The organism is Xanthobacter flavus, from assembly GCF_017875275.1.
Lineage (GTDB): Bacteria > Pseudomonadota > Alphaproteobacteria > Rhizobiales > Xanthobacteraceae > Xanthobacter > Xanthobacter flavus_A.
Genome location: NZ_JAGGML010000001.1, coordinates 1,552,501 through 1,608,718, shown reverse-complemented (window position 1 = coordinate 1,608,718; position 56,218 = coordinate 1,552,501). Strand labels below are relative to the sequence as shown.

General features: G+C 68.8%; 52 protein-coding genes, 1 tRNA gene and 2 pseudogenes (2 of these 55 running past the window's edge). 23 read left to right on the top strand and 32 right to left on the bottom strand.

Going from position 1 to position 56,218, the window contains the following annotated elements; all coding sequences use genetic code 11:
• From J2126_RS07830 to J2126_RS07815, 4 genes are all read left to right on the top strand, one after another.
• A protein-coding gene (locus J2126_RS07830) for an S-layer family protein (RefSeq protein ID WP_209485445.1) crosses the window boundary here: on the top strand, positions 1 to 3,496 show its 3' portion. The gene continues 3,146 nt to the left of window position 1, outside the view; the window shows 3,496 of its 6,642 coding nt (coding positions 3,147–6,642); the start codon falls outside the window, past its left edge; it ends in the stop codon at positions 3,494 to 3,496.
• 42 nt (positions 3,497 to 3,538) lie between these two features.
• Entirely contained in the window at positions 3,539 to 4,318 is a 780-nt protein-coding gene (locus J2126_RS07825; RefSeq protein ID WP_348634394.1) for an autotransporter outer membrane beta-barrel domain-containing protein, read from the top strand.
• A gap of 276 nt (positions 4,319 to 4,594) precedes the next feature.
• Positions 4,595 to 5,239, top strand: a complete 645-nt coding sequence (locus J2126_RS07820) for an invasion associated locus B family protein (protein ID WP_209485441.1) — start codon at positions 4,595 to 4,597, stop codon at positions 5,237 to 5,239.
• 323 nt (positions 5,240 to 5,562) lie between these two features.
• The gene (locus J2126_RS07815; RefSeq protein WP_209485440.1) at positions 5,563 to 7,110 is read left to right on the top strand and encodes an adenosine deaminase; all 1,548 of its coding nucleotides are present in this window, start codon (positions 5,563 to 5,565) and stop codon (positions 7,108 to 7,110) included.
• 10 nt (positions 7,111 to 7,120) lie between these two features.
• Here the strand turns inward: J2126_RS07815 and bchE are convergent, their stop codons facing one another.
• The gene (gene bchE / locus J2126_RS07810; RefSeq protein WP_209485437.1) at positions 7,121 to 8,644 is read right to left on the bottom strand and encodes a magnesium-protoporphyrin IX monomethyl ester anaerobic oxidative cyclase; all 1,524 of its coding nucleotides are present in this window, start codon (positions 8,642 to 8,644) and stop codon (positions 7,121 to 7,123) included.
• 124 nt (positions 8,645 to 8,768) lie between these two features.
• On the opposite strand from bchE, the gene J2126_RS07805 reads away from it, so the two are divergent.
• Positions 8,769 to 9,860: a hypothetical protein gene (locus J2126_RS07805; RefSeq protein WP_209485435.1), complete on the top strand. Its 1,092-nt coding sequence runs from the start codon at positions 8,769 to 8,771 to the stop codon at positions 9,858 to 9,860.
• An 8-nt stretch (positions 9,861 to 9,868) separates the two neighbouring features.
• On the opposite strand, the gene J2126_RS07800 is transcribed toward J2126_RS07805, so the two are convergent.
• The 3 genes from J2126_RS07800 to J2126_RS07790 form a co-directional block, all read right to left on the bottom strand.
• Positions 9,869 to 10,636 carry an HpcH/HpaI aldolase family protein gene (locus J2126_RS07800; protein ID WP_209485433.1) on the bottom strand — a complete coding sequence of 256 codons (768 nt, stop codon included), beginning with the start codon at positions 10,634 to 10,636 and terminating at the stop codon, positions 9,869 to 9,871.
• Between the two features lie 14 nt (positions 10,637 to 10,650).
• Positions 10,651 to 12,387 (bottom strand): L-arabinonate dehydratase, encoded by a 1,737-nt coding sequence (gene araD / locus J2126_RS07795; protein ID WP_209485431.1) that lies wholly within the window; start codon positions 12,385 to 12,387, stop codon positions 10,651 to 10,653.
• A gap of 70 nt (positions 12,388 to 12,457) precedes the next feature.
• The gene (locus J2126_RS07790; RefSeq protein ID WP_209485429.1) at positions 12,458 to 13,459 is read right to left on the bottom strand and encodes a Bug family tripartite tricarboxylate transporter substrate binding protein; all 1,002 of its coding nucleotides are present in this window, start codon (positions 13,457 to 13,459) and stop codon (positions 12,458 to 12,460) included.
• Positions 13,460 to 13,683: 224 nt separating this feature from the next.
• Between J2126_RS07790 and J2126_RS07785 the strand changes: the two genes are divergently transcribed.
• Entirely contained in the window at positions 13,684 to 14,382 is a 699-nt protein-coding gene (locus J2126_RS07785; protein WP_209485427.1) for a GntR family transcriptional regulator, read from the top strand.
• A gap of 13 nt (positions 14,383 to 14,395) precedes the next feature.
• Here the strand turns inward: J2126_RS07785 and J2126_RS07780 are convergent, their stop codons facing one another.
• The 7 genes from J2126_RS07780 to J2126_RS07750 form a co-directional block, all read right to left on the bottom strand.
• Complete coding sequence (locus J2126_RS07780; RefSeq protein WP_209485425.1) at positions 14,396 to 17,098, bottom strand: bifunctional diguanylate cyclase/phosphodiesterase; 2,703 nt, start codon at positions 17,096 to 17,098, stop codon at positions 14,396 to 14,398.
• Positions 17,099 to 17,183: 85 nt separating this feature from the next.
• Positions 17,184 to 18,215 carry a TRAP transporter substrate-binding protein gene (locus tag J2126_RS07775; protein WP_209485423.1) on the bottom strand — a complete coding sequence of 344 codons (1,032 nt, stop codon included), beginning with the start codon at positions 18,213 to 18,215 and terminating at the stop codon, positions 17,184 to 17,186.
• Between the two features lie 223 nt (positions 18,216 to 18,438).
• On the bottom strand, positions 18,439 to 18,945 hold the full coding sequence (locus J2126_RS07770; protein WP_209485421.1) for a peptide deformylase: 507 nt from the start codon (positions 18,943 to 18,945) through the stop codon (positions 18,439 to 18,441).
• Between the two features lie 216 nt (positions 18,946 to 19,161).
• A complete protein-coding gene (gene clcA / locus J2126_RS07765; protein WP_209485419.1) occupies positions 19,162 to 20,526 on the bottom strand; it encodes a H(+)/Cl(-) exchange transporter ClcA in 1,365 nt (454 codons plus the stop codon).
• Positions 20,527 to 20,638: 112 nt separating this feature from the next.
• Entirely contained in the window at positions 20,639 to 22,381 is a 1,743-nt protein-coding gene (locus J2126_RS07760) for an ABC transporter ATP-binding protein/permease (protein WP_209485417.1), read from the bottom strand.
• Between the two features lie 191 nt (positions 22,382 to 22,572).
• Entirely contained in the window at positions 22,573 to 22,785 is a 213-nt protein-coding gene (locus tag J2126_RS07755) for an alkylphosphonate utilization protein (protein ID WP_024280870.1), read from the bottom strand.
• A 15-nt stretch (positions 22,786 to 22,800) separates the two neighbouring features.
• Entirely contained in the window at positions 22,801 to 24,426 is a 1,626-nt protein-coding gene (locus tag J2126_RS07750) for an acyl-CoA synthetase (RefSeq protein WP_209485415.1), read from the bottom strand.
• A gap of 238 nt (positions 24,427 to 24,664) precedes the next feature.
• Between J2126_RS07750 and J2126_RS07745 the strand changes: the two genes are divergently transcribed.
• Positions 24,665 to 26,581, top strand: a complete 1,917-nt coding sequence (locus tag J2126_RS07745; protein ID WP_209485414.1) for a propionyl-CoA synthetase — start codon at positions 24,665 to 24,667, stop codon at positions 26,579 to 26,581.
• Between the two features lie 81 nt (positions 26,582 to 26,662).
• On the opposite strand, the gene J2126_RS07740 is transcribed toward J2126_RS07745, so the two are convergent.
• Together J2126_RS07740 and J2126_RS07735 are read right to left on the bottom strand one after the other, a co-directional pair.
• The gene (locus J2126_RS07740; protein ID WP_209485412.1) at positions 26,663 to 26,986 is read right to left on the bottom strand and encodes a hypothetical protein; all 324 of its coding nucleotides are present in this window, start codon (positions 26,984 to 26,986) and stop codon (positions 26,663 to 26,665) included.
• 59 nt (positions 26,987 to 27,045) lie between these two features.
• Positions 27,046 to 27,363, bottom strand: a complete 318-nt coding sequence (locus J2126_RS07735; protein ID WP_209485410.1) for a hypothetical protein — start codon at positions 27,361 to 27,363, stop codon at positions 27,046 to 27,048.
• A gap of 328 nt (positions 27,364 to 27,691) precedes the next feature.
• Here J2126_RS07735 and J2126_RS07730 point away from each other — a divergent pair, with 328 nt between their 5' ends.
• From J2126_RS07730 to J2126_RS07720, 3 genes are all read left to right on the top strand, one after another.
• Entirely contained in the window at positions 27,692 to 28,399 is a 708-nt protein-coding gene (locus J2126_RS07730; RefSeq protein ID WP_209485408.1) for an outer membrane protein, read from the top strand.
• Between the two features lie 222 nt (positions 28,400 to 28,621).
• Positions 28,622 to 29,536: an MBL fold metallo-hydrolase gene (locus tag J2126_RS07725; RefSeq protein WP_209485406.1), complete on the top strand. Its 915-nt coding sequence runs from the start codon at positions 28,622 to 28,624 to the stop codon at positions 29,534 to 29,536.
• 21 nt (positions 29,537 to 29,557) lie between these two features.
• Positions 29,558 to 30,280 carry an SOS response-associated peptidase gene (locus J2126_RS07720; RefSeq protein WP_209485404.1) on the top strand — a complete coding sequence of 241 codons (723 nt, stop codon included), beginning with the start codon at positions 29,558 to 29,560 and terminating at the stop codon, positions 30,278 to 30,280.
• Between the two features lie 3 nt (positions 30,281 to 30,283).
• On the opposite strand, the gene J2126_RS07715 is transcribed toward J2126_RS07720, so the two are convergent.
• The gene (locus tag J2126_RS07715) at positions 30,284 to 31,063 is read right to left on the bottom strand and encodes a DUF1499 domain-containing protein (RefSeq protein WP_209485402.1); all 780 of its coding nucleotides are present in this window, start codon (positions 31,061 to 31,063) and stop codon (positions 30,284 to 30,286) included.
• A 41-nt stretch (positions 31,064 to 31,104) separates the two neighbouring features.
• Positions 31,105 to 31,848: an HAD family hydrolase gene (locus tag J2126_RS07710; RefSeq protein ID WP_209485401.1), complete on the bottom strand. Its 744-nt coding sequence runs from the start codon at positions 31,846 to 31,848 to the stop codon at positions 31,105 to 31,107.
• A 206-nt stretch (positions 31,849 to 32,054) separates the two neighbouring features.
• On the opposite strand from J2126_RS07710, the gene J2126_RS07705 reads away from it, so the two are divergent.
• Entirely contained in the window at positions 32,055 to 33,422 is a 1,368-nt protein-coding gene (locus J2126_RS07705) for an extensin family protein (protein ID WP_209485399.1), read from the top strand.
• A gap of 205 nt (positions 33,423 to 33,627) precedes the next feature.
• Here J2126_RS07705 and J2126_RS07700 read toward each other — a convergent pair whose 3' ends face one another.
• On the bottom strand, positions 33,628 to 34,230 hold the full coding sequence (locus J2126_RS07700; protein ID WP_209485397.1) for a L,D-transpeptidase: 603 nt from the start codon (positions 34,228 to 34,230) through the stop codon (positions 33,628 to 33,630).
• Positions 34,231 to 34,543: 313 nt separating this feature from the next.
• Between J2126_RS07700 and J2126_RS07695 the strand changes: the two genes are divergently transcribed.
• Entirely contained in the window at positions 34,544 to 34,747 is a 204-nt protein-coding gene (locus tag J2126_RS07695; protein WP_024280859.1) for a hypothetical protein, read from the top strand.
• 253 nt (positions 34,748 to 35,000) lie between these two features.
• Complete coding sequence (locus J2126_RS07690) at positions 35,001 to 35,975, top strand: magnesium transporter CorA family protein (RefSeq protein ID WP_209485395.1); 975 nt, start codon at positions 35,001 to 35,003, stop codon at positions 35,973 to 35,975.
• A gap of 21 nt (positions 35,976 to 35,996) precedes the next feature.
• Here J2126_RS07690 and J2126_RS07685 read toward each other — a convergent pair whose 3' ends face one another.
• Entirely contained in the window at positions 35,997 to 36,746 is a 750-nt protein-coding gene (locus tag J2126_RS07685; protein ID WP_394101187.1) for an SDR family NAD(P)-dependent oxidoreductase, read from the bottom strand.
• Between the two features lie 78 nt (positions 36,747 to 36,824).
• Entirely contained in the window at positions 36,825 to 37,466 is a 642-nt protein-coding gene (gene pdxH, locus J2126_RS07680) for a pyridoxamine 5'-phosphate oxidase (RefSeq protein ID WP_209485393.1), read from the bottom strand.
• Between the two features lie 96 nt (positions 37,467 to 37,562).
• Here pdxH and J2126_RS07675 point away from each other — a divergent pair, with 96 nt between their 5' ends.
• The 4 genes from J2126_RS07675 (at position 37,563) to pap (ending at position 41,170) form a co-directional block, all read left to right on the top strand.
• Positions 37,563 to 37,970, top strand: coding sequence for an RT0821/Lpp0805 family surface protein (locus J2126_RS07675; protein WP_209485391.1), 408 nt, complete (start codon positions 37,563 to 37,565; stop codon positions 37,968 to 37,970).
• Positions 37,971 to 38,111: 141 nt separating this feature from the next.
• A complete protein-coding gene (locus J2126_RS07670) occupies positions 38,112 to 39,065 on the top strand; it encodes a DnaJ C-terminal domain-containing protein (RefSeq protein WP_209485389.1) in 954 nt (317 codons plus the stop codon).
• A gap of 121 nt (positions 39,066 to 39,186) precedes the next feature.
• On the top strand, positions 39,187 to 39,639 hold the full coding sequence (locus J2126_RS07665) for a MaoC family dehydratase (RefSeq protein WP_029555753.1): 453 nt from the start codon (positions 39,187 to 39,189) through the stop codon (positions 39,637 to 39,639).
• Between the two features lie 43 nt (positions 39,640 to 39,682).
• Positions 39,683 to 41,170: a polyphosphate:AMP phosphotransferase gene (gene pap / locus J2126_RS07660; protein ID WP_209485387.1), complete on the top strand. Its 1,488-nt coding sequence runs from the start codon at positions 39,683 to 39,685 to the stop codon at positions 41,168 to 41,170.
• On the opposite strand, the gene J2126_RS07655 is transcribed toward pap, so the two are convergent.
• Both J2126_RS07655 and J2126_RS07650 read right to left on the bottom strand, forming a co-directional pair.
• The gene (locus J2126_RS07655) at positions 41,167 to 42,171 is read right to left on the bottom strand and encodes an MBL fold metallo-hydrolase (protein WP_209485385.1); all 1,005 of its coding nucleotides are present in this window, start codon (positions 42,169 to 42,171) and stop codon (positions 41,167 to 41,169) included. The genes pap and J2126_RS07655 overlap by 4 nt on opposite strands.
• A 61-nt stretch (positions 42,172 to 42,232) precedes the next feature.
• Complete coding sequence (locus J2126_RS07650; protein WP_245327242.1) at positions 42,233 to 42,607, bottom strand: winged helix-turn-helix transcriptional regulator; 375 nt, start codon at positions 42,605 to 42,607, stop codon at positions 42,233 to 42,235.
• Between the two features lie 178 nt (positions 42,608 to 42,785).
• Between J2126_RS07650 and J2126_RS07645 the strand changes: the two genes are divergently transcribed.
• Positions 42,786 to 43,802 (top strand): zinc-binding alcohol dehydrogenase family protein, encoded by a 1,017-nt coding sequence (locus J2126_RS07645; RefSeq protein WP_209485381.1) that lies wholly within the window; start codon positions 42,786 to 42,788, stop codon positions 43,800 to 43,802.
• Positions 43,803 to 43,825: 23 nt separating this feature from the next.
• Here J2126_RS07645 and J2126_RS07640 read toward each other — a convergent pair.
• Positions 43,826 to 43,900: transfer RNA gene (locus tag J2126_RS07640), tRNA-Gln, on the bottom strand.
• 263 nt (positions 43,901 to 44,163) lie between these two features.
• On the opposite strand from J2126_RS07640, the gene J2126_RS07635 reads away from it, so the two are divergent.
• Positions 44,164 to 44,541, top strand: coding sequence for a hypothetical protein (locus J2126_RS07635; RefSeq protein ID WP_209485379.1), 378 nt, complete (start codon positions 44,164 to 44,166; stop codon positions 44,539 to 44,541).
• Between the two features lie 92 nt (positions 44,542 to 44,633).
• Here the strand turns inward: J2126_RS07635 and J2126_RS07630 are convergent, their stop codons facing one another.
• From J2126_RS07630 to meaB, 5 genes are all read right to left on the bottom strand, one after another.
• On the bottom strand, positions 44,634 to 45,416 hold the full coding sequence (locus tag J2126_RS07630; protein WP_209485378.1) for an enoyl-CoA hydratase-related protein: 783 nt from the start codon (positions 45,414 to 45,416) through the stop codon (positions 44,634 to 44,636).
• A 460-nt stretch (positions 45,417 to 45,876) separates the two neighbouring features.
• Positions 45,877 to 46,692 (bottom strand): TIGR02186 family protein, encoded by an 816-nt coding sequence (locus tag J2126_RS07625; protein WP_209485376.1) that lies wholly within the window; start codon positions 46,690 to 46,692, stop codon positions 45,877 to 45,879.
• Complete coding sequence (locus J2126_RS07620; protein WP_209485374.1) at positions 46,689 to 47,615, bottom strand: sulfite exporter TauE/SafE family protein; 927 nt, start codon at positions 47,613 to 47,615, stop codon at positions 46,689 to 46,691. The genes J2126_RS07625 and J2126_RS07620 overlap by 4 nt, the downstream gene beginning before the upstream one ends.
• 68 nt (positions 47,616 to 47,683) lie before the next feature.
• Positions 47,684 to 48,328 (bottom strand): peptidase C15, encoded by a 645-nt coding sequence (locus tag J2126_RS07615; protein WP_209485372.1) that lies wholly within the window; start codon positions 48,326 to 48,328, stop codon positions 47,684 to 47,686.
• 4 nt (positions 48,329 to 48,332) lie between these two features.
• Complete coding sequence (meaB, locus tag J2126_RS07610; protein WP_209485370.1) at positions 48,333 to 49,319, bottom strand: methylmalonyl Co-A mutase-associated GTPase MeaB; 987 nt, start codon at positions 49,317 to 49,319, stop codon at positions 48,333 to 48,335.
• Between the two features lie 92 nt (positions 49,320 to 49,411).
• Here meaB and J2126_RS07605 point away from each other — a divergent pair, with 92 nt between their 5' ends.
• Positions 49,412 to 49,618, top strand: a complete 207-nt coding sequence (locus J2126_RS07605; RefSeq protein ID WP_209485369.1) for a CsbD family protein — start codon at positions 49,412 to 49,414, stop codon at positions 49,616 to 49,618.
• A gap of 79 nt (positions 49,619 to 49,697) precedes the next feature.
• Here J2126_RS07605 and folK read toward each other — a convergent pair whose 3' ends face one another.
• The 4 genes from folK to J2126_RS07585 all read right to left on the bottom strand — a co-directional run bounded on the left by folK (position 49,698) and on the right by J2126_RS07585 (position 52,246).
• Positions 49,698 to 50,180: a 2-amino-4-hydroxy-6-hydroxymethyldihydropteridine diphosphokinase gene (gene folK, locus J2126_RS07600; protein WP_209485367.1), complete on the bottom strand. Its 483-nt coding sequence runs from the start codon at positions 50,178 to 50,180 to the stop codon at positions 49,698 to 49,700.
• A complete protein-coding gene (folP, locus tag J2126_RS07595) occupies positions 50,177 to 51,013 on the bottom strand; it encodes a dihydropteroate synthase (protein ID WP_209485365.1) in 837 nt (278 codons plus the stop codon). Before folP ends, folK begins: the two co-directional genes overlap by 4 nt.
• Before the next feature lie 113 nt (positions 51,014 to 51,126).
• A complete protein-coding gene (gene msrA, locus J2126_RS07590) occupies positions 51,127 to 51,783 on the bottom strand; it encodes a peptide-methionine (S)-S-oxide reductase MsrA (RefSeq protein ID WP_209485363.1) in 657 nt (218 codons plus the stop codon).
• 148 nt (positions 51,784 to 51,931) lie between these two features.
• The gene (locus J2126_RS07585) at positions 51,932 to 52,246 is read right to left on the bottom strand and encodes a hypothetical protein (protein WP_209485361.1); all 315 of its coding nucleotides are present in this window, start codon (positions 52,244 to 52,246) and stop codon (positions 51,932 to 51,934) included.
• A gap of 262 nt (positions 52,247 to 52,508) precedes the next feature.
• Here J2126_RS07585 and J2126_RS07580 point away from each other — a divergent pair.
• Together J2126_RS07580 and J2126_RS07575 are read left to right on the top strand one after the other, a co-directional pair.
• Positions 52,509 to 52,892: pseudogene (locus J2126_RS07580) on the top strand (LLM class flavin-dependent oxidoreductase); the annotation flags it as partial.
• A gap of 113 nt (positions 52,893 to 53,005) precedes the next feature.
• A pseudogene (locus J2126_RS07575) lies at positions 53,006 to 53,831 on the top strand (ABC transporter ATP-binding protein).
• 87 nt (positions 53,832 to 53,918) lie between these two features.
• Here the strand turns inward: J2126_RS07575 and J2126_RS07570 are convergent.
• Together J2126_RS07570 and J2126_RS07565 are read right to left on the bottom strand one after the other, a co-directional pair.
• Complete coding sequence (locus tag J2126_RS07570; protein ID WP_209485359.1) at positions 53,919 to 54,296, bottom strand: hypothetical protein; 378 nt, start codon at positions 54,294 to 54,296, stop codon at positions 53,919 to 53,921.
• 60 nt (positions 54,297 to 54,356) lie between these two features.
• Positions 54,357 to 54,926: a flavin reductase family protein gene (locus J2126_RS07565; protein WP_209485358.1), complete on the bottom strand. Its 570-nt coding sequence runs from the start codon at positions 54,924 to 54,926 to the stop codon at positions 54,357 to 54,359.
• 196 nt (positions 54,927 to 55,122) lie between these two features.
• Here J2126_RS07565 and J2126_RS07560 point away from each other — a divergent pair, with 196 nt between their 5' ends.
• Positions 55,123 to 56,218: the 5' portion of an FAD/NAD(P)-binding protein gene (locus tag J2126_RS07560; protein ID WP_209489953.1), read on the top strand. The gene runs 335 nt beyond the window's last position; 1,096 of the gene's 1,431 nt are visible here — the first part of the coding sequence; the start codon lies at positions 55,123 to 55,125; its stop codon lies off the right edge, out of view.

Below are 56,218 nucleotides of genomic sequence, written 5' to 3'. Positions count from 1 at the left end.
CGGCGTGCTGGGCGGCTCCATCGGCACCGGCGCCAACACGGTGAACGTCACCACCCAGAAGCAGGTCTCCGGCGACCTGCTCGGCGTGGGCGGCATCATCGGCGGCACGGGTGGCACCCTCACCGTCGAGACCAAGGACACCGTGGACAGCGCCAACGGCTTCGGCGTGGCGGCCCTGGGCCTCGGCTCCAACACCATTAACGTCACCACCGACAAGGCAGTGACCGGCCGCTACCTCGGCGTCGGCGCCCTCGCGCTGGGCGACCAGAACACCGTCACCGTCCTGACCAAGGACACGGTGACCTCGTCCGACGGCTTCGGCGTGCTGGGCGGCGCCATCGGCGCCGGCCCGAACACCGTCTCGGTGACCACCGAGAAGGCGGTCGCGGGTGATCTCCTCGGCGTCGGCGGCATTGTCGGCGGCACGGGCGGCAGCCTCACCGTCCTCACCAAGGACACGGTGGACAGCGCCAACGGCTTCGGCGTCGCGGCCCTCGGCCTCGGCTCCAACACCATCGACGTGACCACAGAGAAGGCGGTCACCGGCCGCTACCTCGGCGTCGGCGCGCTGGCGCTCGGCGACACCAACACCGTCACCGTCCTCACCAAGGACACCGTGACCTCGGCGGACGGCTTCGGCGTGTTCGGCGGCGCCATCGGCGCCGGCCCCAACACCGTCGCGGTGACCACCGAGAAGGACGTCTCCGGCCGCCTGCTCGGCGTCGGCGGCATCCTCGGCGCCACCGGCGGCTCGCTGGACATCAACACCAAGGCGGCGGTCACCTCGGCGGACGGCTTCGGCGTCGCCGGCCTCGCCTTCGGCAACACCAACACCGTGAAGGTCCTCACCGAAGGCACCGTGAGCGGTGACCTCCTCGGCGTCGGCGCCCTCTCCATCGGCGACGGTGGCACGGTGGACGTGAACACCAAGGCGGCGGTCACCTCGGCCAACGGCATCGGTGTCCTCGGTGGCAACATCGGCGCGGGCCAGCAGGTGACCGTGGTCACCGACGGCACGGTCAACGCCGCCGTCGCCGGCGTCATCGGCTTCAACACCGGCGGCAACGCCGACGTGACGGTGAACCAGAAGGTCTCCATTGCGCCCGGCGGCTTCATCGGCGCGGCCGCCATCGCCGGCGGCACCGGCAACGCCACCCTGACCATCAACGGCGTGATCGATCCGCCGGCGGTGGGCGGCGGCGCGCTGACCATCGGCTCGGGCACCGCCACGGTGAACGTCAACGCCGAGGTCCAGGCGACCACCATCGGCATCGTCGGCGCCAACATCGGCAACGGCGCCATCGACGTGAACGTCAACGCCGGCGGCACCATCAAGTCCGACGGCATCGGCATCCTCACCTTCAAGCTCGGCGACGGCCCCACCACCATCGACGTGAACGCGGCGGTGGGCGGCCTGAACCAGGCGGCGACCGGCGGCGACGGCATCCTCGCCATCGCCTTCGGCGAGACGCCGATCACCATCAACACCACCGCCCTCGGCACCATCAACGCCGGCGACGACGGCATCTCGGTGGCCCATCTGGGCGGCGGCAACATCGCCATCACCACCAACGGCACCATCACCGCCGGCGACGAGGGCATCCAGGTGCTCGCGGCGGCGCTGACCGCCGGGAACGTGACGGTGACCAACAACGCGGCCATCACCGCCACCGACAACGGCATCTTCATCCTGAAGGCCGGCGACGGCACGGTGCAGGTGAACGCCAACGCCAACATCACGTCCACCACCGCCAACGGCATCGAGGCCAACGCCATCTTCGGCGCCGGCGACGTGAACGTGGCTCAGGCGGGTCTCACCACCATCACCGCCCAGGACTTCGGCGTCATCGCCTCCAAGACCCTGGGGACGGGCAACGTGACGGTCACCACCGGCACGCTGTCGGCCATCAACGCCACTGCGGGCGGCATCTTCGCCGGCCGGTTCGGCGGCACGGGCGACGTGGTGGTCACGACCGGCATCACCAGCGGCATCACCACCTCCGGCAACGGCATCGACGCCCAGTCGATCGGCGCCACCGGCAACTTGACCGTCACCACCGGCCTCGCCAGCGGCGTCACGGCGGGCGGCGACGGCATCGTGGCCAACAAGTTCGCCGGCTCCGGCGACATCTTCCTCACCACCGGCTCCTCGAGCACGGTGGCCGCGGGCGACGACGGCCTCACCGCCACCAACTTCGCCTTCGGCGCCGGCAACGACATCTTCGTCACCACCGGCCTCAACTCCTCGGTCGTCGCCAACGACAAGGGCATCCGGGCCGGCGGCTGGGACAACGTCACCATCACCACCTCCGACCTCAGCCTGATCCGCGGCGACGCCGACCAGACCGGCGTCGGCAACGCCATCCGCATCTTCGAGGCCGACTTCGCCACGGTGAACATCGGCACCAACAATGCGGTGATCGGCTCCGGCAAGAGCTGGGGCGAGGCGGTGATCTCGGTCAACAGCGATGACGGCACCATCATCAACGTGGGCGCCGGCACGCTGGTCAGCTCCTGGAGCTACCTGGGCGGCGTCAACCTGCCCGGCCTGATCATCGCGGCGAGCGACATCGTCATCGATACCGACGGCGGCGCCACCACCATCACCAACGCGGGCACCATTGTCGGTCGGGTCGGCCTCACCGACAACGACGACACCTTCAACAACCTGTCGTCCAACACCTGGGTGACGGTCGGCAACAACTACTTCGGCGGCGGCACCGACACGGTGAACAACGCCGGCCGCGTCGTGACCGCGCTGCAGGGCGCGGTGGCCGAGAACACCAACTTCTTCAGCCTCGAGACCTTCAACAACGGCGATCCGCTCTTCCTGCAGAGCGGCCTGCTGACCATGATCGACGAGGTGCCCGGCCAGATCGCCTTCAACGGCGCCCGCGACGTGACCTACGTGAGCGGCACCTGGAATGGCGTCGGCAACAGCCGGGTCGGCCTCGACAGCTTCCTCGGCGCGGCCGGCTCCACTTCGGACCAGCTCGCGGTGGGCGGGCTCGACGTGAACGGCCTGGAAATCGCCGGCCTCGTCACCACCGGCGCGACCGGCCTCGTCATCAACGACGTCAACCCCGGCCCCGGCGCCTTCAACCTCGCCGGCATCCGCGTGGTGGACGTGCAGAGCGTGGCGGGCACCACCGACCCGAACAGCTTCTACATCGATCCGACCTCCACCAACTACGCGCCGAAGTTCGGCGGCGTGATCGACAAGGGCTTCTTCTTCTACGACCTCACGGTCATCGGGAACGACCAGTACCTGATCGGCCTGCCGGACCAGGAAGCCTTTGAACTGCCCAAGCTCGTCACCGGCGCCCAGGCCATCTGGCACGAGACCACCGGCGTGTGGCTTGATCGCCAGGCCGACCTGCGCACCTACCTGCAGGGCACGCCCACGCAGCTGGTCACCAAGGAAGGCGTGAAGGCGGTTCCCGGCGCTCCCGCCTCCGTCACCCCCGGCATCTGGGGCAAGGTGATCGGCAGCTGAGGCTCGCGTGATGCCTCCAACACCTTCGCGGGCGGCGGCGGCATCTACGGCTTCGACACCGGCTACAGCCAGAACATCTACGGCTTCATGGCCGGCGCCGACTTCGGCAAGGAGAACGTCTTCGCCTCCAACGACGCGATGGTGTTCGGTGTCCTCGGCGGCTTCGTCGGGTCCAACCTGAACTTCAGCAACTCGCCCACCTCGGCGGATTACTCCGGCGGGACGGTCGGTGCCTATGCCACCTACATCACCGGCAACTGGTACTTCGACGCCCTGGTGAAGGCCGACTTCCTCTCCATGGACTACAACGCGCCGACGCTCGCGGGCATCGGCTACTTCGGCCAGTCCACGGACGCCCGGAACGTCGGCTTCGCCCTCGACACCGGCTACCGCTTCTACACCTGGGGCAACGGCGGGTTCCTGGACGGCCTCGCCACCCTGTCCTACGTCAACACCAACATCTCCGACCTCAACATCGCCGGCGCCACCTTCGTGGACTTCGGCAACAACGACAGCCTGCGGGGCAGCCTCGGCGCCCGCATCGGTGGCCAGGTCTACGACGCGGCTACCTACCGGGTGCAGGCGAGCCTGACCGGCCGGCTCTGGTACGAGTTCCTCGGCGACAACGCGGTCACCCTCTTCAATCCGGGCGTGCCCTTCAGCACCGTCGACAATTTCGACGGCCTGTTCGGAGAAGTGGGTGTCGGCTTCAACGTCTTCGCCAAGGACTCGGGCTGGAACAGCTTCGTGAATGCCGATGTGAAGTTCGGCGACAACTACACGGCTGGCAGCGCCAAGGGCGGTCTGCGCTACCAGTGGTGATCTGCGCCTGATCCTCGATCAGTCCCGCGGGCGGCGTGCCTCACGGTGCGCCGCCCGTTTCTTCTGCGGGGGACAATGCCGCAGGAACGCTTGAACAACGCTTGGCTTTCGTGCCCCGCCGCCCCATCCTTCCCGTCCGGCGGGCCTTTCCGCCCGGCAAGCGTGGCGCGCGGACCGGGCCCACCGGCCGCGCATCCGCACGATCGGCATTCAGGTTCCCCTTCTTTCTGGTCCCGATTCCTTCTGTCCCCGGGTCTTCGTCCACGGAGGCGTCTCGTGAATCTTCCCCGTCCGTCCCGCACCGGCGCGTTCCGCACCGGCCCCTTTCTCGCCCTCGCAGCGCTGCTTGCCGCCACCCCCTTCGCCGTCCTGTTCTCCGAGGACACGGGCGCGGTGACCGTGGCGCAGACCCAGCAGGCGCCGGCGCAGACCCGTTCCGCCCAGAACCAGCCGCCGGCCGCCGCGCCCGCCGGCCCGGTGAAGACCGAGACCCAGTCGTTCGACAATTGGGTGCTCACCTGCCAGGAACTGCCCCCGGCGGCCGGCGCCAGGACCGGCAAGAAGACCTGCTTCGCCGTGCTGCGCATCACCGACAACCAGTCCAAGCGCGTCGTGGTGGTGTGGAAAATCGGCAAGGACGGCAAGGACGTTCCCACCATCGCCATCACCACGCCCACCGGCGTGATCGTGCGCGACGGCGTGGATCTGGTGCTCGGCCAGAACACCCGCAAGCTCGCGTACCAGTGGTGCAACGGCACCGAGTGCGAGGCGAGCATCGCCTATGACGCGGCGCTCTCCAAGGAGCTGTCCGCCGCCAAGGAGGCCACCATCTCCTTCCGCCTGCAGGACGGCCGGCAGGTGAATGTGAAGGTGGGCGTCACCGGCGTCGACAAGGTGCTCGCCGGGCTCGCCAAGAGCTGAGTCGGGGCGCGCGGGGCAGCGGGCGAGAGCCGAGATACCAGCGCTGAACTCCGCCCTGTCGCTTCCCTCTCGCGCCCTCACCACCGTCATCCCCCGGCTGGTCCGGGGGATCCATTCCGCCGCTCGTCCGCTTCCTCAGGCCCGGTACCCCTCTGGCGGACGGGTGGATCGCCCGCACGAGGCGGGCGATGACGGCGTTATCGAGCGTCAGGCGCGGCCATAGGCGGGCGATGACGGCGCATGCGGGCGTTTGCCGGATTCCGTGACACGGAGAAACTCGCTACGCTCGCGCCCGAGTTGAGATCCGCGCCCCGGAGGCCCTGTTGCGTCGCCGCATCCTGATCGCCGCGTTCGTCCTGATCGCGGCGCTTGTCGCCATCCGGGCCGCCGTCGTCGCCAGCCGTCTGCCCGAGGCGCTCACCGCGGCGCAGTTCGAGCGGATGCGGCCGGAGCCCAACCGCCAGCGCGCTTTCCTGCACCGCATGCCGAAGGGCGGCGACCTGCACACCCACCTCTCCGGCGCGGTCTATGCCGAGCGGCTGATCGCCTGGGCCATCAAGGATGGCCTGTGCCTCGATCCCGCCGCCATGAACATCCTGTCCCCGCCCGCCGACGCGAGCGCGGAGAAGCCCTGCGGCGCCGATCCAAAGATCGTCCCCATCGCCGACGCGGTGGCCGGCTGGCGCGGCCAGACCACCTTCGACCTGCTGGTGGATGCGCTCTCCATGCGCTGGTTCGTGCCCACCCCTCAGGTGCCCTCCGGGCACGACCAGTTCTTCGCCTCCTTCTCCAAGTTCAATCCCGCCGCCGGCGGTCCGGACTGGACACGCACTATGGAGCGCACCGCCGAGATGACGGTGGACCAGCTGCGCCAGTACCGCGCCGAGAACGTGCAATATGCCGAGCTGATGGTGACGCTGATCGAGGGCGACGACCGCCGCCGCCTCGGCCAGGCCATCGGCGCGGAGCGCGATCCCAAGGCCATGCTGGCGGCGCTAGAGGCGGCCGGAATGGCGGACGTGGTGCGCCGCCGGGTGGAGGACATCAGGGCCCTCGTGGCCCGTGTGGAGGCGCTGCGCGGCTGCGCGGCGGACGCTTCCCGCCCTGGCTGCGGCGTGGATTTCCGCTACATCGCCCAGGTGAACCGCAACGGCGCGCCGGCCGAGGTGTTCGCCCAGACGGCGCTGTCGGCGGCGCTGGTGCGGGCGTTGCCGGACATCGTCGCCGGCTTCAACTATGTCGGGCCGGAGGACTACCGCACGGCGCGGCAGGATTATCGCACCCACATGCAGTGGATCGGCTTCCTCGCCGGCAAGGACGTGCCGGTGGCGCTCCATGCGGGCGAATTGTGGATCGGCCTCGTGCCGCCGCCGGACCTCGACTTCCACATCCGCGATGCAGTGGAGACGGCAGGCGCGCGGCGCATCGGCCACGGCACCGCCATCGGCTTCGAGCGCGACATGGACGGGCTGCTGGCGGATCTGAAGGCGCGCGGCGTCGCCATCGAGATCGCGCTCACCTCCTCGGACGTGATCCTCGGCGTGCGCGCCCGCCGCCATCCCATCCGCACCTATCTCTCCGCCGGCGTGCCGGTGACGCTCGCCACCGACGACGCGGGCGTCTCGCGCATCGACCTCACCAACGAATATCTGCGCGCCGCCCAGGACCACGGCCTCGGCTATCGCCGGCTGAAGGGATTCGCGCAGACCGCCATCGACAAGGCCTTCCTGCCGGCGCCGGAAAAGGCGCGTCAGCAGGCCCGCCTCGCAGCCGCCTTCGCCGCCTTCGAGCAGGAGGTGGCCGATGCGCTGCCCCTCAAGGCGCGCCTCGCCGCCTTCTTCCGCGCGCTGGTGGGCGTGGGAGGGCGTTGAAGGCGGGGCCTCAGGCGGGCTCGCGTGTCTCCGCCGGCCTGCGGGGCGACGGCGCCATCGCATATTCCTCCCGGTCCTGCGGCGGCCCCCACATGTCCGCAACCGTCGTGCCGGTGTCGCGCGGGGGACGGCGCAGGAAGCCGAGGATCTCGTGCGGCCACACACGCCGGCCGATCTTCGCGTACCAGCGCATGGCGTGCCGCAGGCGCGCGTCGCGCTCCAGATAGGTGCGCCGGAGCGCCTTCGGGCGTAGCTGCAGCACCGCCTCGGCAAATTTGACCCAGGCGAGTGTCCTCCACGCCGGCATGTGGCGGGTGGCGAGCACCTGGTGCTTGTAGTCCCAGCGCCGGCGATCGCTCTCGATCACCCGACGGCCGGCGGCGAGCTGGTAGTAGGGCGTCCAGCGATGCGGCGTGACGTACAGCATCTGGATCTGGTCGGGATCGTGGGCGAGGAGGCGCCTGAGGCCGCGCCAGTGGTCGCGGTCGGTCTCCTCCTCGAAGCCCACCACCCAGGTCGCCATGGAGAGGATGGAATTGCGGCGCAGGAGGCGGATCGCCTCCCGGTCCGTGTCGATGCCGCCGCCCTTTTGGATCAACGCGAGGGTGGCCGCATCCGTATTCTCCAGCCCGAGCAGGAAGCGCACCCAGCCGGCCTTGCGGTAGAGGTGCAGGATGTCCGCGTCGCGCACGATGTCGTCGGCGCGGGTGGAGCCGACGAGGACGAGGTCCACGTCCTCGGCGATCAGCGCCTCCAGGAAGGCGCGCCAGGCCTTCTTGGACGAGGTGGGGTTCTCGTCGGCGAAATTGATGACCTTCACGCCCTGCTCGCGGTGCAGCCGCGCCAGTTCCTTGGCGAACAACACGGGATCGCGGTGACGCCAACGGCTCCAGAAGCCGCGCTGCCCGCAATAGGTGCAGGGATGCGGGCAGCCGCGCGAGAACTGCATCACCACCGCGCGCAGGCCGCCCCAGTAGGAATAATGGGCGTGATCGATCAGCTCCCAGCCGACGCGGTAGGCATCGAGGTTCTGGATCATCGGCGCGGACGGGGTGGCGCGCGGGCCGGTGGCGTCGCGAAAGGCGATGCCAGGGATGTCGGCGAGCGGCGCGCCGGCGTGAAGCGCGGCCATGAGACGGCGTGCCGTCTCCTCGCCCTCGCCCCGGACAATGGCCGTCACATGGGGCTCGGCGGCGAGGATGTCGCGCCAGTGATAGGTGGGGAACACCCCGCCATAGACGATGAAGGCGCCGGGCAGCGCCTGCGCGATGCCCTCCGCCACCGCCGCGATCACCAGATGGCCGGACGTCGAGCCGGAATGGCCGAACAGCACCGCATCCGGCTGGAAGTCCGTCGCCGCCGCGACGAGATCGGCCACCGTCATCGGCTTCAGTTCGCCGTCCACGAGGCGCACTTCGTGGCCGTCATCGATGAGCGGGCCACCGATGGCGAGGAGGCCCAGCGGTGGCAGGTGATCGTCGGGGATGCGGCTGCCGATGGAGGGATGCGGCACGTTGATGAGCAGGATGCGCACGCGACCTCGCTTCCTCCGCTCCGGAATGGTCGAAATGCATGTGGCCGAGGCCTGCGTTCGGATGGGTCACTGCTTACCCCGTCGCCGGCAGATGTGCCATCCTCCGAGCAACGGGGAGGGGTTGATGGCCGAGGGTCACGAGCGGGTGGAGGGCCCGGCGCCCATGCAGGGGGGCGGGTTCTACAATGACCATGCCCAGCATCAGGCGAAGGGCGGCGCCCACGGGCTGCCGCTGATCGCGCGGGCGTTCGAGGGCATGGACTTCGACGGGATGGCGCTGCGCGGCCCCGTCACGCTCGCCGACTATGGCAGCGCCACCGGGCGCAACTCGCTCGCGCCCCTGGGGCTGGCGCTCGCCGAGGTGCGGCGGCGGCTGGGGCCGGACGTGCCGGTGAGCGTCGTCCACACCGACCAGCCGGGCAATGACTTCACCGCCCTGTTCCAGCTGCTGCGGGACGATCCGGACAGCTATCTCAGGCGCGACGCGCGAACCTTCGCCTCGGCGGTGGGGCGCACCTTCCATGAACAGGTGCTGCCCGATGGCTGCGTGGATTTCGGCTGGTGCTCGTTTGCCGCCCACTGGATGAGCCATGCGCCGGTGATGCCAACTGGCCATGTGTGGCCCCGGCAGACGGTGCCGGAGGTGCGCGCCGCCTTCGCCGCGCAGGCGGCGGCCGACTGGCGGGCCTTCCTCGCCGCCCGCGCGCGGGAGCTGAAGCCCGGCGGCGCCCTTGTCGTCGTTCAGCCGAGCCTGCCGGACGCGGAGCCCACCACCTTCCCGGTGCTGATGCCGTGGGTGGAGGCGGAGCTGGACGCGATGGCGCTTGGAGGCGTGCTCACGCCGGAAGAGCGCGGGCGCATGACCATCCTCGTCTTCGAGCGCACCGCCGCCGAGGCGCGGCTGCCCTTCGCCGATGGCGCCTTCGCCGGGCTGACCCTCGTTGCCGAAGAGGCGCGGGAGATGCCGGACCCGTTCTGGCCGGCCTATGCGGTGGATGGCGACGCGGCCGCGCTGGCGGACCAGCATCTCGGCTTCTTCCGCGCGCCCTTCCTGCCCTCGCTGCTGGCGGCGCTCGACCCCGGCCGCGACGCCGCCTTCCGCGACGCCTTCACCAACCGGCTGATGGACGGGCTGGGCAAGCGCATGCGCGCGGCGCCGCAGCCGCTCCTGTCGCCCATGGTGATTCTGACTGGGCTCTACCGGAAGGCGGGGTAGGGGCGGCCCTACGCGCGGAACCGCTTCGCCAGCGCCTCGGCGTTGCGGGCGAGGAGGCCGGTGTCGGAGCCGACCGCGGTGAAAACGCCGCCGGCGGCGATGTAGCGGCGGGCGAGAGCCTCGCTGGGGGTGAGGATGCCGGCGCGGTTGCCGGCGGTCACGATGCGGCCGATCAGCCCCTCGATAAGAGTGACGATGTGCTCGTTGTTCTGGTCGCCCAGATAGCCGATGGCGGCCGAGAGATCGCCGGGGCCGATGAACACGCCATCCACGCCGGGCACCGCGCAGATGGCCTCCAGATTGTCCATGCCGAGGCGGGATTCGATCTGCACCAGAACGCAGATCTCCTCATGGGCGCGCTGGTGATAGTTGCTGATCCGGCCGAAGCGCGAGGCGCGGGAGGCGCTCGCGAAGCCGCGGATGCCGGCGGGCGGATAGCGCGTCGCCGCCACCGCGTCGGCGGCCTGCTCCGGCGTGTCCACCATGGGCAGGAGCAGGGTCTGCACCCCCGCGTCCAGCAGCCGCTTGATGGCGACGGGATCGTTCACCGGCGGGCGCACGATGGGCATGACGGAGGGGTGCTCCATGCAGGCCTGGAGCTGGCTGAGCACCATCGGTACCTCGTTGGCCGAATGCTCGGTGTCCAGCAGCAGCCAGTCGAAGCCGGCGCCGGCGAGGATCTCCACCGACACATGGCTGGCGAGGCTGCTCCACAGGCCGATCTGCTGCTGGCCGGCATAGATGGCGTGCTTGAAGGCGTTGCGAGGCAGTTCCACGGGGTGTTCCTTGCTCAGTAGATGGCCGGTTCGCCGGGGGCGGCACCGAAGGAGGTTTCCAGGAAGTCGAAGTCGCAGCCGAGATGCGCCTGGCTGATGTGCTTGGAATACATCCAGCCATAGCCGCGCTCATAGCGCGGCACGGGCGCGGGCAAAGCGGCGCGGCGGCGCTCCAGCTCCTCGGCCGGCACCTCCATGTCGATGCGCCGGTTGGGGACGTCGACGGTGACGAGATCGCCGGTCCGCAGCAGGGCCAGAGGCCCGCCCACATGGCTCTCCGGCGAGACGTGGAGGATGCACGCGCCGTAGCTGGTGCCGCTCATGCGCGCGTCGGAGATGCGGAGCATGTCGCGCACGCCCGCCTTCACCAGCGCCTTCGGGATCGGCAGCATGCCCCATTCGGGCATGCCGGGGCCGCCCAGGGGGCCGGCATTGCGCAGCACCAGCACATGGCCCGGCGTCACGTCGAGGTTTTCGTCGTCGGTGGCGGCCTTGAGGCTGGGATAATCGTCGAACACCAGCGCCGGGCCGGTGTGGACCCGCAGATGGGGCGCGCAGGCGCTGGGCTTGATGACGCAGCCCTCGGGCGCGAGGTTGCCGCGCAGCACGGCGAGCGCGCCTTCGTCGTAGATGGCCTTGTCGAGGGGGCGGATCACGTCGTCATTGTGCACCTTCGCCCCCGCGATGGCCTCGCCCACCGTGCGGCCGGAGACGGTGAGGGCATCGAGGTGGAGGAAGTCCGTGAGGCGCCCCATCAGCGCCGGCAGGCCGCCGGCGAAGTAGAAGTCCTCCATCAGGTAGGCGTCGCCGCTCGGCCGCACGTTGGCGAGCACCGGCACGCGGCGGCTGGCCGCGTCGAAATCATTGAGGGTGATGTCGGCGCCGGCGCGGCGGGCCTGGGCGATGAGATGGATGATGGCGTTGGTGGAGCAGCCCATGGCCATGGCGACGATGATGGCGTTCTCGAACGCCGCGCGGGTCTGGATGCGGGCCGGCGTCAGGTCCTCCCACACCATGTCCACGATGCGCCGGCCCGAGGCCGCGCACATGCGCATGTGGCCGGCATCCGCCGCCGGCACGGAGGAGGCGCCGGTGAGCGTCATGCCCAGCGCCTCGGCGATGGCGGTCATGGTGCTGGCCGTGCCCATGGTCATGCAATGGCCGTAGGACCGGGCGATGCCGCCCTCGATCTCGTTCCACTCCGCCTCGCCGATGTTGCCGGCGCGCCGTTCGTCCCAGAACTTCCAGGCGTCCGAGCCGGAGCCCAGCGTCTTGCCGTTCCAGTTGCCTCGCAGCATGGGGCCGGCCGGCACGTAGATGGCCGGCACGCCGGCGCTGGTGGCGCCCATGAGCAGGGCCGGAGTGCTCTTGTCGCAGCCGCCCATCAGCACCGCGCCGTCCACGGGATGGGCGCGGATCACCTCCTCCACCTCCATGGCCAGCATGTTGCGGTAGAGCATGGACGAGGGCTTCAGGAAGGTCTCGGACACCGAATGCACCGGCACTTCCAGCGGGAAGCCGCCGGCCTGCAGCACGCCGCGCTTGATGTCCTCCACCCGGTCCCTGAAATGGGCGTGGCAGGAGTTGAAATCCGACCAGGTGTTGAGGATGGCGATCACCGGCCGGCCCGCCCAGTCCTCCGGGGCGTAGCCCATCTGCCGCAGGCGGGAGCGGTGGCCGAAGCTGCGCAGGTCGTCGGCGGCGAACCAGCGCGCGCTGCGCAGAAGGTCCGGTGTCTTCAGGCGTGTCATGTCTCAGGAACCCGTCTCTCTGGGACCGTCGCGGGCACCGGGCGAGACCGCCCGGCGCGAAGGTGGGGGACTACTGGACCACGATGTTGCCGGCCTTCACCACCTCGCGCCAGCGCTGCTCCTCGGCAGCCTGGAAGGCGGCGAACTCGGCCGGTGTGTTGGCCACAACCTCGAAGCCGAGGTCGGTGAACTTGGCCTTGACGGCGGGATCGGACAGGCTCGCCTTGAAGGCCGCCACCACCTTGGCCTTCACCTCCGGCGGCAGGCCCTTGGGCGCGGCCGCGGCTTGCCAGGAATAGACATCGATGCCGTCCACGCCGCCCTCCTTGAGAGTCGGAATGTCGGGAAACTGCGGGCTGCGGGCGGCGGCGGTGACGCCAAGGGCCTTCAGCTTGCCGGCCTTGATCTGGTTCGCCACCGCTCCGAGGTTCTGGAACGAGACGTCCGCATGGCCGGCGATGAGGTCGCTGATGGCCGGTCCGCCGCCCTTGTAGGGCACGTGGATGCCGTTGGTCCCCGTCTTCTGCCAGAACAGAGCGGCGGTGAGGTGGTCGGAGGAGCCGACGCCGGAGGAGGCGAAGGTCACCTTGTCCGGATTCTTCTTCAGATACGCCACCAGCTCCTTCACCGAATTCGCCGGGAAATTGGGGTTGGCCACCAGCACGTTGGGGGTGCGCACCGCCACGGTGATGAGGTCGAAGTCGGATTTGGGTGAGTAGCTCAGCGCCGGATAGAGCGCCGGATTGATGGCGAACACACCGATGGAGCCGACCAGCAAAGTGTAGCCGTCGGCGGGCGCGGTCTTCACATGGGTGGCGCCGGTGCCGCCATTGGCGCCGGGGCGGTTGTCGATGACCACGGGCTGGCCGAGCGCGTCGCTCACCTTCTGCGAGGTGAGGCGCGCCGTGCTGTCGGAGGCGCCGCCGGGCGGGAAGGGCACCACCACGGTGACGGGCCGCTGCGGATAGGTCTCCGCCGCCGCCGGCCCGGCGAGGGTCAGCGCGGTGGCGGCGAGCGCGGCGAGAAGCGCGCCGCTGGAAAAGGAGCGGGACGGGCGTTGCAGGCGGGTCATGGGTCCTCCCGGGGCCGGTTGGCTGCGCGGTTGCGGTGCGCGGGCTTCACGGGCGCCATCCCTGCCGCCCGGAATTGGGGCAGGCGGATGCGCCGGCGGCGGTCGTTTCCTCGGCGGCCCCTGCCTGAGGCGGGGCCTTCTCGTTTATGGGTCCACTAAAACGCTAATGCATTAGTGGCGTCAAGCGCCCGATTTGCTATTCTTCCGCCATGGACACGACGACCATGGACCTGACGCGCAGCGCGCGGCCCTCCCGCGATCCCTCCCGCCATGCGGCGCCGCAGGTGTTCGACTATCTGCGCGAGCGGATCATCACGCTGGAGATGCCGCCGGGCACGCTGATCTCCCGCGCCGAGTTGCAGGACCTGTTCGGCTTCTCCTCGACGCCGGTGCGCGACGCGCTCCTGAAGTTGCAGGAGGAGCAGCTGGTGGAGATCTTCCCCCAGCACGCCACCGTGGTGAGCCCCATCGATCTGGAACTCGCCCGGCAGGCGCACTTTCTGCGCCGCTCCATCGAGCTGGAGGCGGTGCGCACGGTGGCCCTGGGTGAGGACCATGCGGCCATCGCCGCGCGCCTCGATGGGGTGATCGCCCTCCAGGACGAGCGGCTCGCGCGCGGCGACCTGCCCGGCTTCGATGCGGGCGACCGCGACTTCCACCGCGTGCTGTTCGATGCCACCGGCATCCACAGCCTGTGGCTGATGGTGCGCCGCTATTCCGGCCATATCGACCGCATCCGCCGCCTGCACCTGCCCATGCCGGGCAAGGCCGAGCGGGTGCTGCGCGAGCACCGGGCGGTGGCCGCCGCGGTGCGGGCGGGCGATGCCGCCGGGGCGCAGGAGGCGCTGCGCACCCATCTGTCCAACTCGCTCGCCTACGCGCCGGATCTCGTCGCGCTCTGGCCGGCCTATTTCCGCAGCTGAGCGCGGCGCGCCGTCACGGCTGGCCGCACAGGCCCGCCGCCAGGGCGACCGGCACGCCGTAGCCCGCATGGGCCAGCGCGGCCGCCTCGGCGATGGGCATCGGCCGGCCGAGCAGGAAGCCCTGCGCCTCGTTGCAGGAGGTGCGGGCCACCAGCGCCCACTGGTCCTCGGTCTCGATGCCCTCGGCGACGGTGGCGATGCCGAGCCGGCTGGTGAGCACGGTGATGGCCTCGACGATGGCGGCGCTGGCGGAGCCTTCGGTGGCGTCCTGGATGAACGAGCGGTCGATCTTGATCTTGTCGAGGGGCAGCTGGCGCAGCCGGCTGAGGCTGGAATAGCCGGTGCCGAAATCGTCGAGCGCGATCCGCACCCCCATCTCGCGCAGACGCTGCAGCACGGCGAGGCTCGCCTGCTCGCTCTCGAACAGGGCGCTCTCGGTGATCTCGCATTCGAGGCGGCCCGGCGGCAGGCCGGCGTCGCGCAGCGCCGCCTCCACCGTCGCGATCACGTCGCCGAAGGCGAGCTGCACCGGCGAGAGGTTCACCGCCACCTTCAGCCCGCCGGGCAAGGACGCGATGTCCGCCACGGCCCGCCGCATGGCGAAGGCGCCGATCTCGACGATGCTGCGCGTGTCCTCGGCGAGGGGCACGAAGGCCGACGGGTCGATGGGGCCCCGGCGTGGGTGGTTCCAGCGCAGCAGCGCCTCGAAGCCCGTGAGCGCGCCGGTGGCCACCGAGAAGATCGGCTGGTAGGCGAGGTGGAACTGGTTTTCCGCCAGCGCCTGCTTGATGTCCTGCTCCATCTCGAGCCGGGCGCGCAGGTGGGTGTCCATCTCCGGCTCGAACACGCATGCGGTGCCGCGGCCCCAGGCCTTGGCCCGGTAGAGGGCGAGGTCGGCCTGCTTGAGCAGGGTATCGGCGTCGGTCCAGGCCGCCTCGGCCACGGCGATGCCGACGCTGACGCTGACCGAGAGGGTGTGGCCGAGCGCCGAATAGGGCTCGCCGAGCAAGGAGATGATGCGCTCCGCCAGCGCGGTCGCCGCCTCCGGCTGGCGCGGGCCGACGCAGATGACGGCGAACTCGTCGCCGCTGAGGCGCGCCACCATGTCGGTGGCCGGCACGCAGCCGGTGAGCCGGCTGGCGACCATGCGCAGCAGCGCATCACCGACCGGATGGCCGAGGGTGTCGTTGACGTCCTTGAAGCGGTCGAGGTCGAGATAGAGCAGGGCCATGCCCTCGCCCCGTTCGGCGGCCTGGTAGAGCGCCTTGCCGATGCGCTCGCGGAACACCACCCGGTTGGGCAGGCCGGTGAGGTCGTCGTGATGGGCGAGGAAGCGGATGCGCCCCTCGCGCTCGATCAGCGCCACGTTCTGCCGCTGCGCCTCCGCCGCCGCCTCGTTGGCGCGCAAATTCGCCTCGGCCAGTTCCGCCTGCACCTTCTTGAGGGCCGTGATGTCCGTGCGCAGGGCCACCACGCCGCCGTCCGCCGTGCGGCGGTCCGTCATCAGCACCCATCGGCCGTCGGAGAGCCTGCGTTCCACCGGGGTGTGCTGGGGCCGATGCCCGCCGATGCGGCGGGCCAGCGCGTCGGCGCTCGCCGGTGCGGTATCGGAGCGTAGCGAGGACGCGAGGCTCGCCCGCATGATGTCCTCGAAGCGCGCGCCCACCAGCAGATAGGGCGCGGTGATGGTGAACAGCTCGCGGTAGCGCTGGTTGCAAGCCACCAGCCGATCCTCGGCGTCCCACAGGGCGAAGCCGTCGGACATGGCCTCCACCGCATTGGCGAGCACGGCGCTGGCGCGGTCGCGCTCGGCGTCCACCTTCTCGCGCTGGCGCAGCGCCAGGAACAGCGCGCCGGCGAAGGCCGTCACCAGAACCCCGCCCATGGCCGCCGCCGCCACCATGCGGTCGCGGTCCAGCCGCCAGGGGGCGAGCACTTCGGCGAGATCGATGACGAGCACCACGCGCAGGTCGCCGGTCAGGGAGGTGCGCACCGCCGCCAGTTCCGCCCCACCGCCGGCATTGGAGGTCACGAAGGCCTTGCCGTCGGGGGGGCGCGTCCCGAGCGCCCCCGGATGCCACTCGCCGATGGCCAGTTCATCATGGGGCAGCGAGGCCACCAGCTGGCCGGTCGGTCGTTCGATGCGGATGCGCGTTCCGGGCGCGAGGCCGGTTTCGGCCAGCACCTTCATGAGGGCCAGGATCGGCACGTCGGCCAAGGCGATCACACCGCCCCATCCGGGCACCGTCCGCGCGGCGTACAGGGACCAGTCCCCGCTCACCGGATTCTGGACCGGCCCCAGCAACGCGGCGGGCTGGAGCCCGGAGAGACTTGTGGCGATCGGCAGCGAGCGCAGCGCGCCGCGCGGCCGTGCGGACGCGATGATGTCGCCTTCGGGCGACACCAGCATCAGGTCGCGGAAGGCGGTGATCTGCAGGTTCAGGCCACGCAGCAGTTCGCTGGAGGCCGGCGAGGTTGGGGCGAGCCCGGCGGCGGCGAATAGCGGTCGCATGGTGGCGAGCGCGCTGTGGACCTGCAGCAGCTGGCGATTGAGCGCATTCTCGACCGCTTGCGCGGAGCGCTCCAGGTCGGCGTCCGCCGCGAGCTTCGTGGCCTCAAGCCCGCGATGGGCGAGCAACGCCGTCCCGACGCCGAGCAGCCCCAAGATGACGATGGTTCCGGCGATGACGGATAGCTTGAGGCGGTGCCAGATCATTCGAGGGCATCATTCGCCAGGCTTGAGGGCACTGCGGGGATGCCTGAGGGATCGCGGTCGGTCCGGTTGTCCCGGTAGGGCGCAATCACTCGGCTTTGGCGGTCGTGGCATGCAACTCAGCAAGATAGGCATTCCAGGCATTGGCGCAAGCCGCGCCACATCGCTCGATCCAACGCGGCAGGATGATGCCGGACAGCAGGTTCAGACGGCGGGCGGCGTCCGCCTCGGACTTCGGAGTCACCACCAGCCGCCGCGCCTGGGGGCGACCGCAGGCGATGGCGCCGGTGTTGCAGTCGAGACCGCGCATGGTGTCCGCGTCCGCCTGCTGCCAGATCCGCCCCTCCAGGCCCGCGAGCCCGGCGCGGATCTGCGTCCGCACGTCCTGTGGCAGCGCCTCCCAGGCGGTCACATTGGCCCCGAAGAACGACAGGCCCCAGCTGATCGCCATGCCGTGGACATGGGTGGTCACGTCGCCGAGGCCGATCTCGTACCCGCTGAGCGTGCCGGTGATGGCGCAGTCCACCACCCCCTGCCGCACCGCGTCCACCACATCCGCGAACGGCACCACCACGGGAATGGCGCCGAGCGCCTTCATCAGGTCGGACTGGGCCACCGAGGAGGTGCGGACGCGGCGCCCCGCCATGTCGTCGAGGCCCCGGAAGGCGGAGCGGCAGAACAGCACCTGCGCCGGATAGGCGTAGATGTCCAGCAGCTCGATGTCCCATTTGTCGCGCAGGAGGGTCACGAGGTGGGCGCGGAAGGCAGCCACCGTCTTCTTCAGCGTCGCCATGTCCGGATTGAGGATGGGCAGGTCTACGGCGTTGAGCTCGGGCTCCTCCGCCGAGACCACGGAAACGAGGCCGGTGCCGAACGGAACGACGCCGAGCTGCATGAGCCGGAGCATCTCCTGTCCGCGCAGGCCGCCGCCGTCGTTGGGAGTAATGGTCGCGATCACCCGCCCGTCCGTGCGCTCGGTGATCTCGTGCTCCCAGAACGGCTGCTCCAGGCGGGTGAACTGGGTGACGCCGGCGAGGCCGCCCACCACCTGCAGCCGGATGGGCTCCTTCTCTGCCGCGACGGAGGCAAAGGAGAAGGCGAGTGAAAAGATTGTTATCATTAGGGCGTGCATCTGCATCACACGCCGCAGAACCGCCCCAGCCCTGCCGCTTCGCCCCTTGAGCCCCATCCGCCCTCGTCCCGCCCGCATCTTCCGGCCTCGCCATCTGGCAGCCGCCCGGTCCGGGCCGCAACGCCCGGAAGGGATGTTTCCAGTGGAGAGTGAGCGCAGGACAGGGGTGGGCGCAAGCACAAGCTTTACGATAGTCGCCCGGTGTTCCGCGTCAGGCGGCGGGGCCGCGTTGCGCCTTCTCGTATTTGCGCACAACCCGTTCCCGCTTCAGCCGCGACAGGCGCTGCAGCCAGTAGATGCCGTCCAACTGGTCGCACTCGTGCTGATGGCAGACGGCGCGCAGGCCCTCCGCCTCCTCCTCCGCGAGAGCACCGGACAGGGTGTGGTACCGAACGCGGACGCGGGCATGGCGCTCCACCTCCTCGCTGGCCCCCGGCATGGAGACGCTGCCCTCCACATGGCGGATCATCTCCGGCGAAGACCAGACGATCTCGGGATTGATGTAGGTGGCGGGTGTCTCGCCGGGCGACAGCTCAAGCACCACCACCCGCGCGAGCACGCCCACATGAGGGGCGGTGATGCCGATGCCCGGCGCCGCGCGCATCGTATCGAGGAGGTCGGCGGCAAGGGCTTCGAGCGCGGCGTCGAACACCGTCACCGCCGCCGCCGCCTGCCGCAGGCGCGGGTCGGGGAACTTCACGATCTGCCGCACCGCCATGGTGCCCTCCGTCTCGACTCTTGATGCCCCCCGCAGGGGGCGGACGGGGCTCCCCCCGCCATGGGGGTTGTGATGTAATTAGATACCATCTTCCGAGGAGCTGGGTCGATGGCGGGCGGGTTGCCGACCCGGCAAGATTCGAACCGCTCCCGAATGGGTCCCGAATCCCCCCGATACCCCCGGTGCTACCCCACCCGAACTGCCCGATATCGGCCGCTACTGAGGACGCCGCTCGCGCTCGTCCCAGCCGCCGATGGCCTCCGGCTCCGGCTCCGGCGGACGCGGCGTTCCGGCGAGGCGGAGGGTCCGGTCGAGCAGCACCTCGTAGATCGGTTTGCCGCCAAGTCCTTCTGCCACAAGGTTTGCGGTGACGCAGGTGAGGATGGTCGGCACCAGGAGGTCATAGGCCCCGGTCAGCTCCGCCACCAGCACCATGCCCACCAGCGGCGCCCGCACCGTGGCCGAGAACAGCCCGCCCATCGCCGCGATCCCGCATGCCGCAAGCATCTGGGGCGGAAGGGAAAAAAGGCTTCCGAGCAAGGTCGCGAACAACACCCCGACCGCCGTCGCCAGCGCCAGGATGGGGGCGAAGATGCCACCCGGGATGCCGGTGGAATAGCTCGCCATGGTCATGACGAAGCGGATCAGCACGATCCCCGCCAAAGTCAGCGCCGGCAACCCCATCCCCGGTAAGGATACCGCAAGCAACTCCCCCCCGAACGTCGCCTCCGGCCGCAGCACCAGCAACGGCCCCACCGCCGCGCCCACCGCCACCGGCAGCAGATACGGGGAGACCTTCAAAGCGAGGCGCCGAGCCGTATCAAGGGAGAAAACGAGGGCCGCGTTGAAGGCGATGCCCACCACCCCGAGCACCGCTCCAAGCCCGATGAATGCAGGCAAAAGGTGGAGCGGCACGGCGGATACGGTCATCTGCATGTCCGGCTCGGTGCCGCCCACGACCTGGGCCACGACGGCGCTCGCCACCGAGCAGATGATGACCGCGCTGTAGGTCCGCAGGCCATATGGAAACTGCCGCCGCGTCTCCTCGATGACGAACAGGATCGCCGCCAGCGGCGCGTTGAAGGCCGCCGCCAGACCCGCCGCCGCGCCTGCCGCCAGAAGGCCCCGGCCGTCGCGCGTGCCGAGCCCTGCGGCATCCGAGATGGCCTTGGCGATGGACGCGCCCATATGGATGGTCGGCCCTTCCCGGCCCGCCACCAATCCGGACCCGAGGGCGAGGACACCGCCGACGAACTTCACCGGCAGCACCCGTTTCCACCGCACCTCGCGCAGGCCTTCCAGCGCGCCCTCGATCTCCTGCACGCCGGAGCCGGCCGCCTCGGGCGCGAAGCGGCGCACTAGGAAGACCGACAGCGCCACCATCAGCGCGGCCCCGACCGAGAGCGCGGCATAGAGCGCCGGCCCTTGGAAATGCTCACGCAGCAGCAGCGGCCATTCGCCTGCCTTCTCCGTTGCCCAGTGGAAGCCGGAGCCTACGCCGCCGGCGATGAAGCCCACCAGAGCGGCAAGGGCGTAATAGATGATGTCGCGCGGCTTCTGGGCGGGTTCGGCGGTCGTCACGCGGGACCTCGGGGCGGGGCAGCTGAGCAGCCTGATGCGCTGCAGCAACAGACTTAGCTGACCCGCGCCGTGGGGAGCAAGGCTGTTCGGCCCGCCGCCCCCTTCGTCTTGTTCAGACCGCCCGGAGCGTTGGCGGTGCCGCCGGCCCCAGCATCCGCGGCGATTCCTCGCCGTGGAGGTGCAGCACCCGGTCGTGCAGATCCACCAGGGTGTTGCGGTGGCCGATGGAGATGAAGGTCGTCTCCGGCAGCCGCTCCCGCAGCAGGCGATAGAGGGCCGCCTCGCTCGCCTCGTCGAGGGCGGAAGTCGCCTCGTCCAGCAGCAGCACCTCGGGGGCATCCAGCAGCGCGCGGGCGATGGAGATGCGCTGCTGCTCACCCAGCGAGAGCTCGTGCGGCCACAGGGCTTCCGCATCCAGACGCCCGGCGAGGTCGGCGAGCCCAACGGCGGTCAGCGCTTCGGCGAGGCGGTCCCGCGGCACATCGGCGACGGGGTTGGGATAGGCGAGGGCGACATCCAGCCGCCCGGCCGGCACATAAGGCTTTTGCGGCAGCACCATCAGGCGATGGGCGGCGTGCCGGTGCACCGAGCCCGTCGCATAGGGCCAGATGCCGGCGATGGCGCGCAGGAGGGTGGTCTTGCCGGCGCCCGAAGGGCCGGTGATGAGCACGCATTCGCCGTGCGCGATGTGGAGTTCGTCCGTGGCGATGAGCGGCGCACCGCCCGGCAGACGCACGTCCAGTCCACGCAGCGCCAGGGCCCGGCCGGGCGGAAGGGACGCGAGGCTCTCGGCCGGACGGTTCGCCTGCGCCGCCGCGATGGCCGCCTCGAAGCCGGTGAGCCGCTGCACCACGGAGGTCCATTCGGCCAGCGTCACATAGCTGGAGATGAAGAAGGAGAACGAGCCCTGCACGGAGGAGAAGGCGCTTGCCGTCTGCATCAGCTGGCCGAGCTGGATCTGGCCGGAGAAATAGGCCGGCGCCACCACCACATAGGGGAAGATGGTCGAGATCTGGTTGTAGCCGGCGGTAAACCAGGTGAGGCGCTTCTGCGCCTTCATCAGCTCCACGAAGTTGCCGAAGATGTTGGAAAACCGTCCTTCAAGCTTGCGCTCTTCCGCCTTGGCCCCATCCAGGAGGGCGATCTGCTCGCCATTCTCGCGCACCCGCACGAGATCGACGCGGAAGTTCGCCTCATAGCGTTGCTGCTCGAAATTCAGCCTCACCAGCGGCCGACCGATGAAGTGGGCGAGGAGGGTGCCGCCGGCGGCATAGATCAGCGCCGCCCAGAACAGGTAGCCCGGGACATTCATCTCGCGCCCGAACAGGTTGATCGGCAGCGCGCCGGACAGATTCCACAGGATGACGGAGAAGGAAACGAGGGAGACCACGGTGCCGAGCAGGCCCACCCCCACCGAGATGGTCCGGTTGATGAACAATTGCACGTCCTCGGCGATGCGCTGGTCGGGGTTGTCCGCCTCGTCGCCGGCGAGGCGCAGCCGGTAGTGCACGTCATCGCCGAGCCACGCGCCCAGATAGCGCCGGGTGAGCCAGCGCCGCCAGCGCACCTCAAGCCACTGCTTCAGGTAGATCTGGTAGACCGCCACGATGATGGCGCCGGCGGCGATGGCGCAGAAGACCAGCAACTGCTGCTGGAACGCGTCGAAGTCCTTCTCCTGGATGGCGTTGTAGAAGGCGACGTTCCACTCGTTGAGCATGACGGTGGCGAACACCCATGCGAGCTCGAGCGCGATGACCGCGGCGAGGAGGCCGATGGCGATCCACCGTTCCTCGCTCTTGAAATAGGGCAGCGCGAGGCGGCGGATGTCGCCGAGGAGGGATAGAAGGGCACGCAAGGCCGGGCTCTCCGGAAGGGGCTCGCGGCGAGCATTGATCCCCCGCGCATGACTGAACCATGGCCGCAGGATGAAGGATTGGAAAGGTGCCGATGGGGCAGGCGTCGCGGAGTTGCCCCGGCGGTTACAGACGGGATTGCCGATCCTGTCTGTAACCGCGGGCCATCAGGCGATCGTTCGGGGACGCCGACTCACGCCTTCTTCACGAACTCGGTGCGCAGCACGAGGCCCTTCACCTTCTCGACCTTGCAGTCGATCTCTTCCGGATCGCCGGTGAGGCGGATGCCCTTCACCAAGGTGCCGCGCTTCAGGGTCACGGAGGTGCCCTTCACCTTGAGATCCTTGATGAGGGTCACGTTGTCGCCGTCCTTCAGGACGGCGCCGTTGGCGTCGCGCACTTCGATGTCGGACATCTTTCCTCAAACCTCCTTGGCCAGCTCGCGCAGGCGGAACTTCTGGATCTTGCCGGTGGAGGTCTTGGGGATTTCCTCGAAAACCACATGGCGGGGGCACTTGTACGCCGCGAGATGTGCGCGGCAATGCGCGATGATGTCCTCCGCAGTGGCGCTCATGCCGTCGCGCAGCTCGATGAAGGCGATGGGCGTCTCACCCCACTTCTCGTCAGGCTTGGCCACCACGGCCGCCGCCGCGACCGCCGGGTGCTTGTAGAGAGCGTCCTCCACCTCGATGGAGGAGATGTTCTCTCCGCCGGAGATGATGATGTCCTTGGAACGGTCCTTGAGCTGAATATAGCCATCGGGATGCTTCACCCCGAGGTCACCCGAGTGGAACCAGCCGCCGGCAAACGCCTTCTCGGTGGAGGCGGGGTTCTTGAGATAACCCTTCATCACCACGTTGCCGCGGAACATGACCTCGCCCAGCGTCTCGCCGTCGGCGGGGACCGGAACCATGGTTTCGGGGTCCATCACGTCGAGGGCTTCCAGCGCGCTGTAGCGCACGCCCTGCCGGGACTTGAGGAAGGCCCGCTGCTTGGCGTCGAGCGCATCCCACTCCGCGTGCCAGTCGTTGACGACCGCCGGGCCGTAGACTTCGGTCAGTCCGTAGACATGGACCACGTTGAAGCCGGCGTCCTGCATGGCGGCGAGCACGGCTTCGGGCGGCGGGGCGGCGGCGGTGATGAACTCCACCCGGCCGGGCAGGGGGCGCTTGTCCGCTTCCGCAGCGTTGAGCAGCGTGGACATCACGATGGGCGCGCCGCACATGTGCGTCACCTTGTGGTCGGCGATGGCATCGAACATGGCCTTCGCCCGCACCTGACGCAGGCACACATGGGTGCCGGCCACCAGCGTGATCGACCAGGGGAAGCACCAGCCGTTGCAGTGGAACATGGGCAGCGTCCACAGATAGACGGGGTGCTTGCCCAGCCCGCACGTCACCACGTTGCCGACCGCCAACAGGTGAGCGCCGCGATGGTGATAGACGACACCCTTGGGATCGCCGGTGGTGCCGGACGTATAGTTGAGGGCGATGGCATCCCACTCATCGGCCGGCGGCTTCCACGCGAAGTCTTCGTCGCCGGTGGCGAGAAAATCCTCGTATTCCATCACCCCGATACGCTCGCCCGCGCCGGTGAACTCGGGATCGTCATAGTCGATGACCAGCGGCTTGTGGACGGCGAGGGCGAGGGCGGCCTTGATGACCGGGGAGAATTCCCGGTCGGTGATGAGCACCTTCGCCTCGCCGTGGTCGAGGGTGAAGGCGAGGATGGCGGCGTCGAGCCGGGTATTCAGCGAATTGAGCACGGCGCCCGTCATGGGCACGCCGTAGTGGGCTTCCAGCATGGCCGGCGCATTGGGCAGCATCACAGCGACGGTGTCGCCGACGCCAACCCCAACCTTGGTGAGCGCGGACGCGAGGCGCCGGCTGCGGGCGTAGAAATCGCGGTAATTGCGCGTCAATTTGCCGTGCAGGATGGCGGTGCGGTCCGGAAAGACACTGGCCGCCCGCTCGAGGAAGCCCAGGGGGGTCAGTGGCTGGAAGTTCGCCGCGTTGCGATCGAGATCCTGATCGTAGATGCCCGCCATCGTATCTCCCCCCTCGTCCGAAAAGCTTGTGCTCGCGCCGGGATTCCGGTCGAATTCGAGCGCGAACCTAGCCGAGGGCGGCAGGGCGGTGCAATCGGGGTTGCCCGATACCAAAGTACCGGTTCACGCATGTGTTTCCCACGCCGGGCGACAAACGTCTTACGCATTTGTGCGAGCTTGCGCCGTAAAAACGCTCCCGGCATCACCGGGCCAAAGAAGACCTTTGAGGGAGACGTCCATGTCCATCAATGGCGCGAGCCGCTACGCGCAGGCCTATGCCGGCTGGAAGACCGATCCTTCCGCCTTCTGGGGCGAAGCCGCCCGCGGCATCGACTGGGTCCGGCCGCCCGAGACGGTCTTCGATGCCGACGCCGGTGTCTATGGCCGCTGGTTTCCCGATGCGGTGGGCAATGTCTGCCATAACGCCCTCGACCGCCACGTCGCCGCCGGCCGGGGCGATCAGGCGGCGCTCATCTATGACAGCCCCGTCACCGGCACCAGGCGCACGCTGACCTACGGCGAGATGCTCAAGGAAACGGCGACGCTCGCCGCCGTGCTCCAGGACATGGGCGTCGGCAAGGGCGACCGGGTGCTCATCTACATGCCCATGGTGCCGGAAGCGATCTGCGCCATGCTGGCCTGCGCCCGCATCGGTGCCATCCATTCCGTGGTGTTCGGCGGGTTCGCAGCCAAGGAACTCGCCACCCGCATCGAGGACGCCGAGCCGAAAGTGATCCTGGCGGCGTCCTGCGGTATCGAGCCCAACCGTGTGGTGCCCTACAAGCCGCTGCTCGACCTCGCCATCTCCATGTCGGCGGTGAAGCCGGAAGCGTGCCTGGTGCTGCAGCGTGAACAGGGGCCGGGCGCGCTGGTGGAGGGCCGCGATCTCGACTGGCAGGCCGCCGTGGATGCCGCCGCCGGCGCCGGCAAGGCCGCGCCTTGCACCGACATGCTTGCGACCGATCCGCTCTACATCCTCTACACCTCCGGCACGACCGGAAAGCCGAAGGGCGTCGTGCGCGACACCGGCGGCTACATGGTGGCGCTCGACTGGAGCATGAAGAATCTCTACGGCATCAAGCCCGGCGAGGTGTTCTGGACCGCCTCCGACATCGGCTGGGTGGTGGGCCATTCCTACATCGTCTACGGCCCGCTGATCCTAGGCGCGACAACTTTGGTCTATGAAGGCAAGCCCGTGGGCACGCCCGATGCGGGGGCCTTCTGGCGGGTGATCGAGGAGCACGGCGTTGTCGCCCTCTTCACCGCGCCGACCGCGCTCCGCGCCATCAAGAAGGAAGATCCGGACTGCCTCCTGAAGCAGGGGCGGGATCTTTCCCGCTTCCGCACCCTCTTCCTCGCCGGCGAGCGGGCTGATCCCGATACCGTTGTGTGGGCGCAGGAGCAGCTGAAGGTCCCGGTGGTGGACCATTGGTGGCAGACCGAGACCGGCTGGGCCATCGCCGCCAATCCTGTGGGCCTGGGCCTGCTGCCCATCAAGCTGGGCTCGCCCACGGTGCCGATGCCCGGCTACGACGTGCAGATCGTGGACGAGGCGTCGAAGCCCGTTCCGGCCGGAACCATGGGCTCCATCGTGGTGAAGCTGCCGCTGCCCCCCGGCTGCCTGCCCACCCTTTGGCAGCAGGACGACCGCTTCGCCGAGAGCTACCTCGCCGAGTTCCCCGGCTACTACAAGACCGCCGACGCCGGATTCCTGGATGACGACGGCTATGTCTTCGTCATGGGCCGCACCGACGACATCATCAACGTCGCGGGCCATCGCCTGTCGACCGGCGGCATGGAGGAGGTGCTGGCCTCCCATCCGGACGTGGCCGAATGCGCCGTCATCGGCGTGAAGGACGAGCTGAAGGGTGAGGTGCCGTGCGGCTTTGTCGTGCTCAAGGCCGGCGAGCGGCGGCCGCCGGACGTTATCGAGAAGGAACTGGTGGGCCTCGTTCGCGACCGCATCGGGCCGGTGGCCGCGTTCAAGCTGGCCGTCACCGTGAACCGCCTGCCCAAGACCCGCTCGGGCAAGATCCTGCGCGGCACCATGAAGAAGATCGCCGACCACGATCCCTGGACCGTGCCCGCCACCATCGACGATGCCGGTGTGCTGGAGGAGATCGAGGGCGTGCTCAAGGAGCGCGGCATCGCCTGAGCCGATGTCGTTTTTTGACCCTATCGAGGCCGGGCGATCTGCCCGGCCTTTTGCGTCCAGGCGACGGTCGAGGCATCCCGCTCAGGGCGCCCGGCCTCCGTCGCGATAGGGCACGTAGCAGCTGTAGCCGATGAAGCACTGGGGATTGTCGCGGGTCGGGACCCATTCCGGTCGCGTGTCCTGGTCGTAGACGCAGAAGGACCGGTCCCGAACATAACGATCATAAAGGGTTGGCGAGGTCGCGAGCACCATCGCGCCCCGCGACTGGATGAGCGCCGCGGCCTCGGCACAGGTGAACGTGCGGCTCTGCGTCTGCGCCCACGCCGGCCCTGCGACCCCGAGGAGCGCGGCCGCGACCACAAGAGCGAGCGCCCGGCGGGACGGGCGCCTGTTGGCTGGTTTCATGAGCTTCTCCTTCGCATCGTCCCCGCCGCCGGCCGTTGTGGGGCTTGGGCTTGGTCGGTTCACCGCAGGTAATTGTCCCGGGTCGGCACGTAGCAGGTATAGCCCACGAAGCACGCGGGATTGTCCCTTGTCTTGATCCATTCGGGCTTGAGCTGCTCGAACCCCGAGCAATAGCGCACCGAACTCACGTATCGGTCGAACAGATTGGGACCCGTGCCCATGACGACGGCGCCATTCTTGGAAACGAGGCCGGCCGCGGCCGCGCACGTCATCGTGAGGCTGTCGGGCCGCGCCATCGCGAGGCCGCAGGAGCCCGCCAGCAGCGCCGCACCGGCCACCACGGACAGGGCGAAACGGGGGAATCGGTAAAGTTGCATGCCTGCCTCCTTCCTTGACCAACGAATCCAGGTGTCATCCGCTCTCTGAATGGGCCTGAAACGCGTTGTTTTTACGAACGATTTACCTTTTCGGAGCGGCTGGGCGGTCAGATAGCCGGCGAAGGGCGCCGAAAGCCCCTATGTGGCGGTAACATACTGGGAATTAGCCCTCCAGTTGTGGCGATTTGGGGCGACTGTGGCAAGAATGTTACGGCATTCCGGCGAGACCCCTGCTAGATAGATGTCACTGGACGAAACGACAGTGGCTCTCGACGGTCGCCGATGGTTTCGCCCAAACATAAGTTACCCAAGCAAGGGGGTTTTAGTCATGAAGCGGTTCCTTCTCGCCACTGTCGCGCTGGCGGCGCTCTCGGCTCCGGCCGCGGCTGCTGACCTGGCGACGAAGTACCCCGTCAAGGCGGTCGCCGTTGTTCCCGTGTTCTCTTGGACCGGCTTCTACATCGGCGCCAACGTCGGCTACGGCGGTGACTCGTTCACCTACGACGTGGACGTGCTCGGCACCCCGGTCGCCGCTGCCAGCGTGACCTCTTCCGGCTTCTTCGCCGGTGGTCAGATCGGCTACAACTACCAGTTCGCGAACAACATCGTGCTCGGCCTCGAGACCGACCTGCAGTGGTCGGACATCTCCGGCACCGTCAGCGCCTCCGTGCTCGGCCTGCCGGTCGTGAGCGCTGGCTCCTCGATCGACTACTTCGGCACGATCCGCGCTCGCCTCGGCTACGCGATCGACCGGTTCCTGCCCTACATCACCGGTGGTGTGGCGTACGGCAAGACCGGCACCGACATCTCGCTCCTCGGCGTTCCGCTGCTCTCCTCCTCCACCACCTCGTGGGGCTGGACGATCGGTGCCGGTGGCGAGTTCGCGATCACCAACAACTGGACGTTCAAGGCTGAATACCTGTACGTCGACCTCGGCGACTCCAACGTGCAGGCTGCGGTCATTGCGCCCGGCGTCACCGTCGGCAACGACTCCAAGTTCAGCTCGTTCAAGGCTGGCGTGAACTACAAGTTCTGATCGAAGCTCTGCTTCATCGCGAAGCCCGCTGCCTTGGCAGCGGGCTTTTCTTTTGTCTCGGGCTTGTCGCTGAAGGTGGGTCACGCGCGAGAGCGTGAGATCGCACCGAACTTTATTGGCGGACGGCGAAGCCCGGCCCATCTCGATGACGGTCATGATCCGGGCCGGACCTCGCCGCCGGCGCGGTTGTCGCATATGGCCCTCTTAGGCTAGCGTCCACCCATGAGCGACGATATCGCGTTCGACCGCAGCTTCGATGTCCCGTCCGGCCGCCTCGATCAGGTGACGCCGCTTGTCCGGCGCATCGTGGCGCCGAACCCCTCGCCGTTTACCTTCACCGGCACCTGCTCCTACATCGTGGGCCGCGGCACCGTGGCCATCATCGATCCGGGGCCGGACGATCCCGCGCACATTGCGGCCGTCCTCGACGCGGTGCGGGGCGAGAGCGTCAGCCATATCGTCATCACCCATACCCATCGCGATCATTCCCCCGCCGCGAAGGCGATCCAGGCGGCGACCGGCGCCCCGACCGTTGCAGAGGGGGCACACCGCGCGGCGCGCCCGCTCGCTATCGGCGAGGTCAATCCCCTGGATGCCAGCGCGGACATGGATTTCCGGCCGGACATCGTGATCCCCGACGGAGAAGCCGTCAGCGGCCCCGGCTGGACCCTGACCGCCATCGCGACCCCGGGCCATTGCGCCAACCACATGGCCTTCGCACTGGCGGAGGAGGATCTCGTCTTCTCGGGCGATCATGTGATGGCCTGGGCGACCTCCATCGTCGCGCCGCCGGACGGTTCGATGGGCGATTATATCCGCTCGCTCGAGCGCTTCGCAGCCCGCACCGAATCCACCTATCTCCCCGGCCACGGCGGGCCCGTCCGGAACGCACCGGTCTTCGTGCGGGACTACCTTGCGCACCGCGTGGCGCGGGAGGCCGCGATTCTGCGGGCCCTCGACCGCGAGGTCGAGACGATTCCCGATCTGGTGCGGGGCATCTATATCGGCCTCGATCCCCGGTTGGTCGGTGCGGCTTCGCTCACGGTGCTGGCGCATCTGGAGCATCTGGTGGCAAGCGGACGGGTCGTCACCGAGGGCGCCGCGGCCATCACCGGCCGCTTCCGCCGGGCGGCCTGACGCGGCGAGGCGCGGTCTCGGATGTGTGGCCGCTTTGTCCAGCTCACGCCGCCCGCGGCGCTCGCGGCGCTGTTCGGCGTCGATCCCGCCCACGCGCCGCTGCCCAACGTTCCGCCGCGCTACAATGCAGCGCCGACTCAGGACCTGATGGTGGTGCGGCGCAATCCCGAGACCGGGCGGCGCCATCTCGATCTGCTGCGCTGGGGGCTGGTTCCGTCGTTCGCGCGGGATAGCTCCGGCGGCGGGCGGCTCATCAATGCCCGCTCCGAAACTGTTGCTGAAAAGCCCACCTTCCGCTCCGCCTGGCGGGCGCGGCGGCGCTGCATCGTGCCGGCCGATGCCTTCTATGAATGGAAGGCCGTGGACAAGCGGCGCCAGCCCTTCCTTATCTCGCGCGAAGATGGGCGGCCCATGGCCTTCGCGGGCCTGTGGGAAGGCTGGAAGGATCCCGCCACCGGCCAATGGCTTAGAACGTTCACCATTCTCACCTGCGCCGCGACCGAGCGCCTGCGGGCCTTGCACGAACGCATGCCGGTGATTCTCCCCGAGCCGGACATCAAGGCGTGGCTGGAGGGCGGAGATGCCACCGCCCTCATGCGCCCTTTCCCGGGAGAGGCGCTGCAGCTCATGCCGGTCTCGAGTGAGGTCAACGCGGTGCGCAATGAGGGCCCGCAACTGCTGTCGCCCTTGCCGGACGGCGAGGCCGCGGCTGCCGCCGCCCTTCTGGCGCTGCCCGGGGCTTGAGACTCAGCGGCGGCGTCGCTCCGCCGCGAGGTCTGCCATCAGCGCCTCGATGCGCTGGGCATTGGTGCCGAGGTCATGGACGCCGTAGCGGGCCGAGGAGCGCACATCCACGCGCGCGCCCTTGGAGGTCGGGCGAATGCGGATCGAGACGTCGCTGCGAAAGCCCATGATGGGCGACACCGCCACAGCCTCGATCTGACCGTCGCGTCGGGTGCCGCGGGGGGGAATCGCATCGAGAATGTGCCAGTGCCGCTTCTGCACCAAAGCGAGGACGGTGTTGAACGCTTCCTCCGGCGTCGCCGTGAGGTCCACGGGCTTGATGCCGGGATAGGCCATCCGTTGGGCATCCGCTGCTGCGGCCCCGCCGAACACAAGGCCGTTCGCATCGCGCGGATGGGCGAGGGTGAGGGCCCGGAAGCGGGGCGGATCGGTGGGATCGGTGGCGATGTCGGTGAGCTGGGGCAGCATCATGCCACGCGCGAGGACAGCCGCCGGGCCGGCGAGCACCAGGCCACCGATGGCAACCGCCGCGATGGCGCGGCCGATGCCCAGCCATCCCGTCTCCCAGGTGATGAAGAAGGCGACAACGCCCATGGCGGCCGCGACCAGCGCGAGAACGAGACCGGCGCCCAGCGTGACGATGGCCGGCTGGAAATCGAGCGCTCCAGTACGATAGAGCAGGGCCGCCAGCGCCACCACCGGCACCGAGAACAGCGCCAGCCGGAAGCTCCAGCGGGCGAGCGGCGAATAGCGCTCCTCGGAATAAAGCCGGCGTCTGATCATCCTGCCGCCTGTGGTGCGCTCTTGCGCGGTGCCTGTGCAGGTTAGACCGCGTTTTCGCCGACGAGGGAAGAGGCTTTGCCTAGCGACACGCCGAGGATCTCCGGCAGGTCGTCGACGCTGTCGACCACCAGGTCCGCATCGCCCACGAGGTCATCCACCGGTGCCGGTCCGCTGCGCACGAGGATGAACCTGGCGCCGGCGCCGCGCGCGGCGGCGAGGTCGTGGGCACTGTCGCCGACCACGGCCATGGCGTGCGGGCGGTGGCAGAAGCGCTCGGCGAAGGCCGCCACCATGCCGGCGCCGGGCTTGGAGCCGAAGCCGGAATCATAGCCGTGGACGGCATCGAGAAGATGGAGGAAGCCAAGGGCCTCCGCCTGCTGCCGGGCGTTCTCCTCCGCATCGTTGGTGACGATGGCGAGGGCGAAGCCCGCCGCCTTCAACTCCCCCAGCACACGGGCCGGATGGCCGATGGGCGTCAGATTGAGCAGGCCCTCGGCCGCGAAAAGCCGGTCGATCTCCGCGAGAAAACCGGCGTCGGCGGGGCGGCCGAGCGCGTGCGCCCACAAAGGGCCGTAATGGGCCGACGACCCGGAGACCAGCGGCGATGTCGGTAGGAAGCGCTCCTCGTCGGCAAGATAGTGGCTTACAGCTTCCAGCCGGGCGACGGCATGGGCGTCATCGTGGGCCATCTGCCGCATGACGGCGCCGGCAGCGCGACCCCAGGTGCGGTCGAAATGCACAAGGGTGCCGTCCTTGTCGAAAAGCAGCGCGGTCAGGTCTTGCATGATGGGTCCGCCGGGCGGGGAGGGAACGCCGACGGGCTGGCTCGACCGCAGCGGAGGACGTCTTTAGTATCATGGGCATGTCATCGAGACGACCCGCCGCTCCGCGCCGCCCGCACGAGCCTGACGCCCAGCGGCCACCTGTCCGGTGGCACGGGGGACTTCCCCTTGCTTCATTGCCGTCCGCCTGGCTGCCGCTCGTCCTGAGCATGGCCCTTGTCGCCGTGCCGGGACCGCATCCGGCGGAGGCGGCTACCCCGCTGCCCCCCGTCAAGCCCAAGGACATCAAGGCGTCGCCCGCAGCGACGGCGACGCGGCCGCCCCTTCTGCGCTCCGCGCCCCTGCCGCCGCGCCGTCCGCCGGAACTGGCCGAGGAGGATGGCGAGGCGGAGCCGGAGGCCGGCAGCCAGGAGGCGGCGCGAGAGAGGCCCGTTGACCTAGGCACTGCCGACGGCTTCGTTCGGGAGCCGGCGCGACCTTCGCCGCCCCCGCGCATGGCCTCACGCGAAACCACGCCGAATGCGGCGCCATCTCCCGGCGTTCTTCCGACGCCGGCTCCGTCGGCGCCAACCGGTCCCGTGGAGATGCCGGCCGCCTGCGCGGAGCTGGTGGCGGCCGGCGAGATCGAGGCGAGCCTCGATACCTCCCTCTCCCCCAATCCCACGTGCGGCACCTTCGTCCCGGTGCGGCTGACAGCGGTGCGCCTTGCTGATGGGCGGATGATTCCGCTGAGGCCGGCCGCCATCTCCCGATGCGAGCTGACGGTCGCGGCAGCCGCGTGGATGCGCGAGGCGCTGGCGCCCGCCGTGGCGGCGGCCGGTGGCGCATTGGTGGCGATCCGCATTGCCGATTCCTACAATTGCCGTCCGCGCAACCGGGTGGCTGGCGCCAAGATGAGCGAGCACGGGCGCGGCAATGCCGTGGACTTGGGTGGTTTCGAGCTTGGCGACGGCCGGGTGTGGACGGTGGCGAAGGGCGGGCTGCCGATGTCGCTGCGTGCATCGATGAAGGACAGTGCCTGCACGCGGTTCAGCACCGTGCTGGGTCCAGGCTCCGACGGCTACCATGAGGACCACATCCACGTGGACCTCGCCCAGCGCCGCAACGATTTCAAGCTCTGCCACTGGAATCTCGACGCCGGCACCGCGGTCGCATCGCGCAAGGAGAAGCCGGCGGGGGGCGCTACGACGGTTCCGCCGGAAGGCAAGGGCGGCGAGGATGCGGCCGACCAAGAGGCGGCGGCTGGGAGCGCCGAGGCCGAACCGGAGGCGGGGCCGGTCTCCGTGCCGCCAGCAAGGGGCAATGCGGCAGGGAAGAGCGGCCAGCCCAAGAATGGTGAGCCCAAGATTGGTGAGCCCAAGATTGGTGAGCCCAAGATTGGTCAGGCAAAGGATCAGCCCAGGAGCACGCCCCCCGTACCTTCTGCAGCCAAGCCGTCGCCCAAGCCCACGTCGCCCAAGCCCACGTCGCCCAAGGCTGGATCGTCCACGACGGCTTCGTCAAAGGATTCCGCCAAGGATGGGAGCAAGGACGCGAGCGCGAAGGGCTCCAAGCCGGCTGCAGTACAGCCCAATTGACGTTGCAGCTTAACTGACCGCGCCGTGGAATTGGCTTGGCCGATGCGTGGCTGCGCGAAACGCACTCGTGCCGCCGCGTAGCCATGGCCGCCTTCGTCCGGCGTGAACGCGGATGCTGCAGACAGAGCCTTCGCGCCGTCCCAGCAGCTCAAACGAAAAAGGGCGCGGCCAAGCCGCGCCCTTCATGCATTCGACGGGGTGACAATCAGAGGACCACGACCTCGGCGCCGACCGGCACGCGGCTGTACAGGTCGATCACGTCCTCGTTGAGCATGCGGATGCAGCCCGAGGAGATCGCCTGCCCGATGTATTCCGGCTGGTTGGTGCCGTGAATGCGGAACAGGGTGTCCTGACTGCCCTGGTAGAGGTAAAGGGCGCGGGCGCCCATGGGATTGTGGGGGCCGGGCGCCACATAGGACGGCAGGCCCGCGATGCGCTGGTGGATTTCCGGCGTGGGGGTCCAGCTCGGCCATTCGGTCTTGCGACCAACCTTGGCCTGGCCGCGGAATGCGAGGCTTTCCTCGCCGACCGTCACGCCGTAGCGGATCGCCTTACCGTTGCCTTCCACGAAGTAAAGGAACTTGTTCGGAGTATCGACGACCACCGTGCCCGGCTTCTTATTGGTCGGATACTCAACGATATGCCGCGCGAAGTCGCCCGAAGGCTTCACATTCGGGTACGGCTTGTTGGCAAGAAGCTGCTTGTCCCGCGCCGTCATTGCCGTATCCGGCGCCGGCGCAACCGTTCCGGAGATGCAGCCGCTGAGCATCAAACCCGTCAGCAGTGCCCCGACCGCTCGCCACATCATGTCTCGCCTCTTAACTCTTCCCTTGACGCGCAAGGAGGATTCGACCCGCGAGAATGGATTAACCCAATGTCCGCCCCGCTTGAAGGGTGTTCGGATGGCCGGCGGATGCTTGTGGGAATGCGTTGCAGAAATGCCTCACAGATTGCCCTTTCGTCAGCCTCTTTGGAGTTTCGCAAGCTTTGGGGCGCCTACTCTTCGTATGACCGCGGAGAAGTCGCATCGGCTGCACAGTTTTGACGCAGTTGATGGCCATCTCTGGAAGGGTCACGCGAAGGTGCCGCTGCGTAACGGCGCACCACACAGGAGTTGGGACATGTCTACCGGACACCAAGGGCTCAGCCCCCGGGAGGAATCGGATCTGAAGCGTACGGCGCAGAGCCAGCAGTGGCGCGACATCGGCATCTCCGCCGTTGCCGCCGCCGCCCAGCAGGCGAGCGACAAGAAGGCGGTCGAGGCCAAGGCGGCCCAGGCCAACAAGGTGGTCACCCTCAAGGACATCGACTTCCTCGCCGCCTGAGCGGGGACGATGGCGCTCCTCGGGACCGGCGCGGGGGCCGGCCGGGGGTGATGACAGCGCGCTGGCCCGGGCGCCGCGCGCTCGCTGGCCTCGATTTCAGAAACGGGCCGGAACGGACGGACTGGCGGCGACGATGGATTGCCGCCGGACGAGGGATGCTCATGGCAGGTGATGGGAACGCAAGCCGCCAAGGCGCGCTGTTCCCACGCGCTCGGCGGCGGGCTAGAAGGTCCGGCCGATCGGGGACCGCAGCATGATCATCGCCTATCTCGCCAGACAAGGAAGCCTTGAGGCGGTGCCCGTCGTGGACGGGGCCATCCCCGAAGCCGCGATCTGGATCGATCTCGTATCCCCTACAGAAGAGGACGACGCCCGGGCCGAGGTGTTTGCCGGTATCTCGGTCCCCACCCGCGAGGAGATGGGCGAGATCGAGCAGTCGAGCCGCCTGTATGTGGAGGGCGGCGCACGCTACATGACGGCCACCATCCTCTGCGGCGCCGACACCGAGACGCCGGTGATGCTGGCTGTCACCTACATCCTCACCCGCGGTCGTCTCATCACTGTGCGCTATGGCGAGCCGCGCGCCTTCCCGTCCGTTGCGACCAGGCTCGGGAAGTCCTGCCCGGACACCCTCAAGGGCGAGGATGTTCTGATCGAGCTGCTGGAAGCCGTGGTGGACCGGTCCGCCGACGTGCTGGAGCAGATCGGCGCGGACGTCGAGCGCATCTCGCGGCGGATTTTCGACCGATCCGGCAGCCGCGAGAATGCCAACCAGCGCTACCGCGCCATTCTCTCCCACATTGGCCGGAAGGAAGGGCTGGTGTCCTACGCTCGCGAGAGCCTCGCCTCGCTGCAGCGGCTCATCTCGTTCCTCGGCGCGGACACCGACGGATCGACCATCGCCAAGGACGGGAAGGCCAACATCAAGTCCATGAGCCGGGACGTGGCCGGCCTCTCCGACTACGCCAACTTCCTCGGCGACAAGCTGCAGTTCCTGCTCGATGCCACCATCGGCATGGTGAGCCTCGAGCAGAACAACATCATCAAGATCTTCGCCGTGCTCTCGGTGGTGCTGATGCCGCCGACGCTCATCGCCTCCATCTACGGCATGAACTTCCAGCACATGCCGGAGCTGAACTGGACCTATGCCTATCCGGCAGCCCTCGTCGCGATGGTGATCTCGGGCGTCCTGCCCTACGTCTTCTTCAAGTGGCGCGGCTGGCTCTAACGCCAAGAATGAGCCGCTCGCTCAGACGTGCTGGCCGCCGTTGATGTGGATCTCGGCGCCGTTCAGGTACGAAGAGGTGTCCGTGCACAGCACGTAGATGATCTTTGCCACCTCGTCCGGCGTGCCGAGGCGCTGCATGGGAATCTGCGCGACGATCTTGTCGGTGCCCGGCGAGAGGATGGCGGTATCGATCTCTCCTGGCGCGATGGCGTTGACGCGGATGCCCCTGCGACCGAAGTCGGAGGCCATCTCCCGCGTCAGCGAGGCGAGCGCCGCCTTGGAGGTGGCATAGGCGGCCCCCGCGAAGGGATGCACCCGCGAGCCGGCGATGGAGGTCACGTTCACCACAGAGCCCTGCGCCTTTTCCAGCTCCGCCGAAAGGCCGCGGGCGAGGATGATGGGGGCGAAGAAATTCACCTGAAACACGTCCACCCAGGTCTCAAGGTCGGTGTCCAGCGTGCCGAGGCGCGCGCCGCCTTCGCCCTTGGGCGATATGGCTGCGTTGTTGACGAGCGCGTCGAGCTTGCCTTCCGGCAGGCGGCTCTTGACCTCGGCGATGGCTGCCTTCGTGCTCGCAGGGCTCGAAAGGTCCACCTGCAGATGATCCTCCGGGCCGGCGCCCCAGGGGCACTTCTCGGGAAAGGCATGGCGCGAGCAGGAGATGACGCGCCAGCCGGCGGCGGAGAAGCGCTTCACCGTGGCGTGGCCGATGCCGCGCGAAGCTCCGGTGAGGAGCATGATGCGCGGGCGATCTTCGGATTGGGGGGTCATGATGAAAGCCTCGGCCACAGCGGGCGACCTCATGCAGCACCCGCCCGTCTCCGGGTCAAGCCCGGCCGGCCTTTCCGGTCAGGGATAGAGCCGCGTCTTCGTCCACGCCTCGCCCTCGCCGGCGCGGCGGAACACCACGCGGTCGTGCAGGCGGAACGGCCGGTCGTGCCAGAACTCGATCGCCGTGGGCAGGATGCGGAATCCGGTCCAGTGGGGTGGGCGCGGCACGCTGCCGAGGGCATATTTCGCGGTGGTCGTCGCGACCGCCGCTTCCAGCGCGAAGCGGCCCTCCAGCGGGCGTGACTGGGTCGAGGCCCAGGCGCCGATCTGCGATAGGCGGGGGCGGGTGGCGAAATAGGCATCGGCCTCCGCGTCGCTCACCTGCTCCACCGGCCCGCGCACCCGCACCTGCCGGCGCAGGGACTTCCAGTGGAAGACCAATGCGGCCTTGGGGTGGGCTGCCAGCTCCCGGCCCTTGGCGCTGCCGGTGTTGGTGAAGAAGACGAAGCCGCGCTCGTCCAGCCCCTTCAGCAGCACCATGCGGGCGTCGGGAAGCCCATCCTCGTCCACGGTCGCCAGCGTCATGGCGTTCGGGTCATTGGGCTCGGACTTGCCGGCCTCCTCCAGCCACGCGCCGAAAAGACGGAAGGGCTCGGAAGATTCGGTGAAATCACCGGATGTTAAGGGATCTCGGGGTTCCATGGTCTCGCTCGCCGTCATGTGGAGCCCCTCGTGCCTCATCGTTCGCGCGCCTCTCGGGGCGGCTTCATCGTTCTATATAGAAGTGTCGGGCGCCCGCGCGAAGGGCTGACGGCCGTGGCTGGAGCGTGTCTTCTGGCCGCGCTCCTTTCCGGCTGCGCCAGCGTGCCGTTCCATGATGACGATTCGCTCGTCACCGGCTCCATCAAGGCAACGCCGGCCTCCCTGCCGGTGCCGGATGGGCCGGCGCCCAAGGGTATCGCGCCCGGCGACTGGACGCAGGCGAAGCTCGCGCTCGAACAGGCGCTGGCCGCCCGTGATGGCGACGTATCGGTCCCGTGGGACAATCCGGAGACGGGCGCTCGCGGCACCGCGACCCCGGTCGGCCCGACCCAGGCCGGCTGCCGCGCCTTCATGATCTCGCTGGTGGATGGCAAGACCCCCGACCGCTGGGTTCAGGGCGAGGCCTGCAAGAGCCGTGGCGGCACGGTGCTGAACCAGGTCCGCCTGCTCGGGCGCGCCTGAGCCTTCTGCGCAGGACACGCAAAAAGAGCATGGCGCACAAAAGCGCAGAGGCTTTGAGCGGTACCGTTGCATTTTTTGCGCCGCGAACCACATGTTCGCTGCGGCTGGCCGCCTGAGTGCCGGCCGCAGAGGTGACTATTCATGCGTGATCCCTACGACGTCCTCGGTGTTTCCAAGACCGCCGACGAGGCAGAGATCAAGCGCGCCTATCGCAAGCTCGCGAAGAAGCTCCACCCGGATGCGAATGCGTCCGATCCCAAGGCCCAGGACCGCTTCGCCGAGCTGAATACGGCGCACGAGATTCTCTCCGACAAGGAGAAGCGCGGCCAGTTCGACCGCGGCGAGATCGACGCGGAGGGCAAGCCGCGCGCGCCGGAATTTTCCGGGTTCGGCGGTGGCGGTCCCCGGCGCGGCCCCGGCGGGTTCTCCGGCTTCGACGGCGACACGATTTTCGAGAGCTTCTCCTTCGGCCCCGAGGGCGCGCGGCGCACGTCGTCGCGTGGCGGTGGCGGCGGGTTCGAGGACATTGGCGACATCTTCGGCTTCGGCCGCCAGCGCCGCTCGGCGGGCGGCGGCTTTGCGCCTCAGCCAGGCGCCGACATGGAAATCACGCTCCCCGTTTCCTTCGAGGAGGCGACTCAGGGGGCGTCGAAGCGTGTCGGCCTGCCCAATGGCAAGCAGATCGACATCAAGATCGCGCCCGGCACCCGCGAGGGGCACCGCATGCGCCTCAAGGGGCAGGGCGAGCCAAGCCCCATGGGCGGGCCGGCGGGCGATGCCTATGTGACCATCTCCTACGCCACGCATCCCGTGTTCGAGCGGGACGGCGACGATCTGCGCCAGTCGCTGGACGTGCCGCTTGCCGACGCGGTGCTCGGGGCCAAGGTGCGCGTGCCCACGCTGACCGGCGCGGTGGAGCTCGCCATTCCGGCCTGGACCTCTGGCGGGCGCACCTTCCGCCTGCGCGGCAAGGGCCTGCCCAATGCGACAGGCGGCCACGGCGACCTGCTGGCGCGGGTGAATGTGGTGCTGCCGACGGAAAAGAACGCGGAACTGGAAGAGCTGATGCGCAAGCTCAAGGGGGAGGCGGCCTGACGCCGCCTCTGCCCGTGTCCGCCGCCCCTGCGACGTTCCGGCTTACCATTTCGGCCGACTTCCCACCCTCGCGGCTGGCTTCTAGAGTGCGCGCCCCGACAAGCATAATGGAAGCGCGCCCATGTTCCTCGAATTGCAGAACCTCTTTTTTGAAGACCTGACGGTGGGCCGCATCGAGCGCATGTCGAAGACGGTCTCCTCGTCCGACATCGTGGGCTTCGCCGAACTCACCGGCGACCGCAATCCCATCCACCTGTCCCAGCATTTCGCCGCGCGCACGCCTTTCGGTGGCCGCATCGCTCATGGCCTCTATACCGCGAGCCTGATCTCTGCCGTGCTCGGCACCCGCCTGCCCGGCCCGGGCGCGGTCTACATCTCCCAGACGCTGAACTTCAGGGCTCCCGTGCGCATCGACGACACGGTGGAGGTGGAGGTGCGCGTGGTGGAATTGATCCCCGAGCGCTTCCGGGCCCGCCTCTCCTGCATCTGCACGGTGAAGGGCGAGGTGGTGCTGGATGGCGAGGCGTGGGTGAAGGTGCCCTCCGCCGCCACCCAGAAGGTTGCATCGGCCTGACGGCTCGTACAGGCTGCCTCCCCCCGACCGGAGGAGAGGCGGCATGTTCGAATCCGCGACGTTCGCGCACCATCTCGACAAGGCCGCCTTCAAGGCGATGGAGCCCAGCCTGCGCGAGGATCTGCTCACCGCGCAGTTCCAGCTCATCGAGCAGAAGCGGCGCAGCCTCATCGTCCTGATCCACGGGCCGGACGGCGCCGGCAAGGGGGCGGTGCTGAACCGTCTCTACGGCTGGCTGGACGTACGCAAGCTGCAGACGCTCACCTTCGACATGCCCTGCGCGCCGGAGGACCGTCCGGCCATGTGGAAATACTGGCGCGAGCTGCCGCCCTTCGGCCAGATCGGCATCATGCTGGGCTCCTGGTATCACGCCCCTTTGTGCCGGCGGGCGCTCGGCGAGATGAAGCGCGCCGACTTCATGGCCGCGCTGGACGAGATCGAGCGGTTCGAGGCCATGCTTCATGCGGAGGGGGTGAGCCTTCTCAAGATCTGGCTCTACCTCGACGAGGCGGAGGCGCGCGCGCGCCTCAAGGGCGTGTCCAGGGGCGAGTGGCAACGCCCGGTCGTGCGCGAGTGGGAGGAATTGAAGGAAGCTGGCCCGCGCAAGCGTCTGCTCGCGATCTCCGAGGACGCCGCCCGCGCCACCTCCACCGAGACCTCGCCCTGGCACGTCGTGCCGGCCGCCGACGAGGAGTATCGCGACGCCATGGCCGGTAGCCTCCTGCTGGAGAAGCTGAGGTCCATGGTGTCGGAGCCCGAGCCGGCCCCGCAGCCCCTCGCGCCCAATCCCACGCGGCTGCCGCCGGCGCTGCCGACCTTCTCCATCCTCTCGACGCTCGACCTGTCCAAATCCCTCGACGAAGACGCGTACGACCGCCAGCTGGCGCAGGAGCAGAGCCGCATCACCCGCCTCACCAACTCCCGCCGCTTTGCCGAGGCCGGGCTGGTGGTGGCCTTCGAGGGCTCGGACGCGGCGGGCAAGAGCTCCACCATCATGCGGCTGCGGCGGGCGCTCGACCCGCGGCGCTTCCGCGTGCATCCCATCGCCGCGCCCACCGACGAGGAGCGGGCGCGGCCCTATCTCTGGCGCTTCTGGCGGCACATCCCGGCGCACGGGCGCATCGTCATCTTCGACCGCTCCTGGTACGGCCGCGTGTTGGTGGAGCGGGTGGAGGGCCTGTGCGGTCCGGATGACTGGGGCCGGGCCTATGGCGAGATCAACGATTTCGAGGGTCAGCTCGCGGCGGCCAACTATGTGGTGGTGAAGTTCTGGCTCGCCATCAGCCAGGAGCAGCAGGCGCGCCGCTTCGAGGAGCGCGAGACGGTCGCCTACAAGCGCTTCAAGCTCACCCCGGAGGACTGGCGCAACCGCGAGAAATGGCCGCTCTATGAGGCGGCGGTGACCGAGATGGTGGACCGCACCTCCACCCGCTTCGCCCCCTGGACGCTGGTGGAGGCGGAGGACAAGCGCTACGGCCGGGTCAAGGTGCTGAAGACCATCGCCGACCGGCTGGAGGAGGCCATCGGCTAGCCGGCCGCTTCCCAAACCTGTCCCGGGTGGAGCGGCAGGAAGCGGTCTCTGGCGATACCGGCGGCGTCGAGCGCCGCGCTGAGCGCGCGCTTCGGCGCATCCTGGGCCTCGTCGGTGAGGCGGAACGTGCCCCAGTGGATGCCGAGGCCCTGGGTGGCGCCGGTGTCCTCCAGGATGCGCACCGCCTCTTCCGGGTTGGTGTGCTGCGGCTTCATGAACCAGCGCGGCTCGTAGGCGCCGATGGGGATCAGCGCCACCCGTGGCGCGCCGATGTCGCGCGCAACCGCCCGGAAGATCGCGCCGGTGCCGTAGCCGGTATCCCCGGCGAAATAGATCAGCCCTTCCGGCGTCGCCAGCACGAAGCCGGCCCAAAGGGCGAACCGCCGGTCCCGGACACCGCGCGCCGACCAGTGGTTGGCAGGATGGAGGATCGCTTCCACCCCCGCGCCGAGATCGAACCGCGCGCCCCAGTCGCCGGTGGTGATGTCGAGGGCCTTGATCCGCGGGCGCAGGACCTTGTCGTTACCGAGCGGCGTGAGCACGCGCGGGCGATGGGCGCGCTGGAGACGGCGCAGGGTCGCCAGATCCATGTGGTCGTAATGGTTGTGGCTGAGCAGCACCCAGTCGATCGGCGGAAGCGCCTCAAAGGCGATGCCCGGCGGGTTGTGCCGCTTCGGCCCCAGAAAGCCGAGCGGACTGGCGCGTTCCGACCACACCGGATCGGTGAGGATGTTCAGTCCTGCCACCTGGATCAGCACGCTGGCGTGCCCGACCATGGTGATTCGGATGCCGGATGCCACGCGGGGTGGCGGCGTCTCCTTCCGCGTCGGGAGCGGCGGCTCGGCCGGCCAGCCGGCAGACTGGGGCGCCTGTCCGCGCTTGGCGCGGCGCCAGGCCAGGAGATCCTTCAGGCTCTTGTCAGTGGAAGGGTGATCGGGATTGAAGAAGCGCGTGCCGTCGAAATGATCCGACGGCGGGCCATGATGGTAAGGACGGGGCATGGCGAGACACTAGCTCAATTTCGCGCAGCCGGCGCGCGATGCTCAGCGGCCCTCTGCCGCGCTATTCCGCCGCCACCGCCTGCTCGGCATGGGGAAACGGGCAGGCTGCGCCCTGAAGATGGCCGCGCCCGAAATCGGCCAGCGCCCCGATGGCGCCCCGCAACGCCTCGCCCTTGCGGGTGAGCCGGTAGCCGACTTGCGGCGGCACGGTGGGATAGACCCGGCGCAGCACCAGCCCATCCGCCTCCAGCTCGCGCAGCGCCTTGGAGAGGATGCGCTGGGTGACGTTGGGCAGGCGGCGTCGCAATTCGGAAAAGCGCAATTCGCCGTCCATGAGATGAAATAGGGTCGCGCCCTTCCACTTGGCGCCGATCAGCGCCAGCGTCGCTTCCACGGGGCATCCCGTTCCCGGATGGGTCTCGTGGCGCCTTGCCAATGCTCGATCCTCCTCGTGTCGCGGCGGCGGTGAAGTATGGCGGACGCAGGTCGTTCGCGCCACATGGCGTATCATGGCTGATACCACCCCACCCGATTGTGCCGTCTTGCGCCGGGCGCCGGACGATCAAGATTAGGGGACGACGGCGCACCTCGCGCCAGCTTCGAGAGAGATCGTCATGAAGGCCATCGGCTACGTCGCTTCCCGTCCCGCCGACAGTGTGGACGCCCTGTTCGCCTTCGAGGCGCCGGACCCCGTGCCCGGTCCGCGCGACCTGCTCGTGCGGGTGAAGGCCATTTCGGTCAATCCCGTGGACACCAAGGTGCGCATGCGCCGCCAGGGCACGGATGAGACGCCCGTCATCCTCGGCTGGGACGCGGCCGGCGTGGTGGAGGCGGTGGGCGCGGACGCCGGGGCGTTCTGCGTGGGGGATGAGGTTTATTACGCCGGCAGCCTGACGCGACCCGGCACCAATGCCGAACTGCACCTCGTGGATGCCCGCATCGCCGCCCGCAAGCCACGCACGCTTTCCTTCGCCGAGGCGGCGGCCATGCCGCTCACGGCGCTCACGGCCTATGAAGGACTGTTCGATCGCCTGCGCCTGCCGCGCGGCGTCGCCGACGACGGCACGGTCCTCCTGATCGTGGGCGCCGCCGGTGGCGTCGGCTCCATGGCGGTGCAGCTTGCGCGGCGGCTCGCCTCCGCCATCATCATCGGCACCGCCTCCCGGCCGGAAAGTGCCACCTGGGTGAAGGACCTCGGGGCCGACCATGTGATCGATCATACGAAGCCGTTGTCAGCTGAACTGAAGGCGCTCGGGCTCGCCGGCGCTCATCGCATCTTCAGCCTGACGGCGACACAGCAGCACTGGCCGGAGCTGGTGGAGGCGCTGGTGCCGCAGGGCACGGTGTGCGTCATCGACGATCCCTTGGGGCTGGATGCGAACCTGCTGAAGCTGAAGAGCGGTACGCTCGCGTGGGAGTTCATGTTCACGCGCTCCATGTTCGAGACGCCGGACATGGGCGCCCAGCACCGCATCCTCTCGGAAGTCGCGGGACTGGTGGACGAAGGCCTCCTGCGCACCACCCTCGGCGCCCATTTCGGGGCCATTACCCCGGACAACCTCAGGCGCGCCCACCTCGCGTTGGAGAGCGGGCGGTCCATCGGCAAGATCGTGCTGGAGGGCTGGGCGTAGGGGATCGCCTCGGGGGCGTGGCGTGGCTGGGGCGCCTGGATTCGAACCAGGGAATGGGGGAATCAAAATCCCCTGCCTTACCACTTGGCTACGCCCCAACGCGGCGGCGGAACATATAGGCGTGGGGGGCTCCTGTCCACGGATCGGCGCGCGATTGACGATGTGGACGGATCGCGCCGGTGGAGGGGGCGGCCCGTGCGATGGCACGGCCGCCCGGCAACGCTGTGCCGGTCCGAAATTCCGTAACGTCATCAATAGTTTGTGCCGCGATTCCGCCGTGGTCGCGTGGCGTGCTGAGGGGGTGTCCGGAACCGGACCGTGTGCCGCGCCGCTTTGCGCGGCCCTTTTGGAGGCCTGCACCATGCGTGCACGTACTGCCGTCCTTGCTCTGACGTTCGCCGCCGCCTTCGCGGTGCCTGCCCTCGCGCAGACGACGACGCCCCCCGCCACCACGACAAAGCCGGCCGCGACGACGCCCGCGCCTGCCACACCTGCACCTGCCACGACACCGCCCGCGACCACGGCGCCCGCCAAGCCACCGGCAGCCTCGACGGGCGCGACGAGCCCGGCCAAGCCCGGCGCGCCGCCCTCAGCGGCCGAGACGGCATTGCACCAGCGTCAGGCTGCGTGCGGGGCGGAATGGCGGGCGGCCAAGGCCGCCGGCAAGATTCCCGCCGGCCAGACGTGGCCAAAATACTGGAGTGCCTGCAATACCCGCCTGAAAGCCCAGGGCAAATGATGCGGGGAGGTGGCCGCAGCCGCGCCTGAGCTTTGCCCGATCCGGGCCAGAGCGCCCATTCACGCGACACCGCCGTCCGGGTGCGGTGTCGGTCAGGTCCCCGAAAAGCGAGGCGCCCGCTTCTCGGCGAAGGCGAGGCGGCCTTCGCGATAATCCGCGCTGGCGTTTGCGGAGGCAGTGGCGCGCTTGGCCTCGCCGGAGAGGCCCTGGCTGCCGCTCTCGGCCGCCCGGATGGCGAGTTTCGCGGCCTTGAGGGTCAGCGGCGCGTTCTCGGCGATGCGCAGGAGCGTGCGCTCGGCCAGCGCCTCCACTTCGGCCGCCGGGGCGATCAGATCCACCGCGCCCATCGCGTGCGCCCGATCTGCCGGGAGGCGCTCGGCGGTGAAGAACAATTGCCGCGCGCCCTGACTGCCGAAGGCGCGGAGCACGCGGCCGAGCCCGCGCGGATCGTAGCCGAGCCCCAGCCGCGCGGCGGGGATGGCGAAGAAAGCATCATCGCCCGCGATCCGCATGTCGCAGCTTGCCGCCAGCGCCGCCCCGGCCCCGACGCAGGCGCCGCGAATGAAGGCGAGCGTCGGGAAGGCCAGCCCCTCGATGGCGGAGCACGCCTGTTCCACAACATCGTCATAGCTCTGGGCGCCGGAGGCATCCGAGCGGGCGCTGTCGAAATCGGAAATGTCGGCACCGCCGGAGAAGGCGAGATCGCCGGCACCGCGCAGTACCGCGACGCGAATATCCGAACGGCCGCCGGCCTCCTGGGCGAAGACGGAGAGGGCGCGCCACATGGCGCTGGAAATGGCGTTGCGCCGCTCCGGATTGGTGAGCGTGAGACGGGCGATGCCGCCTTCGACGGTGATGGCGATGCTCCCGGCCAAGGTCGTCTCCCTGCTCCCGCCGGCGCTGCATGCAGGGCGCGGCTGCTTGCCACCCGGCGGTGGCCGGTGACTGGGACGTTCCTAGAGCACGGGGCGATCCCAATGCAACGCCGTCGGACGTTGGGAACGCGCGTGCCGAACGATGTCCGCTGCGGTTCCCTACCGTCTGAAGCTGTTGAGGGTGCCGGGGCGGCGCGTGTGCGCCACCCCGTTCCCTACGGGCGCCGGTCAGGGCTTGGCACCCGGAGCAGATCCTGTGGCCGTGCACGGAGGCCGCAAAAACGGACAGGGTATCATGATAATCTGACAATCCTTGCCCTTGTGTGGACGCGGATTAAAGCAGATTCAAGGAAAAAATGAGGGGGTTCCTGCTGAATTCCAGCGTTGGTAACCGCTTCCGTCCTATCGATCTCTAGACAGGTTGTACGTCAAAGCGTTCCACACCGTCGCTCTGCTCAGGTCATTCCTTGCGGAACAAGATGTTGGCGATGAAGCCGACAATCAGACTGCCTAAGGCCACGGCCAGTCCATAAAGCAAGGCATCGTTCATGGCGAACTCTGCTACGCGTTGCTCAAAGCCGATTTTCTGCACATCGAAGGTGGCCTGTTCCGTAGCGGCAACTAGACCGTTCCGCAGCAGCTTGACCTCGATCTGGTACGAACCGATGGGCGCTGCACCGGGGATGCGGACCTCCGCGCGAAACACCCGGGGGGCGAGGAAGGTGACGCCCTTCGCATTTTCCTCATAGAGCCCTTGGGCCGACTGCAGCCGAAGAAAAGCCGTGCGGAACGGGTCGGTCGGCACAACGTCGGCGAAATCGGCGCCCACGCGCTGGACAAAGATATTCCGCGTAAGGCCGATCTGCTCCCGCCGCAGGATCGCGAGGCTCGCCATCTCGTCGGTGGGCCGGTTGGAGAGGACGGTGAGAAAGGCGGGCACATCGATGAAGGTGCGGCTGTCGGTGTTGATCCACAGGCCCAGCACCTGCGCCTTGCGCCAGGTGGTGAAATCCTCACGCGGGCCGCGCACGGTCACGACCACGTCGGGGGTGTCGTCGATGGGCGCGCCATCGGACGCCTCGGCAACGCCGAACACCACCAGTTCGGCGCCGGCGAAGCTCGAGGAGATGCTCACCTTGTGCTGCGATACCGACAGAACCAGCCGGTCGGCGCGGGCGGGCGCGGTAAAAAGGCCCGCCAGCAGGGCGAGGCCGGCGAGCGCGAGGCGGGGAAAGCGCGGGGTGGCCGCGCCGGTGCGGGGGCGGGCGGCGTTCATCGCACCGTCTCCACCACGGTAACGGCGAAGGTGTCGCCCGGCGCCGTCACCAGCTCGGCACCCACGCGCACCGCCACCGACAGCACCAGAAGGCCGAGCAGCAGCCGAAGGTTCTCCGCCTTCAGCGTCTGCCCCGTGCGGGCGCCGAACTGGGCGCCGACCGTGCCGCCGATCATCATCACCAACGCCAGCACGGCATCCACGGTGCCGTTGGCGACCGCGTGCAGCACGGTTGCGGCCGCCATGGTGACGAGGGTGAGCACCAGCGACGTGCCGACCGATGTCTGGGTCGGCACCCGCAGCAGGTAGATCAGCGCCGGCACCAGGATGAAGCCGCCGCCCACGCCCAGCACTGCGCCGAGCAGGCCGATGACGTAGCCGATGGCCACCACCGGCAGGGCCGAGATGTAGATGCGCGAGCGGCGGAAGCGCATCTTCAGCGGCAGGCGCATGAGGGCGGGGCGGGTGCCCGGCCGGCGCACCGGGCGGGGCGCGCCGGATCGCGCCCTGACGATGGCCCGCACGCTCTCCGCCAGCATCAGCAGGCCGATGCCGCCGAGCAGCAGCATGTAGGAGAGGCGGATGGTGAGATCCACCTGCCCGACGGAGCGCAGCCAGAGAAACAGCAGCACGCCGGACACTGTGCCGACGAGGCCGCCCGAGAGCAGCACCCACGCCAGCGTCGTATCCACCATGCCCCTGCGCCAGTAGGACAAGGCACCGGACAGGGAGGAGGCCGCCATGTAGGGCGAGACGCTGGCCACGGCCACCGCCGGCGGGACACCGGTGAAGATGAGGAGCGGCGTCATCAGGAAGCCGCCGCCGACGCCGAACATGCCGGAGATGAAGCCGACCGCGAGGCCCATCGCAAGGATCGTGAAGATGGCGACTGGCAGCTCGGCAATGGGCAGATAGATCGTCACGGGCCGGCTTTCGGTACGTGGGGATGGGCGAGCCTATAGCGGTTCGTCCCCGAAGGCGAAAGCTGTAGCTATCCCATCGACTTAAGGGCATAGGTCCCACGCCGCGCCTCGGCGGCGAGGGCGAGGAGGATGTGGGAGAGCCCGCGCCCCATTCGCGCCCGCGAGACGCCGGCCGGCCGGCCCTCCCGCCGCGGCAGGTGGACGAACAGCACCGGCCGCGGGCGCCCGCTTTCCCTTTCCGCCCAAGAGAGCGCGTGGAAATAGCTGGCATTGCACAGGTATCGCCCGGCATCGCGCGAGGGGCCGGCGGCGATGCCGGCGCGACGCAGCGCGTTGGCCAGCCGTTCGGCCGGGACGCCGGAGTGCAGGAGCGGTGGCCCGCCTGCCGAGAGGCGGCGCGCGGACGGGTGCTTGCGGGCGGCGTCCGGCGCGGCCCGTGCGGCGTTGACCGCCAGCATCTCGATGGAGAGGCTGCGGCGCCGGGCCGCGACCCCGAGGAGCAGCGCCGCGTCGGGATCGAGCGCCTCAAGCCGGGCATCGAGGCGCGCCAGCGCATCCCAGCGCGTCGGCAGGATTTCCAGCGCGATCTCGATGTCCGACAGCGCAGGGCGTCGCAGGCGCAGCAGATCACCCGCCAAAAGCTGCGAGGGGTTTGCCGGCACGCCGGGAAACGGGCCGAAGGCGCAGACGAGAATGCGCAACGGCCGGTTCATCGCGCTAAAGCCCAATGAGACTGGCGATCTCCGCCGCCGCGAGGGCGGGCGAGAGGGCGCCCTCGGCCACCTCGCGCTCCAACGCTGGCAGGCGCGCCTTGACGCCGGCATCGTGGGCGACCTTCTCGGCGAGGCGCTCGTTCAGCAGGGTCCACATCCAGCGCACCTGCTGGGCGCGGCGGGTGGCGGCGAAGGTGCCGGCCGCCTCGCATTTCTGCCGGTGCAGGACGACCTGCTCCCAAACGCCCGGAATACCGTCGCCGGTCAGAGCGGAATAGGTGAGCACGGGCGGCGACCAGTGCGCCTCCCGCGCGCCGAGAAGATGGAGCGCGGCCCGATATTCGCCGGCGGCGGCGCGGGCGCGGGCGATGTTGTCGCCGTCGGCCTTGTTCACGGCCACGATGTCGGCCAGCTCGAGAACGCCCTTCTTGATGCCCTGCAGTTCATCGCCGGCACCGGGCAGCATGAGCACGAGGAAGGTGTCGGTCAGGTCGGCCACCGCCGTCTCCGACTGGCCGACGCCCACCGTCTCCACCAGCACCACGTCGAATCCGGCCGCCTCGCACAGGAGCATGGTCTCGCGCGTCTTGGCCGCGATGCCGCCCAGCGTGCCGCCGGACGGGGAGGGGCGGATGAAGGCGGCGGGATCGATGGACAGCCGCGCCATGCGCGTCTTGTCGCCGAGGATGGAGCCGCCGGTTCGGGTGGAGGAGGGGTCGACGGCCAGTACCGCCACCTTGTGGCCAAGCCCTGTCAGATAGGTGCCGAGCGCGTCGATGGTGGTGGATTTGCCGACCCCCGGCACGCCGGTGATGCCGATGCGATAAGCGTTGCCGGTCTTCGGCAGCAGCGACTGGAGGAGGGCCTGGGCGCGGCGGCGGTGGTCCGCGCGACGCGATTCCACAAGTGTGATGGCCCGCGCCAGCGCGGCCCTCTCTCCCTTCGCGACGCCTGCGGCCAGCTTCTCGTCGTCGTGCACCGCGGCTGTCATCGTTCCTCCCTTGATATGCAAAACTTAGCGGAACTCCGGCTCAAGCGTGAACGTTCTTGTTGCATCTTTCCACTCACGCGGAGGACGAGCCGATGAATTGGGATCGCATCGAAGGCAATTGGAAGCAGTTCACGGGCAACCTGAAGACCCAGTGGGGCAAGCTCACCGACGACGACCTCACCGAGATCAACGGGAACCGCGAGGTTCTCGAAGGCAAGCTGCAGGAACGCTACGGCTATGCGAAGGACGAGGTGAAGCGCCAGGTCGATACCTGGTCCACCAACGTCCGGACCATGTGACGCCGAACAATCCTGCAAGGACGGCCCTTGCGCCAACGCCCCGCGCCTCCCGGCGCGGGGCTTTTTTGTATGGGTGGACCTACGTGCCGTGCCGCGTAATGCCACTCCGGTCCAGTTGGGCCAGCGCATCCGCCGCGCGTATGCCGCCCACCACGATGTCGGGCGCGATCTCGGTGAGCGGAACGAGCGCGAAGGCGCGTTCCATGAGCCGCGGATGGGGGATTTCGAGATCGTCTTCCCGGACGGTCTCGTCACCGAACAGCAGGATGTCGATATCGATGCGGCGCGGGCCGAACCGCACCTCGTTCGCGCGGTCACGGCCGAGCATGCGCTCGACCTCCAGCCCAAGCGCCAACAGGCTTCGCGGCCCTATGGGGCTGTCCACCCCCACCACCTGGTTGAGATAGGGCCCTTGCGGGACGGGTCCCCAAGGCGGCGTTTCGTAATATGAGGAGCTCCGGCGCAGGGTGAGCCCGGCGCGGCACAGGGTGGCGAGGGCCTGCGCCATGGTCTGTTCGCGATCGCCAAGGTTGGAGCCGAGGCAGAGATAGGCGGTCGTCACGAGGCGTCCCGGATCGCTTCGGCCACGCGGGCGGCCTGCACATGGGCGGCCACATCGTGCACGCGGATGATCTCCACCCCATCCATGATGGCGATGACGTTGGAGGCGATGGTGCCCGGCACCCGTTCCGCCGGCGTCGTCTGGATCACCTTGCCGATCAGGGACTTGCGCGAGGTACCGAGGAGGATCGGAAGGCCCAGCACGCGCAATTCAGGCAGGCGGCGGATGGCAGCGAGGTTCTGCGGGAAGCTCTTGCCGAAGCCGATGCCGGGATCGAGCACGAGCTTCTCCCGCTTCACGCCGGCGCGGTCGGCGATTTCGAGCACGCGCTCGAAGAAGCCCAGCATCTCGGTCACGATATCGAGGGTCTCATCCACCTCGGCGCGGTTGTGCATCACGACCGCCGCCGCATCGTGGTCGGCCACCACCTTCGCCATGTCGGGATCGCGGGTGAAGCCCCAGACATCGTTCACGATGCTGGCACCCGCCTCCAGCGCCCGGCGGGCAACCTCGGCCTTGTAGGTGTCCACAGAGACCGGAACGCCCATCTCCGCCACCAGCGCGGGGATGACCGGGGCGATGCGCGCCCACTCGTCTTCCGCCGCCACCGGTGTATGGCCGGGCCGCGTCGATTCGCCGCCCACGTCCAGCATGTCCGCGCCCTCCGCGACGAGCCGCCTGGCATTGGCCAGCGCATCGTCCGGCGCAGCGCTGCGGCCGCCGTCGGAGAAGGAATCGGGCGTCACATTGAGGATGCCCATGATGAGGGTGCGCGGCCCCAGATGCAGGGCGTGACCGCGCGCGAGAAGGGATCGGGAAGGAGCAGCGGGCATGATGGGGACCAGATGAGAGGCGCCCACTCAAGCCCGCTGCGTGTCGATTTGGCAAGGCGGCGCGATGGCACCGCCGACTCTTGGATGACAGGCGCGTCAGCGCCGCTTCAGGTCTACTGCGCGGCGACGCCGGTGCCGATGGGGCAGGAGACGCCGGTGCCGCCGAGGCCGCAATAGCCGTTGGGGTTCTTCGCCAGATACTGCTGGTGATAGCCCTCGGCGAAATAGAACGGCCCGAGATCGGCGATCTCGGTGGTGATGGCGGGAAAGCCGCGCGCCTTCAGCGCCGGCCCATATGCCGCCTTCGCCGCCTCCGCCTCGGCCCGCTGCTCGGGGCTCGTGACGTAGATACCGGAGCGGTACTGAGTTCCTACATCATTGCCCTGGCGCATGCCCTGGGTGGGATCGTGGCTCTCGAAGAACAGCTTGAGCAGTTCGCCGTAGGACACAACCGCCGGGTCGTACACGACCAGCACCGCCTCGGTATGGCCGGTATTGCCGGAGCAGACCTCCTCATAGGTGGGGTTGGGCGTATGGCCGGCGACATAGCCGACCGCCGTCGCCCAAACGCCGGGCTGCTGCCAGAACTTGCGCTCGGCGCCCCAGAAGCAGCCGAGGGCGAACACCGCGGTCTCGAAGCCCTGGGGGTACGGACCCTTGAGGGCGTGGCCATTGACGTAATGGACCTCGGCGGTGGGGATGGCACCGGCGCGGCCGGGGAGGGCATCGGCGGCGGTGGGCAGGTCGAGGGACTTCTTCAGCCAGAACATGGCGGGCTCCTCGTCTCGCGGCACACGGGCATCGGACCCTGCGGCCGCGTCATGGTTTTGGATGGGGCAGGCGGGAAACCCCGCTGGAACCCCAATATGGGGATGCGGCCGCGCTTGCGCGAGGGGGAGGGCTGCGGGGCGTGCGTGCTCAGCTGATCTCGAAGCGCGAGCGCTCGCGCACGCGGCCGAGGCCCATCAGCATGAGCCCCACGAGCATCAGAAGCGCGAAGGCCGGCATGGAGAGGAGCGGCAGCAGCACGCTGTTCCAAACCGCCGGCATCCCCGCCTTGGCGGAGGTCTCCGCCCGCTCCAGGCTGCCCGGAGACAACGCGAACCAGGCATCTCCAGCCGAGGTGAAGACGAGGCCGGCCGCCGCGATGGAGCGCGTGCCGTCCACGATGAGCGCGACAAAGCCGCCAGCCAGCAGCCAGAACCCGGTGAAGCGAAGCAGGAAACGGATCATGGGGCGGCGCGCGGCTCCTTGCGGCGAAGGCTCGACGGCTCTCATTTAGGCAGGATCGCGGGCAAATGCACGCCGGTACGTCGATGATCTCCGATCGCAAGCAAGGGGCAGATCCGACCCAGGGGCACGTGCAGCTATGCGCTTTAGTCAACTTTGTCTATCTCTATAATAAACTCGACTGATCAAATAAAGTACGCAAGCTCGGTGGGAATAACGGAGTTCCCCATGAGCGCGTCCTTGTCTCCCGCCACCCCCGCCGGACCTGTTCTGGTTCATCCCGACCCATGGGGACGGCTCTTTTCTCGGCTCGGAGACCCAGCAGCGGCCGCCGGAATTCGCCTATTTCCGCGAGGTGGCGCAGGCGGTGGACCGGCTCGGCTGCAAGGGCGTCCTGCTGCCCACGGGCCAGAGCTGCGAGGATAGCTGGATCACCGCTGCGGGCCTTGCCACCGCCACCGAGCGCCTGAAATTCCTCGTGGCGCTGCGGCCAGGTGTGACCTCGCCGGCCTTTGCTGCGCGGCAGGCGGCGTCGCTCGACCGGCTCAGCGACGGGCGGCGGCTGCTGAACGTGGTGGTGGGCGGCCATCCCGCCGAGCTGGGCGCGGACGGCATTTTCCTGGAGCACGCTCGTGCCGCTCGGCACGCTAAAGCTCGCTGATTTCATGAACCGCATCGGCGCCATCAAGGCGAAGCCGACGAGCTTCAAGGACTTCACCTTCGAGGACCTGCATTCCGCGTCGGGCAGCTGAGGGGGATGCGATGACCATCCACGCCGTCGCTGCCGCCGCCATGCCGCCCGTCGCCCACATTGCGCCCCCCGTGCTGGAGGCGCGGGGCTTGACGCTCGACTATGTCGGGCAGGCCGGCCGGCACCGGGCGGTGGAGGATGTGAGCTTCACCGTCCATGCGCGCGAGCGTCTCGTGCTGCTCGGGCCTTCGGGATGCGGCAAGTCGTCGATCCTCAAGGCGCTGGCAGGGTTCCTGAAGCCCGCCGCCGGCACGGTGAGCCTGCGCGGCAAGGCGGTGACCGGGCCGGGGCCGGATCGCCTCGTCGTATTCCAGGAGTTCGACCAGTTGCTGCCGTGGAAGAGCATCACGGACAACGTGGCCTTCCCGCTGCGCGTCGCCCGCAAGGTGCCGATGAAGGAAGCCCGCGAGCGGGCGCGGGCGGCGCTCGCCAAGGTCGGTCTCGCCCGCGCCTTCGATGCCTATCCGCATACGCTCTCCGGAGGCATGAAGCAGCGCGCCGCCATCGCCCGTGCGCTCGCCGCCGAGCCGGACGTGCTGCTGATGGACGAGCCCTTCGCTGCCCCCGACGCCCTCACCCGGCGGACCCTTCAGGATCTGCTGCGCCTCGCCGAGGAGCAGGGCTTCACCCTTGTCTTCGTCATTCGTCACCCACGCCATCGACGAGGCGGTGCTCATCGGCACGCGGCTGCATCTTCTGGCGGCCCATCCCGGCCGCACCGTCGCCAGCTTCGACACGTCGTCGCTGGGGCTTGCCGAGCGCGGCTCGCCGGCTTTCGAGGGGGTGGTGCGGGAGGTGAGCGACCTGCTCTTCGCCGATGGAGCCCGCCATGACTGACGTTCGGGGCAGGGGCCGAAGGCCGTGGAGATGAGCGGAGCACGGCGGGAGCCGGCGACGATGTCCGTTTCGTCACCGGCCCATGCTTCAATCGTAGGTGACGTCGTTGTCGTGCAGATAGACGTTGCTGGCCTTGCAGATGTCGATGCGGATCGGATCATCCTTCACTTCGCCGCCCGACTTCCCGCGCCAGCCCACACGCAGCGTTTGCTGGCAACGGCCGCTCGTCTTGGTGAAGACGAGGGCGGCGTTGTCGCCGGGGCCGACCGGCTCGCTCAGCCAGTTGGTGCTCCAGCCGGTCCCGTCATTTGTATAGAACCCGACGACAGTATTTGCCTCGGTCTCGTTATGGATAGTGAATTCGCCGCTCTTTCCGGTTTGAGCTGACGCAACGTCAATATAAGATACGCATGTAAAAAGCAGAAATACGGAACTGAATACGCTGATGTTCCTTCTTTTCCCCATTTGACCCCACTCCCCCATGTGAATTTACGCGCGGGACTGTCGCAAGGCTTTTGAAGAATATCAAGCCGACATCAGGTTGTGTTTCCGGCGTCTCGTGAAGTTAGTCGAGACCTGCGGCTTTGACGATCTGATCCGGAGCGTTGGTTGCGCCCGGAACGCGTTGACGAACACCAATTGGCATTTCTCCACCCGTGAACTGCCTGACAAGACCATGAGGCACGCCATGTCCGACATTGATCTCAGCCGGCAACCTGCCCTTTTCCGGGTGGCCCACGCCACGACCCGCACAGTGCCGGCACAGTGGCTTGCACGGTCGGCGAGGGCATCGGCGAGCACCGGCGCACCGGTGGAAAGGCGGGTCCAGTCGGCACCGTCATAGCGGGCCGGACCCTTGAGCCCGCCCTTGCCGGCGAAGCGGTCGGCCACCGGCTCGTGATGCGGCCGCAGCACGTTGATGGCGAAGGCGCGTTCCTTCAGCAGCGGCACGACCGAGGAGGTGGCGCGGTTGACGCAGATGAGCAGCGTCGGCGGCTCCACCGACAGGGAAGTGACCGAGGTCGCGGTGAGGCCGGTGCGCTCCTCGCCCTGGCCCACGGTGAGCACGCTCACGGCGCCCGCGAGCTTGCGCATGGCGCCCCGGAAGGCGCGCGAGGCGGCGGAAAGCTCGGGAGCAGGGGTGGAGCTGACGTGATCTGGGCGGGCTGGCTGTGGGCGGCGGAGACGTGCGCGTTCATCGATCTGCCTTCTTTGAACATGCGGGACGGCACCGGGGCAGCCCGCGGTTCAGCCCCTCGGGGCAGACCTTCCAGCGCGCTGCGGGAAACTCCTGAGGAGCTGGATCGGAGAAAACAATAGACAGGCGGCTCAACGCTGGCCGCCGTGGCCGCGCGGCTCGACGTGGTGCTGGTGGAGCGGGAGGCAAAGGCGGGCCCCCGGGCTGGCTTACGGGGCGTGCGACCCCTGCCACCTCCTCAACGTCCCGGTGGCGCGCATGGAGGTCGGCCTCAAGCCGAGCTTCGCGCAGTGGCTGACCGCCAGCGGTGCCGATCTGTCCGCCGCGATCGCCGAGGCGGGGGGCGATCTTGCCCGCGCCTTCGTGCCGCGCGCTCTGTTCGGCGCCTATCTGGCGGAGCGTCTGGAAGCGGCCCTCGCCACGCGCAACGGCCGCCTGCGGCGCCTGCGCGGGGAGGCGGTGCGCATCACCGACCGTCCCGTGCCCACTGTCACTCTCGCCGACGGACGGCGGATCGAGGGCACCCATGTGGTGCTGGCCACCGGCAATCTGCCGCCGCGTCCGCCCCGGACCCGCGACGGCGGCGTCTATGACAGCCCGCTGTTCGTGCCGGACCCCTGGCGCTGGGACGATATCGATGCATTGGCGCCGGAGGCTCCGGTGCTCCTGATCGGTTCCGGCCTCACCATGGTGGACGTGGCGCTGAAGCTCGCAGCGCGCGGCCATCGCGGGCCGATCTGGAGCGTCTCGCGGCATGGGCTCTTGCCCCATGTCCATGCCGACGTGGCCGGGCGCCTCGGCGGCGTCGAGGCCTTCCTTGATCCCGCCGCCGCGCGCGATCCGGTAAAGGAACTGCGGTTGATCCGTGCAGCGGCGCGGGAGGCAATGACGCGCGGCGTGCCCTGGCAGCGAGTGATGGACGCAGCGCGCCCTGCGCTGGCCGCCCTCTGGGCGACCTGGCCGCTTCAGGCCCGCGAGCGGTTCCTGCGGCACGGGCGCACCTATTGGGACATCCACCGCCACCGCATGGCGCCGCGCATCGCCGAAGCCTTCGAGACCCTGCGGCAGTCGGGCCAACTCACCGTCGTCGCCGGTCGCATCACGAGCCTCGACAGCGTGCCGGGCGGTGTCGCCGCTACCCTGCGCCGCCGCCACTCCGGACGCGCGCTCTCGCTCGAAGTGACGCAGG

Excerpts from the sequence above, each read along its gene's own strand:
- J2126_RS07565 (WP_209485358.1), bottom strand. The coding sequence starts at position 54,926 with ATGCGCAAGCTCGCGGGCGCCGTGAGCGTGCTCACCGTGGGCCAGGGC.
- J2126_RS07805 (WP_209485435.1), top strand. The coding sequence starts at position 8,769 with ATGGCCGAGGGTCACGAGCGGGTGGAGGGCCCGGCGCCCATGCAGGGG.
- J2126_RS07725 (WP_209485406.1), top strand. The coding sequence starts at position 28,622 with ATGAGCGACGATATCGCGTTCGACCGCAGCTTCGATGTCCCGTCCGGC.
- J2126_RS07585 (WP_209485361.1), bottom strand. The coding sequence starts at position 52,246 with ATGATCCGTTTCCTGCTTCGCTTCACCGGGTTCTGGCTGCTGGCTGGC.
- J2126_RS07605 (WP_209485369.1), top strand. The coding sequence starts at position 49,412 with ATGAATTGGGATCGCATCGAAGGCAATTGGAAGCAGTTCACGGGCAAC.
- J2126_RS07705 (WP_209485399.1), top strand. The coding sequence starts at position 32,055 with ATGGCCCTTGTCGCCGTGCCGGGACCGCATCCGGCGGAGGCGGCTACC.
- J2126_RS07730 (WP_209485408.1), top strand. The coding sequence starts at position 27,692 with ATGAAGCGGTTCCTTCTCGCCACTGTCGCGCTGGCGGCGCTCTCGGCT.
- J2126_RS07720 (WP_209485404.1), top strand. The coding sequence starts at position 29,558 with ATGTGTGGCCGCTTTGTCCAGCTCACGCCGCCCGCGGCGCTCGCGGCG.
- J2126_RS07570 (WP_209485359.1), bottom strand. The coding sequence starts at position 54,296 with ATGGGGAAAAGAAGGAACATCAGCGTATTCAGTTCCGTATTTCTGCTT.
- J2126_RS07655 (WP_209485385.1), bottom strand. The coding sequence starts at position 42,171 with ATGCCCCGTCCTTACCATCATGGCCCGCCGTCGGATCATTTCGACGGC.
- J2126_RS07785 (WP_209485427.1), top strand. The coding sequence starts at position 13,684 with ATGGACCTGACGCGCAGCGCGCGGCCCTCCCGCGATCCCTCCCGCCAT.
- pdxH (WP_209485393.1), bottom strand. The coding sequence starts at position 37,466 with ATGACGGCGAGCGAGACCATGGAACCCCGAGATCCCTTAACATCCGGT.
- J2126_RS07625 (WP_209485376.1), bottom strand. The coding sequence starts at position 46,692 with ATGAACGCCGCCCGCCCCCGCACCGGCGCGGCCACCCCGCGCTTTCCC.
- J2126_RS07745 (WP_209485414.1), top strand. The coding sequence starts at position 24,665 with ATGTCCATCAATGGCGCGAGCCGCTACGCGCAGGCCTATGCCGGCTGG.
- J2126_RS07700 (WP_209485397.1), bottom strand. The coding sequence starts at position 34,230 with ATGATGTGGCGAGCGGTCGGGGCACTGCTGACGGGTTTGATGCTCAGC.
- J2126_RS07750 (WP_209485415.1), bottom strand. The coding sequence starts at position 24,426 with ATGGCGGGCATCTACGATCAGGATCTCGATCGCAACGCGGCGAACTTC.
- meaB (WP_209485370.1), bottom strand. The coding sequence starts at position 49,319 with ATGACAGCCGCGGTGCACGACGACGAGAAGCTGGCCGCAGGCGTCGCG.
- J2126_RS07685 (WP_394101187.1), bottom strand. The coding sequence starts at position 36,746 with ATGACCCCCCAATCCGAAGATCGCCCGCGCATCATGCTCCTCACCGGA.
- J2126_RS07615 (WP_209485372.1), bottom strand. The coding sequence starts at position 48,328 with ATGAACCGGCCGTTGCGCATTCTCGTCTGCGCCTTCGGCCCGTTTCCC.
- J2126_RS07775 (WP_209485423.1), bottom strand. The coding sequence starts at position 18,215 with ATGATAACAATCTTTTCACTCGCCTTCTCCTTTGCCTCCGTCGCGGCA.
- pap (WP_209485387.1), top strand. The coding sequence starts at position 39,683 with ATGTTCGAATCCGCGACGTTCGCGCACCATCTCGACAAGGCCGCCTTC.
- J2126_RS07790 (WP_209485429.1), bottom strand. The coding sequence starts at position 13,459 with ATGACCCGCCTGCAACGCCCGTCCCGCTCCTTTTCCAGCGGCGCGCTT.
- J2126_RS07670 (WP_209485389.1), top strand. The coding sequence starts at position 38,112 with ATGCGTGATCCCTACGACGTCCTCGGTGTTTCCAAGACCGCCGACGAG.
- J2126_RS07665 (WP_029555753.1), top strand. The coding sequence starts at position 39,187 with ATGTTCCTCGAATTGCAGAACCTCTTTTTTGAAGACCTGACGGTGGGC.
- J2126_RS07735 (WP_209485410.1), bottom strand. The coding sequence starts at position 27,363 with ATGCAACTTTACCGATTCCCCCGTTTCGCCCTGTCCGTGGTGGCCGGT.
- J2126_RS07690 (WP_209485395.1), top strand. The coding sequence starts at position 35,001 with ATGATCATCGCCTATCTCGCCAGACAAGGAAGCCTTGAGGCGGTGCCC.
- J2126_RS07645 (WP_209485381.1), top strand. The coding sequence starts at position 42,786 with ATGAAGGCCATCGGCTACGTCGCTTCCCGTCCCGCCGACAGTGTGGAC.
- J2126_RS07635 (WP_209485379.1), top strand. The coding sequence starts at position 44,164 with ATGCGTGCACGTACTGCCGTCCTTGCTCTGACGTTCGCCGCCGCCTTC.
- J2126_RS07780 (WP_209485425.1), bottom strand. The coding sequence starts at position 17,098 with ATGATCTGGCACCGCCTCAAGCTATCCGTCATCGCCGGAACCATCGTC.
- araD (WP_209485431.1), bottom strand. The coding sequence starts at position 12,387 with ATGACACGCCTGAAGACACCGGACCTTCTGCGCAGCGCGCGCTGGTTC.
- folP (WP_209485365.1), bottom strand. The coding sequence starts at position 51,013 with ATGCCCGCTGCTCCTTCCCGATCCCTTCTCGCGCGCGGTCACGCCCTG.
- J2126_RS07715 (WP_209485402.1), bottom strand. The coding sequence starts at position 31,063 with ATGATCAGACGCCGGCTTTATTCCGAGGAGCGCTATTCGCCGCTCGCC.
- J2126_RS07740 (WP_209485412.1), bottom strand. The coding sequence starts at position 26,986 with ATGAAACCAGCCAACAGGCGCCCGTCCCGCCGGGCGCTCGCTCTTGTG.
- msrA (WP_209485363.1), bottom strand. The coding sequence starts at position 51,783 with ATGTTCTGGCTGAAGAAGTCCCTCGACCTGCCCACCGCCGCCGATGCC.
- J2126_RS07710 (WP_209485401.1), bottom strand. The coding sequence starts at position 31,848 with ATGCAAGACCTGACCGCGCTGCTTTTCGACAAGGACGGCACCCTTGTG.
- J2126_RS07695 (WP_024280859.1), top strand. The coding sequence starts at position 34,544 with ATGTCTACCGGACACCAAGGGCTCAGCCCCCGGGAGGAATCGGATCTG.
- J2126_RS07770 (WP_209485421.1), bottom strand. The coding sequence starts at position 18,945 with ATGGCGGTGCGGCAGATCGTGAAGTTCCCCGACCCGCGCCTGCGGCAG.